The following is a 56932-nucleotide window of genomic DNA, read 5'->3' on the forward strand; positions in this document are numbered from 1 at the left end:
ACGGCACTGCGCCCGGCGAGGCCCCGACCGAGCGGCGCAGCTGGCTCACCTTCGGCACTCTCAGCAATGGCGGTTACAGCCTCAACGGCTGGTTCACCACCCTCGACCGCGCCATCATCGGCAACGTCTGTGCCGGTCAACTGAGTGATGCGTACCTGTCCGCCGCCGCGGCCAACCCGGTTCCCGGCGCCCCCGAAACCCCGACGTCCGGCACGACGTCCGGCACGGCCCGAGTCTCCGACGCCCCTCCACGTGCCCGGGTCGCGTTCACTGAGACCGACCTCGCCCACGCAGACGACAACGAAGCGGCACAAGAAGCGGCCGGCGAGGCGCGGGACGCCACTGCGGCGGGCCAAGCCACCGAAATTGGCCAGGCGGGCGAGGCGGGTGCGAAAATGGAGGCCAGCGACACGCTCGGCGCCGACCCACCCGACCCGCTCAGCCCCGACCCGCACAGTCCCGACGAGTTCAGCCCCGACCCGCACGGTCCGTGCCCGCAGCACCCCGACGACACCCGCTCCCGCAACGAAAAACAAGCCAGCATCCTCCGCGCCGTGTTCGAAGCCGCAGCCCGGCACCCCGACACCCCCACCATGGGCGGAGCCGCCCCCACCGTGCTCGTGCACATCAACATCAACGACCTCCTCGACGGCCGCGGCGCCGGCTGGATCGACGGCATCGACGGCCCCCTCACCCCCAACCAAGTCGACGAACTCATCTGCGCCGGCGGCTACCAACCCATCCTGTTCGGCCACACCGGCAAAATCCTCCACCTCGGCACCAGCAACCGGTNAAATCCTCCACCTCGGCACCAGCAACCGGTTCTTCAGCGCCAGTCAACGCCGAGCATTGGCCGCCCGCGATGGCGGCTGCATCATCCCCGGCTGCACCGTGCCACCCCACCTGGCACAGGCTCATCACGTCTTCCCCTGGCAGAAAGGCGGCCTCACCGACATCGACAACGCAGTCCTTCTCTGCAACGCCGCCCACTCAAGCATCGACACCTCCGGCTGGGACATCGACATCCGAGACGGACGCCCCTGGGTACGAGGCCCGCTCCTGTTCGACCCCACCCAAACCTGGCGCCCCGCCGGACAAAACCGCGCCGCCACCCCCACCGAGAAACCCAACTGGAACAAGTAACGCCGACGTCGAGACCGCACCCGGATGAGCGCAACCAGATCAGCGCAACCAGATCAATGCAGGCATGCAAGGTTTCCCCTCCGCAGGACCGTGCGTCCACTCATAGGGCCGGGGCTGCGGCATCCGCTTCTAGCATGGTGGTATTGGGGGCCGATCCGGCTAGCCGCGCGGGCGCAGGCGCACCGTGGGAAGAGGCGGGGCAGGAATCGGGTCGGGTTGTCCGGCGGGAAAACTGCCAAAGCGCGGCTCGGCGGCCCCACCACAATCAGCACCGGCGACCGCAGAGTCGGCAGCCCTGATCTCCGTCTGCCATTGGGCGCGGTAGGCGACGATCTCCTCGTGGCTGCGACCCACGAAGTTCCACCACATCAGAATCTGTTCGCCCAGGGGCGCGCCGCCAATGAGCAGAACGCGCACGGGCTCGGCGCCAGCGACCAGCGTCAGTGTCGACCGACCGACGCCGGCGTACACGAGGTGGTCCTTCGCTACCGGAGTGCCGTCGACGGTGAGATCTCCCATGTCAACGAGCACACCGTGCTCAAACGACGGGTCGGTCTGCAGGGTGAGGCGGGCATCCGCTTGGAGCAGAATCTCGGCCCCGAGCAGCGGAGTGTGCGTGACGACCGGCGACGTGCTGCCGCCCAGTGAACCGAGGAAGACCCGCATGGTCCAGCCCTCGCCGTGCGCGGGTTCGGGGCGAAAATGCTCGAGGGTGGGCTCCATCTGGCGGGCGCCCTTGGGCAGCGCCACCCACAATTGGGCACCGTGCAAAACGGTGGTGTCGGGGGTGGAGAACTCGGAGTGGCTGATCCCGCGGCCGGCCGTCATCAGATTGAGTTCTCCGGGGCGAACGATTGCGTGAAAGCCGACCGAATCGCGATGCTCGATTTCTCCGGTGAACCACCAGCTGACGGTCTGCAAGCCGGTATGCGGATGCCGCGGCACGCGCATTCCACCCATCTCGCTGACCCGGGTCGGGACCGTAATGGTCGAGAAAACACCACGCGCCGATCAGGGAACGTTGGCGCTGGGGAAGGGTGCGCCGCACGTTCATGGCGCGCAGCCCGCCGAGGGGAACGTCGCGTGGTGCCAGGATCTCGACGCTGCCACTCGGAGCGGCGGACTCGCACAGCATCTCGTCGGGATTGGCCTCTGAATTGCTCAGGGGGTCAGCCTAATCGAGCAGGCATCGCCTCAGAAGTCGCGCCGAACCTGGGCGGGCGCCGGTTCCGCAACCGGGCGCACGATCGAGCATGCCCCCAGCTACCCAGCCTGCGCCCAGCTCACGGTGGGCCGCTACGACCAGATCCTGGCAGCCCGGACAGTGTTTGCCGCCCGTGCAGCGAGCGCCTGCTCCATCGTCACGGCCACAAAGTGGGTCTTCGTGCCTGGAGAACAGCGGGCCACCAGGTCCATGTCCGCGGAGATAACCGTGGCGACCATGGCGTAGCCCCCGCCGGAGACGGCGTCCCGATGCAGAATGATGGGCTGGGTGCCTCCGGGAATCTGGATGGAGCCGACGGCGTACCCGGCGTCAACGATGTTGGACGGGTCCTGACCGGCACCAAACGGTTGTTCGCGGTCCTTCCATTCCACACCGGGTCCGCTGTAGCGAAGACCCATGCGGTCGGCCACCGGAGTGAGCACCCATTCGCTATTTAGCAAGCTGTCCAGTCCCGTGTGAGAGAGCAGGTGGTCGTACAGTCCGAGCATAACCCGCACAGTCACGTCCTTGGAGAAGGCCGGACGGTCCTTGATTTCAATGAACTGCAGCGCAGGCAAGCCGTTGTCGATCGCTGCGCCGACCGGAACGAGGTCACCCGCGGCGAGCGCACGCCCGTCAACCCCACCGATCGCTCCGATCGGATAGGTCGACCGCGAACCGAGCACTTCGGGAACATCGATTCCGCCGTGCACGGCGATGAAATACTTCGTGCCGCCCTTGATCACACCGAACTTCAGTTCATTACCGGCGAGAAGCTCGAGTCGTTCGTATTCGGGTACGAGTTCCCCATTGACGAAGACGTCCACCGGCGCACCGGTCACGGCAATGATGGCATCGGTCGTGGAAATCAGTTTGGGGCCGATATAGGTGCACTCAAGCACTGCCTCGCGCGCCGTATTGCCGACGAGCCGGTTGGCCAAGGTGGCCGAATACTGATCCATCGAACCACCCTGCGGGATGCCAAACCGGTAGTAACCGATTCGTCCCTGGTCTTGGACGGTGGTGGAGAGGCCGGGTTCGAGAATGTCAAATGCCATTGAGTGCCTCCAAGAGTGACGACTTGTAACCGTCGGGGTCGGTCAAGGCCTCACCCAGGTCGAACGCGATTGGTGCCTGGCGATACCGGAAGGTTCCGGCGCCGACCTCGGCGCGGATGCGCCGATACTCCGTTTCGTCGATTGGCTTGAATTTCACGATGTCCCCCGGTTTGAAGAAAATCATAAAGTCGGAGAAATCGCCCAACGTTTGGGACGGGTCAAAGATCGGAGCGGCCGCTATCCCGAACATCTGGTAGCCGCCGGCGCCGCGCACCGAGTAGATGCAGCTGAAGCAGCCGCCATAGCCCACGGTCAGCGCTGGCGTGTCCGTACGGGGGCTCAGATATTTGGGCACCTCGAGTTGTTGCTCGCGCGGGGCTAGCTGGAAGAGAAAAGGGAGACCGGCGACAAAACCCACCATGGAAACCAACCAGGGTGATTCGTGATGCCGCTTGATGAACTCCTCGGCATTGGCCAGTCCATTGACCTCGGCGGCATAGTCGAGGTCGTTGCCCTCGGGCCGCTGGTGATAACCCTCACGGAATCGGGCCCCGGTTTCATTCGTGTACGGGTCGTTATACCAGACCGGAATCTCGATGATGCGTGTTTCGAGTACCTTGTCGGTCGAGGCCCGCACCTCGTCCTCGAGCGTGTGCACCACGTTTTCGAGCTCCTGCCAGGGCAGAATATCCGGGTCGAACCGCACCAGTAGCGAGGCGTTGGCCGGGCAGATATCCACGATCCCCGCGAGCTCGCGCGCTTCCAAAGCATTGGCGATGCTGTTTGAGATGAAGTTTGCTTCGAGCGACATGCCCTCAGCGATTTCAATGAAGAGAAACTCATCGCCGCCCCATGTGTATCGGGCTGTGGTCTGCTGCGTCATTCGGCATCTCCCGTTGAGTCCGGAATCGTTGAGTCCAGAAACGATTCGATGTACTTGGTGTGGTGTTTGACGTCCGCGAAATCGGTCAGCGTCACGAGGGAACTGAGCAGCCCAATCGTCGATTTGACTCCGTCAATGTGTGCTTCGTCCAAGGCGCGCGCCGACCGAGCGATGGCCAATTCACGGGTTGGCGCCCAGACAATGATCTTGCCCAGGAGGGAGTCGTAGAACGGAGCCACGGTCTTGCCGGAGATAAAGCCGAAATCGGCCCTCACGCCGGCTCCCCCGGGCAGGTTCATGGTCTTGATGAGGCCGGGGCTGGGCATGAAGTTGTTGTCTGGGTCCTCCGCATTGATGCGGAATTCGAGCGCGTGGCCAGAGAACGTCACGTCACTTTGGGTAATATCGAGCTTCTCCCCCGCGGCAATTCGCAGTTGTTCACGAACCAGGTCCATGCCCGTAATGGCCTCTGTGATGGTGTGTTCGACCTGGATACGGGTGTTCATCTCGATGAAGGCGACCTCATGGCTGAACGGATCATAAAGAAATTCCACCGTACCCACGCCGACGTAATTCGCCTTGCGCGCCAGCTCAACCGAGGAGTCTCGCATCCGTTCGCGAACCTCGTCTGGTAGCCCGGGCGCGGGTGCTTCCTCAAGAATTTTCTGCTGCCGGCGCTGCATCGAGCAGTCTCGGTCTCCAAGATGCACGAAGGTCTCACCGTCCCCCAATATCTGCACTTCGACGTGGCGTGCCCTGGTGACAAATTTTTCGAAGTAGACGTCAGCCGAGTTGAAAGCGCCCAGCGCCTCGGCCTGCGCGATCTCGACGGTCCCGCGCAACTGTGCTGGGTCTTCAACCAACCGGATGCCGCGCCCCCCGCCGCCAGCGGAGGCCTTGACCACGAGGGGGTAACCGATTCGTGCCGCGATCGCTTCAAGGTCGTCATCGTCGCGAAGCGCCGTTTCCGTGCCTGGAAGGGTCGGCACACCGGCGTCGATTGCGGCTCGGCGTGCGCGAGACTTGTCACCCATCAGTTCGATCGACTCCGGAGATGGGCCAACCCACGTCAGCCCGGCAGCAATCACCTTGCGAGCGAATTCAGCATTTTCCGATAGAAAGCCGTAGCCGGGATGGACGGCATCAGCGCCGCTGTCGAGGGCTGCTTTGAGCACGGCGTCGTGGTTGAGATAGCTGAGGCCGGCGGGAGCCGGCCCGACCACGATCGCCTCATCCGCGAGATCAGCGGCTAGGGATGTTTTGTCAGCTTCGCTCACGACGGCAACGGTCACGATGCCCATTTCTCGGGCGGTGCGAATGATTCGAACGGCAATTTCGCCGCGATTGGCGATGAGGAGTTTCTTCATTGGCTCTTCCAGTGAGTCGAGGGAAACGTTCAAAGGTAAGGAGGGTGCCGCAGCGCCACCCCGGAGGCAGTCAAGACGTAATGGCGATAACGTCACCGGGGTTGACGACCCCGAAGTCTTCAAGTTCGAATTTTTCGAGGACACCGTCGAATTCGGCGCGAACCTCACTGAATTGCTTCATGATCTCGACGAGGCCAATGGTCTGGCCGGCCGAGACCGTGTCGCCTTCATTGACGTAGGGTTCCTTGCCAGGGCCCGGCTTCCGGTAGAAGATGCCGGGAAGGGGGGAGATGATCTGGTGGCTCATGGGTTCACTTTCGTCGGGCTGGGGTGGGGTGGGGTGCGCGGATTTACCGGCCGAGCGCCTCGCGCACGGCCTGGGCAACAGCCGGTGAATTTGAGGTGTCCGAATGAATACAAATGGAGCCGAAGGGGATTTCGAGGATCGTTTCATCGTTAGCGAGCACCTTGCCGTCCTCGAGTACCCGGCGCACGCGGGCCGCTGCCTTCTGTGGGTCGGTATTCTCGGGGCGCCGCTGAATGATCAGCCCTCCCTCGGCGTTGTAGTCAAGGTCCACGTAGAGTTCGGCGACGAATTCGACGCCCTCCCGCTCGGCTACCGCCTGATGGGCACTTCCGGCCAAACCGAAGATGGGCACGCCGTATGACTGGGCGACAGCGACCGCTCCCTGCATGAGCGCTTCGTCACGGGCAAGCATTCCGTACAGGGAACCGTGCGGCTTGATGTGGTTGAGGGGCAGGTCGTACTTGTGCAGAAAACCGACGAGCGCGCCAACCTGGTATCGAATCATGGATTCCACTTCGGAGGGCATGAGCTTCATCTCGCGCCGTCCGAAGCCGACCAGGTCGGGCAGCCCAGGGTGCGCTCCGACGCGCACGCCGTGCTCCTTGGCGAGCCGAACGGTGGCTTCCATCGCGTCCGGGTCTCCGGAATGAAAGCCGCACGCAACGTTCGCCACGTCGACCAGCCGCATAAGAGCTTCGTCATTGCCAAAGCTGTGAATGCCGAGAGATTCCCCCATATCGGAATTCAGGGTGATGTTCGAGTTGCTGTTCACGTCGTCCATAACTCCACGCTACGGGCCCGAGACAGCACGGCCCAGTAGGCATCTGCACTAAGCTTGCGAAAAACTTTGTGCAAACCGCCTAGAGAATGGAACTCGAGATGCGCGTGGTCGACCTGCTCCTGGAGCGATCCCTGCAGCTCTTGTTGCAGACGCCGTCGTCGGAACTGCGCCTGGCCACCGAGCTCAGCGGATGCGCACCGACCGAACTCATGGATCCCACACCGTTCCTGGATCCACACTCACTCCTGCTCACCAGCGGAATCGGTATGAACTTTTCCGACGAACGCACCTGGGATGCTTTCGTGGAACGCCTCGCCGAGGTGCCCGTCTCGGCCATCGTCTTCGCTACCGGGATGGCCCATCGTGCCCTGCCGCCCGGCCTCATCGGCGCCTGCACCAAGCATGATGTCCCGCTGCTGGAGGTTCCAGCGGCGGTTCCTCCGCTGCAGGTGAATCGCTTCATCGAGAGCCTCATGCAAGCGGAGCGTCTGGCCGTGGTCAATCGGGGCTGGACCCTCGCCGACGAGTGCGCCCGTCTGGCTAACCAGGATGCCGAGGTTGTCACCCTGCTGGCCACCGTCTTCAACGTGATCCAGTCACCCCTGGCCGTGTACGACGCCTACGGCACGGTCATCGCCCAGTATCCGGCGCTCGCAACCTGGACGACCGGAATCAGGACGAAGCCTCAAGTGGGGGTGCTGAGCATTCCCCTGCCGATGGGTCTCAATAATCCCTGCCGTCTGGCCATTAGAGAGAAGGACAGCGAGAGTCAGCTCGCCTCCCTCCTGGGTCCGGTCGCCTCCATCATCGCGCTGCAGCTCAACAGGTCCGTGATCGTCGATGCCAGCCGTCAGCACGAAATCAAGAACTTTGTGATCGCGTGCGAGTCCTGGGAGGAAGCTACCCACCTTGACGTGAGGCGAGCGTTTGTCGACATCGGCCTGGATGCGCGAGTGGCAACATCCGTTCTGGTCGCGGATATGAGTGGGGAGCTGGCGTCGACGTCCTGGCAGTTGCGAGTTGCCCTGCACGAGAAGTTTCAGACGCTTCGAGTTACCGAGTTCGGCGACCGATTGGTCGCCTTTGCGCAGAACCCACGCATGGACTTCGACGAGGCCGTCGAGCGGCTGTTGCACATTCACGACCGGCAACCGCTGGTTGTGAAGGGGCCGACACTGAGTCTGTTTGAGCTTCGACTGTCTGTTGTGCACGCACTCCAGCTCGTGCAAGGGATCGACCGCCCCCAGCTCGCCCCGGAGCTGGGCCTCAGCGCCGTCGTCACCGCCACCGCTGGGCGCGGAGCGAAAGAAGCGGCACGCAAGTTTCTGGCACCGCTCTGGGAACACGATCTGAAACGTGCCGGCCCGTTGGTCGAGACTCTGCGCGCTTATCTCGACAATGACGCGCAGCCGTCCAAGACCTGCAGCGCCCTGTTCATTCACCGCAACTCGCTGAACTACCGACTGCGAAAGATCGAGACCCTGCTGCGCCTGAACCTGGGCTCCGTCGAGGGCCAGGCGACGTGCCTCATCGCTCTGCGGTTGGTTGATCTGGGCGAAAAATAAACCGGCGGGGGAACGCCCAAGGGCGTTCCCCCGCCGGTCGGCAGCGCAAGCAGACGGTGCTGCTGCTAGGCGACCGTCGTCACCAGCGCGGACTTGGCCGTCGTGGTGTTCCACAGCAAGGCATAGACAGCGGATGCCACAACGGCCGTCAAGATGGGGCCCCACGTGGCGCCGACACCGGCCAGGTCGGGGTTGAGCAGGCCCAACTGCAGCATGATGATGCCGGTCACGGTCGCGATAACCCAGGCGATGAGTCCCGAGTTGTTGAACTTGCGGTAGTGCACGTCGTCAAGCATTCCGTGTTCCTGGCCGAGTCCGCGGGTGATCAGAATGTGGGTCACGGCGATCGCGACCCAGGCTGTGACCAGCACGCCCTGCCAGGCCAACGCCAGCAGGATGTACTTCACGATGGGCAGGAGCATCAGGAGAAAGATGATCACCGATGAGGTCAGCACCCACACCAGGTTGGGCAGCTTGATCCGAAAGACCCGTTCGCCAAAGGACTTGAGGTTGGCAGCGCCCAGGTAGTAGTTGGCGGTATTGATGCGGGTCTGGGAGACGAAAACGACGATGAGTCCCAGAATCCCCATCATTGAAACGATGCCGCCGGCGATTCCCGTCTCCGACGCCTCAAGTCCGGGGATGGTGAAGGTGAGAAAGATGCCGACGCAGGCGCTGAAACCGTAGGCGAGAATGTAGAACGCCCAACCGAAGCTCCAGCGCTGGTGAAATTTCGTATCCTGGCGCTTGCCGAGAGCGGCGTAATCAATGGTGAACATCATCATGATCCACACACCCATGTAGGCGGCAAAGGTGGCGAGCCAGCCCGGACCACCCATCGTCACGGCCAGTCCCGATTCAGGCTGCTGGGTGAGCCAGGTGCTGCTGAAGCCGTACTGCACACCGGCCCATACGACGGCTGCGATGAGCCCGCCGACGTAGATCGGCAAGAGCCATCCGTTGAGCTTGTCGAGGAATCGGCGGGCACCACCGAGAATCAGCGGTGTGGAGTACGCCACGACAATCAGGTACCACATCCACATCTCACCGCCGAATGCCACCTGGAAGGCGTAGGCGACGATCGAGCCTTCGAACACGGCGTAGTAAATGGCGACGAGAGCGAAGATGATGGTCGCGATCGCTGACCCCGCAGTGCCGAGGATTGTGCGGGAGAAGAGCGCGACCGTGGTGCGGTTATTGATGGCGTACTTCGCAAGGACGCGGTTGATCAGGCCGTACGCCACGATGGTGAGCGCCAGTCCAATCAGTGCGTCTTTGGTGCCGTAGGCCATGGCCAGGGCGGCACCGATATAGACGAAGAACATAGCACTGGCGACGCCGTACCATGCCATTGACAGTGACCCTTTAGTCATCTGATCGTCGTCGTTGCCCTCGCGATAGAGGGCATCCGTCGCCTCAACAGTGCTGTTACTGCCGGTCAAATTCACGTTCACTAGGTACCTCCATTAGGGCCGGTGACGGCTGGCAAAATGTTTCGTGATTGGTCCTGCAAAATACGAAATTCCAGGTGCAGCAAAAGTCATGAGCTCCGTCGTCGTCTCTGCCGACGGGGCCCGTGACTCATGGCCCTTCTGCAAGTATGTGAATGCCCTGTGGATCCAGACCAGTAGGCAAATGCAAGAGAGATCGTGCGATGCGTGTGCAAATGCACAAATTGCTTACGGACTAGTACTCGAGTGCCACCCGACGGCGGCTAGGCCTGCACGATCGGCCAGTGCGACGAGGATCGGCGTTCCATCAGCGCCCGGTGCTCCCGAGTCGTCGTAGCGAAGAGCTCGCCGGTACCCCAGTCGAGAATGACGCCGTAGCGACGGATGACGTCGAGCATGTCGATGTCGCCGCTGATGTATCGGGCGGACACCGTTGCTGGGTCTTCGGCCAGCCACCCGAGACGGTGCGCAGCGATGTCGTGTCGAAGCTCCACGCTCGCCGCTTCGTCGACCTCGTAGGCGTCCAAATCGGGATCGACGGCCGTAATGACCACGCCGTAGTCTTTGGCTGCTCGCCCGACGGATACGTAGCCGTCGATGACATCGTCGAGCACCTCCAGATAGGTGCGCTCGAGTGGGTCACCGTAGCCGCCTCCGCCGGCCGACGGCCGCACGAACGAGTCGCCGGATTGCACCGGAACGGAGGAAAAGTTGGAGCCGAGGAAGCGTTCGCCCTCGGTGCCCTTGTTCAGCCAGACCCCGTGCGGAATCGACGGGAGCCCGCCCTCGATCCCCCAGGTGATGGAGCGTGCCCGGTCGCAGCAATAGCTCATGACCGCATTCTGAGCGTCGGTGAGCATGCCACCCTTCTCAATGCCGACACCGCCGCGAAAGCGTCCTGGGCCGCCCGAATCCATGCCGATCTGGTGCATCGAGGTCAGCACCGGCGAGAGGCGTTCCTGACCCTCGACCGGCTGAACGGCGAGGCCGGCTCCGAAGACCGGCGCCGTTGCGCCGCTGCCGTCCTTGCTGGCCCGGCCACCCCAACCGCCGGCCATCCAGTCGTACCACATGAAGTAGGGGCTGTCCTCGGTTCGGCCGTCCTTTCCGCCGACGAGCAGATACTCCAGGTTGAACGCGCAGGCCATGGCCCGCTCCGGCATGATCTTGGACCAGATCTCGAAGATGCCGTTCATGAGTTTCTCGTACGGTCCGGAGCAGAAGCCGGTCACGGCGTTCGGCCAGCCCGCGTTGACGACCGTTCCCTCCGGGCCGATGTCAGCCGTGACGGCCGCATAGAAGCCAGAGTTCAACGGGACATCCGGAAAGAACGTTTTCGTTCCGGCGTAAATTGCCGAAAATGTCGTGCCGTAACCGGAGTTCAAAAACGTCGCCACGACCGGGGCCGATCCGGCCAGGTCGTAGTGAATGCCGTTGGCATCGATGGTCAGCTTGATTTTGATCGGTACCAGCCCTTCCTCCTTGCCCGGGTCGTTGTCCATGTAGTCCGTGGTCTCCCAAACCCCGTGAGGCAGGCCCTCCAGGCGGCGGCGAACGGTGCGTTCCACATAGTCCTGGGTTTCCTGCATAGCGTGCTGCACTGTGGCCTGGGAATACCGGTCGACGAGACGCAGTATCTCCCGTTCGCACACGGCCGTCGCTTCGGACTGGGCATGAAGATCGCCCATCGCCTGGCGCGGTGCACGGGTGTTTGAGACGAGCAACTGGGCGACGTCGTGCAGGAACACACCACGGCTCCAGATGCGTACGGGAGTGATTCGCAGCCCCTCACCGAAGTGCTCCTTAGCGTTCACGTCGAATGATCCGGGCACGTTGCCGCCGATATCGGCCCAGTGGCCCTTGTTCTGGGCGAAAGCGATGACCTCACCACCCGAGAAGATCGGGCGGATAAAGCTCACGTCGTTGAAGTGGGTTCCGCCTCGATACGGATCGTTGATCGCGAAGACGTCACCAGGATTGATATCGGTCCCGAACTCCTCAAGCACGGCCTTGCACTGAAAATGCAGAGTACCCACGTGCACGGCGATATCCCCGCTGCCCTGCATCACCGTGTTCCCAGCGGCATCACACAGTGCCGATGAGAAATCCCGGGAGTAGATCACGAAGGAGTAGCAGGTACGCAGAATCTGCTCGCTCATCAGGTCGACGCTGGTGGCGAAGGCGTTCTTGAGCACCTCAAAGGTCACCGGGTCCAGCGCGATGGTGGGCGCGAGCGGTACCGCGATCGTTCCAGACATTTAGATCTCCTCCAGGTGGATGAGAATATTCATCCACTCGTCTATAACTGCGGTCGTATTCGGCGGAATAACGGTGGTGGAGTCGAACTGGTCGATGACGGCGGGGCCGCTGAACATGGCGCCGGCCGGCATATCGTCTCGATCGAACACCGGGGTGTCCACCCAGCCCAGTTCTCCGAAGTACACGGGGCGAATTTCGCGCGGACTTCCGGGATCTGCGTTAAGTTCCACGGCCGGCTTGAAGGACGGCTTTGGAGTTTTTCCTATGGCAGTCAGGTGCAGCTGGTAGACCTCGACCGGCTGATCTTTCTGGCTGAATGCGAACTCACGCTCGTGCTGTTCGTGGAACGTTTCGACCGCCTCGGCGAGGGCGCCCACCCCCGAGCCGATGCTGACCGAAAGTGAACGCCACTGGCCCAGGTAGCGCATGGAGATCTGCCGCTGCAGCAGGGCGTTCTCGTCCGCAACGCGTTCCTGACGCAAGCGGGCCATCGCTTCGGACTCGAGCGAGACGTACATACCCTCGAGCGCTTCGGTGTCGGCATCCGCTGCAATTCCGGTGAACATGCTGGACAGGTCGTGACGAATATCCACGAGCAAACAGCCCAGAGCGGATGCGACGCCCGGGTTCGGCGGGATGATGACCGTTGGTATGTTCAATTCACGAGCCACCTCTGCCCCGTGCAGGGCGCCTGCTCCGCCAAAGGCGACGAGCGCGAAGTCGCGGGGGTCGTGCCCTCGGCGGATGGAAACCAAGCGCACAGCATCGGCCATGTTGGCGTTGGCAACCTGGATTACCGCATGGGCGGCTTCAGCGATCGGCATGTTGAGCGGGTCTCCGATGACCTTCTTGATCGCCTCGGTCGCGAGTGCCTTGTTCAGATTCTTCGCGCCTCCCGCGAGCGACGTGCCCAGACGGTTCAGCACCACGTTGGCGTCGGAGTTCGTCGGCTGGTCGCCGCCGGTGTCGTAGCACGCCGGGCCGGGATCGGCGCCAGCGGACTGGGGACCGTTCCGCAGGGATCCGGCAATGTCGATATAGGCGAGCGAGCCACCACCGGCCCCAATCGTCAGCACATCAATGCTGGGAAAGATGATCGGGTGCCCGTATTCAACCTGCCATTCCTTGGTGATGCGCAGTTCGCCTCCGCTGACCAACGCGATGTCCGTGGAGGTTCCGCCCATGTCGAGGCCCACCGCGTTTTCGTAACCGCACTGCTGGGCGACATGCTTGGCTGCGATCGCGCCAGCCGCGATCCCCGACGCTGCCAGGCGAACCGGATAGCGCTCGACCATTCGGGGCGTCATCGACCCTCCGCCCGAGTGCAGCACCAGCAGGTCTCCCTTGTAGCCGCCGGCCTTGAGCTGGTCGGAAAGACGGTTGACGTACCCAGACACCAGCGGAGCGAGAACGGCGTTGGCGACGGTCGTGTTGAACCGGTCGTGTTCGAAAATTTCGGGAAGAATTTCGGCCGAGGTTGATACCGTCGCGTTGGGCAGTTCTTCCTCGAGGATTTCCCGCATGCGAATTTCGTTCTGCGGATTCGCGTAGGAATTCATGAAGCACACGGCGACGGTGTTGACGTTGCGCTTGCGCAGGAGCTGCGCGACCCGGCGGGCATCCGCTTCGTCGAGGGGCATGACAGTGTTGCCCGCGTAGTCGATGCGCTCAGTGACTTCAAAGCGATCGCGTCGGCGAATGTACGGTCCGGAGACATCCTTGTACGCGTCCCACAGGTCGTCCTTGGTTCCGTCACGAATTTCAATGACGTCCCGAAACCCTCGGGTCGTCACCATCGCTGCCGGCGGAAAGTTACGGGTGATCAACGCATTCGTGGCCACGGTCGTGCCGTGCGAGAAGAGCGTGACATCTTCGAGGTCGATATTCGCGCGGGCCACACCGTTCATGACCGCGACGAGAGGGTCATGCGGCGTCGACGGAACTTTGGTGACCCGGATTTTGTGCGATTCCTCGTCAAAAATACAAACGTCGGTAAAAGTACCGCCGACATCAACGGCGACTCGGACTTGCGACATGGGGTGTCCTCCGGACTGTTCAGGTTGTGGTCAAGTATGCGTACGGCCTCCGACCCTGTCACTGGATAGTGTGCAACGCTGATCGTCGTTTTTTGGATAAACTCCAAAACACGCGCGACTTTCGCCCGTTTCCGCCGCCAGGAAACAGGATGTTTACACGATGAGCCGCCTGAAATCGGGAGTTTCCTTGTCTTTAACACTCGGGGATGTCGTCAACGAGAAGGCCTTGGGTCTGACATCGGTGGTCGCTGGCGATCCGCACGGCATCGTCCTGGCCGCACGAACGAGCGAACTCGGCGACCCGGGGCGCTGGGTCGAGCCGAGGACGATCATGCTGACGACCGGGCTCCTGTTCATCGGCCACGAAAGAGATGACGCTCAGGCGCTGGCGTTGATCACGGACATGCGAGCCGCGCAGACCACCGCGATGTTCTTCGGTGTCGGCGTGCACTTCGAGGAGGTTCCGACGGCGCTGGTTGCGGCGGCACGATCGGAGAAATTTCCGCTGTACACCGTGGCCGCCGACGTTCCGTTTTATGCCATCGAAAACTTCGTCAACCAGTCCAAACTGTCGGCTGACGCCTACCTGCTCAAACGCGCGGCCTGGTTCATGAATGAACTTCTGCAGAGCATGTCAGCCGACCAGCCGATCGATGCGCTCATCGCCAAGCTGGCCTCCTCCTGCCGCGGATCGGCGGTGCTCTACGAAGACTCCGGTCGCGTTGTCGCTTCAGCCGGCGAAGGACCCATCCGCCTCATGTGGACCGAAATGCAGCGATCCGGGGGTGCTCAGGAACGGTTTACCGTTGGGCGGTGGGATGCGATCGGAAAGTCCCTCATCCTGCGCGGAAAGACCTACCGGCTCGTGCTCGCCAGTCGGAATTCCACGATGCTGAATGACCTCGGCGATGTGCTGCTGCAAACAACTCAGCGCCTCCTCGGCGCCATCAACGGGATCACCCAGATTGGGCTCTCCCGCGAGCTCTACGAAAACGCACAACTGCTGGTTGCCCTGCAAGACGGAATCTCGCCCTCCCGCGAACATCGCTACTGGAATCGCATGAATCCGTTCCGCTTCACCGCTTACGAGCCGCTGCGCGCTGTCGCCATCTCCACGCTGTCCGGAGATCCTGCCGGTAAGCACCTGATCGAGGGACTGCTGCAAGAAGCTGCCCTAGGCGGCCTGGGCCTGCTCCTGGATGAGAATGGCGGGGGTTCCCGCACGATGGCGAGCATTCATGCCCTGGTCGCTGACTCTGCCGTGCTGGTGGATTGGCTGACCCTGGCCGGAACCGAACTCGTCGTCGGCACCTCGGAGCCGTTCAGCGAACTGGCCAGCACCCCGATGGCGTTCCGCGAGGCCGAGACGGCGCTGGAGATAGCGCGACGCCGCGCCACCCAGGCGGGCCGTCACCCCGGCGCGCAGCGCACCGTGGTGCGACTAGACGAAGTCGACCTGGCCAGTTGGCTGCTGGCACGGCGCGAAGCACCTCAGCTGGAGGACAAACTGCGCAAGTTTGTCGCGACCCTCAACCTGGACAGCGACCTGGTTGAAACCCTGATCGTTTATCTGGCCTTGGAGCAGGATGTCGGACGAAGCGCTCGGCACCTGTACGTGCACGCCAATACGGTTCGGTACCGGCTACGCAAATGTGAGGAGTCTCTGGGCGCGTCGATCAGCAGCACCGCCACCATTGCCAACCTCTACCTGGCGTTCCAGGACGATGTGCTGGCCTTGCAGGACCAGATTGAATACCAAGCCGAGTAGGTGCTGTGTCAGGCGAGTTTTTCACACTCGACGAATTCGATGGTGCGCGCGCCGCGGTTCTCGACGGTGTGTTCGGCACCGGGTGGCCGCGTGTAGCTCTGACCGTTGCGAATTTCCGCGACGATCTCTGAGCCGTCGGCGTTGATCACGTGCATGGTTACGCTCACGAGGGGCACGACCACATATTCGTATTCGTGCACGTGCATGGGAATGGCATCGCCGGGTTCAATCGTCCACTTGGTCACGCGAAAAATACCGTTGTCGATTTGCGTCTCACCGGTGGCCATGAGTTCCCTTGCTCGTGTAGCGGACAGTACGACGATCCTACTCAGGGTAAGACGGGAACGACGAGGGCTACGCGGCGCCAGCGGCGGCATCCGCTCGTGATGCCGACCCAGTCGACCTGGTCCGGCCTCACCGTCATTCCGATCGCTCTGTGGGAGTTCTTGCTGGGCGTCTACCTGGTCGTGAAGGGCTTCAAGCCCTCCCCGATCACGGCCGGTATGACGGATGCTGCTACCCCGCGCCTCTTGGACGCCTCCCTCTAAACCTGAACGGCGAAGGTAGCGGCCGGGCCCACATTGGGTCCGGCCGTTTCGGTGCGAGCGGTCAGCGTCATCACAGACGTACGAGGATCGGCGATGGGCTTGTCGGTGAAAGTGGCGAAGAAGTCCCGGGTGAGCACCATGAGGTAGAGGTTCTCCTCGATCACGATGCAGGCGGCATTCTCATCGGTGAACACCGGGTTGATGTGCCAGCCGAGGGCCTCGAAAAAAGTCGTCGACCGGTCCAGGTCACTCGTGGAGAGGTTGACGAAGATGCTGGTAACCACGCTGGCTCCTATGTCGGTCGAAGGCGATCCGTCGACCTACGGTCCTGTCAACATAGTTGTTCAAACACGCAGGCTCTCAAGTGACAAGTTCAGTCCCGCAGGTGACCATCCACGTCGGGGTCCACGAAATCGCCGGCGTCACGGCGAAAACCGGTCAGCACGCTGATCAGGTTCTGAACCTCACCGGCACCCAGGCCCGGCTGCGTGAACACTCGAGCGTTGAGCTCGTCGGTGGCGGCGAGCACGCTGGTCTGGCCCAGCGGCGTGAGCTCGATCAGCGTGGCTCGCCCATCGGTCGGGTGCGCCACCCGGCGCACGAGTCCGGCCGTTTCAAGCCGGTCGACCGTGTTGGTCACGCTGGTGGGATGCACTTGCAGTCTCGCGCTGGCCTTGGCCATCGGCAGCGCCTTGCTGCGGGTGAAACTCAGCAGCGCGAGCAATTCATAGCGGGCAAAGGTGAGGCTGAGCGGTTTGAGAACCGTATCGATGCGGGCGAGCATGATCTGCTGGGTGCGCATGATCGAGGTGACCGCGGCCATCCCGTCGGCTGCGTCTTCCCAGCCGTGCTCGACCCAGTGGCGGCGCGCCTCGATGATGGGATCGGTCTGCAACGGGGGTATTGACGACATCGGTCCTCCTGACTGGCGAGCGGATGCCCACGGCTATGTTCTCACGCGCCAGCGCGGCGCCGAAATGGCCCACAACAAAAAATACTAGGAAGCCCTAGCAATTACTAGGGCTTCCTAGTATCTTGGCCGGAGACGACTACAGCGTCGATCAACTACCGCGTCGCGCACAGAGAGCGTCGCAAGGGAAGCAGGTTCAGAGCATGTTCCAGCTGAGCGATGACCAACGCGACCTGGTGGCAATGGTGCGCGATTTCGCGACCTCCGCGCTCGCCCCGCACGCCGTGGAGTGGGACCAGACCAAACATTTTCCGATCGACGTGCTCGAGGAGGCCGGCAGCCTGGGCATGGGCGGCATCTACGTGAAAGAAGATGTGGGCGGCTCGGGCCTCACCCGCAGCGATGCCGCGCACATCTTCGAGGAACTCGCCAAGGGCGACCCCACCATCGCCGCTTACATCTCCATTCACAACATGGTCGCCTGGATGATCGACAGTTTCGGCAACACGGAACAGCGCAAAAAATGGGTTCCCAGCCTGGCCGCCATGACGTCACTCGGCAGTTATTGCCTCACCGAACCGGATGCCGGCTCCGACGCGGGTGCGCTCCGCACCAAGGCCGTGCGCGACGGCGATGGCTACGTGCTCAACGGCGTGAAACAGTTCATCTCCGGAGCGGGATCCTCGAGCGTCTATGTCGTCATGGCGCGAACGAGCGACACCGGCAACCAGGGCATCTCCGCGTTCGTGGTACCGGCCGAAACGCCCGGGCTCTCCTTCGGCCCGAACGAGAAGAAGATGGGCTGGAACGCCATGCCCACCGCCCAGGTGATCTTCGACAACGTGCGCGTGCCGGTGGGCAACCTGCTCGGCGCCGAGGGCGACGGCTTCGGCATCGCCATGAAGGGACTCAACGGGGGCCGCATCAACATGGGCGCCTGCTCCCTCGGCGGCGCCCAGTGGGCGCTCGACCAGACCGTGGCCTACCTCAAAGAACGCAAAGCCTTCGGCAAACCGCTGATCGACCAGCAAGCCCTCTTGTTCGAACTCGCCGACATGGACACCGAGCTCGAAACCGCCCGCACCATGATCTGGCGGGCAGCGGATGCCCTGGACCGCGGCGCCCCCGACCGCGTGAAACTCTGCGCGATGGCCAAACGCGTCGCCACCGACGCCGGATTCTCGGTGGCGAACCGCGCCATCCAACTGCACGGCGGCTACGGTTACCTCAGCGAATACGGCGTCGAAAAGGTCGTGCGCGACCTGCGCGTGCACCAGATCCTCGAGGGCAGCAACGAGATCATGCGCCTCATCATCGGGCGTACCCTGGCGGATGCCCACTGACCTGCCCGACGCACCGTTTGACGATGGTCCTGACCACCACACCCTGAAGAAGGAAAACAGATGAGCAACCGAATCGCCTTCATCGGCCTGGGCCACATGGGCGGCCCGATGGCCGCCAACTTGGTCGCGGCCGGTCACACCGTCATCGGCTACGACCTGGTGCCCGCCGCTCTTCTGGAGGCGACCGCGAACGGGGTCACCGTCGCTGAGTCGGCGGCGGCCGCGGTGGCCGACGCCGAGATTGTGATCACCATGCTCCCCAGCGGTCGGCACGTGCTCGGCGCCTACCAGGGCGACGGGTCTGCTGCCGGACTTATCGCATCCGCTGGGCCGAACACGCTCTTTCTCGAATGCTCCACGATCGACGTGAGCGATGCCCGCGCGGCGCGCGACCTCCTCGTGGCGGCCGGGCACCGCGGCCTGGACGCCCCGGTCTCCGGCGGAGTGGGCGGCGCCACGGCCGGCACGCTCACCTTCATGGTCGGGGCCGACGCCGCGGACTTCGAGTCGGCACTGCCGGTGCTGCAGGTTATGGGCGGCAAGATCGTGCACTGCGGCGAGTCCGGTGCCGGGCAGGCGGCCAAGGTCTGCAACAACATGATCCTCGGAATCTCCATGATCGCCGTGAGCGAGGCATTCGTGCTCGGCGAGAAGCTCGGCCTCAGCCACCAGGCCCTGTTCGACGTGGCCTCCGCAGCCTCCGGCCAGTGCTGGGCCCTCACCACCAACTGCCCGGTGCCCGGACCGGTTCCGACCAGCCCGGCCAACCGGGACTACCAGCCGGGCTTTGCCGGAGCGCTCATGGCGAAAGACCTCGGCCTGGCCGTGAACGCCCTCGAAGCCACCGGCGTCGCCGCCGAACTCGCCCCGCTCGCCGCCCAGATCTACCGCCGCTTCGCCGACGCGGATGGCGGTGGCCGGGACTTCTCCGGCATCATCACCGAGATCCGTGCCAACTCCGAGCACACCTAAGCTGAAACCATGACTCAGGTTTCCGAAATTTTCGATCCGTCCCTGTGGAAGCCGGTCGACGGCTTCTCCGCGCTGGCCGACATCACGTACCACCACGACAACGCCGGCCGGGTCGCCCGCGTCGCCTTCAACCGGCCGGAGGTGCGCAACGCCTTCCGCCCGCAGTCGGTCGATGAGCTCTACCGGGTGCTCGACGACGCCATGCAGAACACCAAAATCGGCGTCGTGCTCCTCACCGGCAACGGACCAAGCCCCAAAGACGGCGGCTGGGCATTCTGCTCCGGTGGCGACCAGAGAATCCGCGGCCGCGACGGCTACCAGTACCGCGACGGAACCGTGAGCACCGGCCGGTTGCATATTCTCGAGGTGCAGCGACTCATCCGCTTCATGCCGAAGGTCGTCATAGCCGTCATTCCCGGCTGGGCGGCCGGCGGCGGCCACTCCCTGCACTCGGTCTGCGACCTGTCGATCGCCAGCAAGGAACACGGCATGTTCAAACAAACGGATGCCGACGTCGGGTCGTTCGACGGCGGCTACGGCAGCGCCTACTTTGCCCAGCACGTTGGGCAGAAGTTCGCCAGGGAAGTGTTCTTTCTCGCCCGCCCGTACGACGCGCAGCGCGCCTACGAAATGGGCGCCGTCAACGCGGTGGTGCCGCACGCGGAACTGGAGACGACCGCGCTGGACTGGGCCAACACCATCCTCACGAAGTCGCCAACCGCGATCCGCATGCTCAAGTACTCCTTCAACGCTATCGATGACGGACTGGTCGGCCAGCAGCTCTTCGCCGGTGAAGCCACCCGCCTCGCCTACGGCACCGACGAAGCCGTCGAAGGCAAAGAAGCGTTCCTCGAACACCGCGAACCCGACTGGTCTCCGTTTCCCTGGCAGTTCTAGCCGGCACAACAGGCGAGACCAACACGCTCGCAGGAAGTAGATCATGAAAATCATTGTTCTGGTCAAGCAGGTACCCGACACCTGGGGCGACCGCACCCTCGACCTCAGGACGGGGTGGCTCGATCGAGTCTCGAGCGACTGCGTCATTGACGAGATCAATGAGCGTGCCCTCGAGGTGGCGCTGAGCTATCAGGATAGCAATGACGCTGAGGTCGTCGCGCTCACTATGGGGCCCGACTCGGCCAAAGACATGCTGCGCAAGGCACTAGCGATGGGAGCCGACTCAGCCATCCACCTGCTCGACGGCGGCCTGGCCGGAGCCGACCTGCTGCGCACCTCCGAGGTCATTGCCGCCGCAGCCACCAAGGCCGGGTTCGATCTGATCATCGCCGGCAACGAATCCACCGACGGCCGCGGCGGCACGCTCCCCTCGCTCATCGCCGGTCGGCTGGGCGTGGCGCAGGCCACCTACCTCGACTCCGTCGTCATAACAACGGATGCCGTCAGCGGCCACCGCGCCACCGAAAACGGGTCGATGACCGTGCACGCCCAGCTTCCCGCCGTCGTATCGGTGACCGAGCAGTCCGCCGAACCCCGGTTCCCCAACTTCAAGGGCATCATGCGCGCCAAGAAAAAGCCCGTCACGGTCTGGTCCCTGGCCGACCTCGGGCTGGAAGCGACCTCGGCATCCGCTCATTCCGTGATCACCCAGACCAGCCCCCGTCCGGCCCGCGTGGCCGGCACCAAGATCGTCGACCACGGCAACGCGGGCGTTGAACTCGCGGAGTTTCTCGCCGCCGGACGTCTGATCTAGGAAGGTACAGATGTCGAATATTCTCGCCCTCATTGAAGTCTCGCCCGACGGCGCCATCGCCAACACCGCAGCGATGCTGCTCGCCGCCGCAGCTCGTCTGGGTACACCGGTCGCCGTCGTCGCCGCGGCGCCCGGCATCTCGGCCATCCTCGCCGAACAGCTCGGTGCTCTCGGAGCCGAACAGGTCTACGTCGGCGAAACCGACCAGACCACGGCCGTGCTGCTCACCCCGCAGGTTGAAGCCCTCGTCGCCGCCTTCACCGGGCTCGAACCGGCCGCCGTTCTCGTGGCTCACTCCATCGATGGCCGCGAGATTGCCGCCCATGTCGCGCTCCGCACCCAGGGTGCCCTGCTGACGGATGCCGTGGACCTGCACCGGGACGGCGACGCGATCGTCGCCTCGCACTCCGTCTTCGGCGGCGCGTACACCGTCGATTCGACGGTACAGGGTGGCCCCGCCGTCATCACTGTGCGGCAGGGCGCGATCGACGACCGTGCCGAGGCGAAAACGGCGACCGTCATGCGCGTCACGCTCGACCTCGACACCTCCCGATCGACCCTGATCGACAGCGCCGAGGCCACCCCGGTGGCCGCGGACCGGCCTGACCTGCGCGGCGCCAAAACCGTGGTGTCTGGCGGTCGCGGTTTGCAGTCGCAGGAGAAATTCGTGCTGGTGGAGCAGCTCGCGGATGCCCTCGGCGCCGCGGTCGGCGCCTCCCGCGCGGCCGTCGATGCCGGGTTCGTAGCTCAGACCTCGCAGGTCGGCCAGACCGGTGTGACCGTCTCCCCGCAGCTCTACATCGCGCTGGGAATCTCCGGTGCCATCCAGCACCGGGCCGGCATGCAGACCGCCAAGACCATCGTCGCCATCAACACCGACGCTGACGCCCCCATCTTCGACATTGCCGACTTCGGAATCGTCGGGGACGTCTTCACCGTCGTTCCCCAGCTCATCGACGCGATCGGCAAACGAAGCAGCGCGCAGTGACCTCATCGGGCAGCCGCCTCGCCACCCTCGCCGAAAACCGGTGGTTCAAGCTGGTCTGGATCATTCCGGCGGCCATCGTGGTGCTGGCCGTGATCGTGCTCGCAGCCAGGGGCATCCGTTCGCTGCCCGACGTGCAGTCCTTCCTCACCGAGTATCCAGGAACGACGACCCTGCCCGACTCCGCCCCGGTGGGGATTCCGGCCTGGCTCGCCTGGCAACACGGTCTGAATGCCTTCTTCATTCTGTTCATCATCCGCTCGGGCTGGCAGATCCGCACCACCAAGCGTCCCACCATGTTCTGGAAACGTAACAACACCGGGCTCATCCGCACCAAGACCCCGCCGATCAAGATCAGCCTGAATCTCTGGCTGCACATCACCTTTGACACCCTGTGGGTCGTGAACGGGGTTCTGTTCTACGTTCTGCTCGTTGCGACCGGGCAGTGGCTTCGGCTGATCCCGGTGACCTGGGAAATCTTTCCGAACGCCCTCTCCGCAGGCCTTCAATACGCGTCGCTGAATTGGCCGGTCGAAGACGGCTGGGTCAACTACAACGCCCTGCAAACCATCAGCTATTTTCTCGTCGTGTTCGTCGCGGCACCCCTGGCCCTGGCCACCGGGCTGCGCATGTCGCCCTCGTGGACCTCGAAGCGACTGAGCAAGCTCTACCCCATTGCACTGGCCCGTGCAGTGCACTTTCCGGTGATGATCTTCTTCGTGGCCTTCATCGCGGTGCACGTGATTCTCGTGTTCGCAACCGGTGCGCTGCGCAACCTGAACCACATGTATGCCGCGCAAAACGCTGACGGATGGCTCGGGTTCTGGATTTTCGCCGGCGCCCTCGCCCTGATGATCGCGGCCTGGTTCGCCGCCCAGCCGTTCGTGCTGCGAGCGATCGCCTCACTCACCGGCACCGTGTCGCGCTGAGCCGGCCATAATCTGACGCTTCGCGCCGCCCACCCATCGGCCATCGGCGTCGTGCAGGGCCAGCAGTCGCGCCCCGAATCCCTCCGTGTTCACCCGCGCCCTGGTGGCCTGCCAGACTTCGGGCGGTGCACCGACGAGGTGCCGTTCAAACCGCCAGCGCAGGGCCGGGTCGGAGTCAAGCGTCGACTCGAGAAGTTTCGGGTCGGTCTTCATTGTCAGCACGTTACCCGCATTATCGCATTGCGCAGCCGCTTAGAACGTATATGATTTGAGAAACAATAATAGAACAAGTCGTTCTATTATCGAACATCAGATCAGAAGCCGCACTCGTTTGAACCACACAGAAGTTTTAACCACACAGAGAAGTGAGGAAGCCGTGCAGTTTCACCACCACGGATACGTGTCCACCGATCCGCGCACTCAGGATGCGGCCGGAGTCGGCATCGATCGCCCCGATGAAATCCCTGACAGCGTCGACGTTCTCATTGTGGGAACGGGTCCGGCCGGCATGATCACCGCCGCCCAGCTCTCCCAGTTTCCCGGTATCACCACCCGCATCGTGGAGCGCCGCGGTGAGCGTCTCGCGATCGGGCAGGCCGACGGGATCCAGGCCCGCAGCGTCGAGACTTTTCAGGCGTTCGGCTTTGCCGAGCGCATCATCGCCGAGGCGTACCGCATCACCGAGATGGCGTTCTGGAAACCAGACGCCACCAACCCGGCCAACATCATTCGCACGGCCCGCGCCATCGATGATCCCACCGGCATCAGCGAGTTTCCGCACCTCATCGTCAACCAGGCGCGCGTGCTCGACTACTTCGCCGAGGTCATGGCGAATTCGCCTACCCGCATGGTGCCGGACTTCGGCTACGAGTTTGTCAGCCTGACCAACACCACGCGTGAAACCAACAGCGTGAGCGACTACCCCGTCGCGGTGACGCTCGTACACACCACCGGCCCCAAGAAGGGCCAGGAGCGCATCGTTCACACCAAGTACGTGGTCGGCGCCGACGGTGCCCGCAGCGGCGTGCGCGATTCGATCGGCTGCACCCTCGCCGGAGACCAGGCCTTCCACGCCTGGGGAGTCATGGACGTGCTGGCCGTCACCGACTTTCCCGACATTCGCACCAAGTGCGCCATCCAGGGGGCTAACGGAAGCATCCTGCACATTCCGCGCGAGGGCGGCTATCTGTTCCGCATGTACGTCGACCTCGGCGAAGTCGCCCCCGATGACAACGGCGCCGTGCGCACGACGACGATCGACGAGATCATCCTGAAGGCGAACGAGATTCTGCACCCGTACACACTCGACGTGAAAAACGTGGCCTGGCACAGCGTCTACGAGGTCGCCCACCGCCTCACCGACCGCTTCGACGACGTACTGCCCGAGGAGATCGGCATCCGCTCGCCGCGCGTCTTCATCATGGGTGACGCCTGCCACACGCACAGCGCCAAGGCGGGCCAGGGCATGAACGTCTCCATGCAGGACGGTTTCAACCTCGGTTGGAAGCTCGGCTACGTGCTCGACGGTCGCAGCCCCGAAAGCCTGCTCAGCACCTACTCGGCCGAGCGTCAGGTCATCGCGAAGAACCTGATCGACTTCGACAAGGAGTGGTCTTCACTGATGGCCGCCAAGCCCGAAGACCTCAAGGTGCCGCTCGAGGACTTCTACACCCAGACGGCGGAATTTCCGGCCGGGTTCATGACCCAATACCCGCCGTCGATGCTGATTGGTGAAGCAACCCATCAGGCGCTCGCCACCGGTTTTCCCATCGGAAAGCGTTTCAAGTCAGCTCCGGTGGTGCGCGTCGCCGACGCCAACCCGGTCGAGCTCGGCCACCACCACCGCGCCGACGGCCGCTGGCGCCTCTACGCGTTCGCTGACGCTGCCAACAGCTCCGCGCTCACCGCCTGGGCCGAGTGGATGCGCACCGCTGACGATTCCCCCCTGCTCGCCCACACTCCGGCCGGCACCGACATTGACAGCGTCTTCGACGTGAAGGTGATCTACCAGGAGGCGCACACCGAGGTGGACCTCGGCCAGGTCGACGAGGCCTTTCTGCCAAGAACCGGCCCGTTCGGACTCATCGACTACGAGAAGGTATACGCCGCCGACCCCGACGAGGACATCTTCGACCTGCGCGGCATCAGCCGCGACGGCGCCGTGGTCGTGGTTCGACCGGACCAGTACGTCGCGAATGTTCTGCCGCTGCCCGCGACAGCAGAACTGGCCGCCTACTTTCGACGGATGCTGCTGGTTCGGTAGCCGCTTCCATTAAACGGATGCCGGCTAGCCTTTGGGCTATTCGGCCGCGGGACGCTGCCGGTTGCGTTTCGTGGCCGAGCGCTGTTGTTTGACGGCGAGGTGCCGCCGGGCCGATCCCTTGGTGGGTCTGGTCGCGCGACGCACGGCCGGTTCCGCGGCCAGCCCCGCGATCACCAGGTCGGCGAGCTTACGCAGCGCGATCTCGCGATTGCGCAGCTGGGAGCGCTGCTCGCTGGCTGCGATGGTGACCACGCCGGAAACGAGACGGTGCCCGAGCCGGGTGAGCAGCAGCATCCGCTCGTCGTCGGAGAGTACGCTTGACTCGGCAATATTCCAGGACAGCTCGACGCGACTGTCGGAGGTGTTGACGTGCTGGCCGCCGGGGCCGGACGACCGCGAAAATCGCCAGCCCAGTTCACGCTCGGGAATGGTGAGCGTCGGCGACACCTCAAGATCCATGCCCCTAGCCTGGCACGATCTCGGCCCAGTCGAGAAACGAGCAGATCGGCAGCCAGCACTTTCAGGATCCTCGATATGTGGATACCCTCTGCGTCGTAACCCCAAAAAATGCCAGTCCTTTTGGCAGAGGGCTACGAACCAACGCGGTCGCATCCAACCGTCGGGATCGTCTCGATGGGCGAGGTCACATAGGAGTGAAACGTGAAGAAGAACATTAAACTGATACTCGGAGCGGGGGCAGCCGCGCTGATCGCCGTGTCGATTGGCGCCGCCCCGGCATCAGCGCATGTCCCGAAATCGGTGCGCGGTAACGTGGTACTGACCGCCAACCTCACCGAGCTTAACGACTCGGGGGCTTCGGGCAAGGCGATCGCTGTCGTTCGCGGCGAGACGATTCGGGCCATCGGGATCCGCGCGACGGGTTTGTCCGCCAATGCTCCGCACGCCCAGCACATCCACTACGGCGAAGAGGCAATGAACGAGTGCCCCACGCTCACGTTGGACACCAACGGTGACCAACGCCTGAACACCGTCGAGGGTATCCCGGCCTACGGGCCCGTTGTGGTGTCCCTGAACACCAGCGGAGACACCACGCCGGCCAGCTTCCTGGACGTTACCCGGTTCCCCGTCTCGAAGAACGGCTCCTATAGCTATCTCCGGACCAACATCCGCTTCACGGACGTTGCCGGAACCGGCGACGATGGAGGCAACGGTACCGCTGCTGACATCGCCGAGGCCATCCGCGACGGTGAAGGCGTCGTCGTGATCCACGGAGTCGACTACAACGGCAACGGGATGTACGACTTCGAAGCGGGTAACAGCGAGCTTGACGGGACCCTCCCCGCCGAGGCCACTGACCCGGCCGCCTGCGGAGTGCTGGACTAACTGCAAGTCATTTGATTGAAGCTGAGGTCCAGGGCACGCACAGAGCCCTGGACCTCGGCTTCAACTGTAGTCAAGACACCACTAGTCCAATCCCAGGTAGGCCTCGATGACCTTCTCATCGGAGAGCAAGTCGTGGGCCGGCCCGGAATGCGATATCTCCCCGGTCTCGAATACATAGCCGAAATCGGCAGCCGCAAGGGCCCGCCGGGCATTCTGTTCAACCAGCACCACCGTGGTCCCGGTCTGGCGAATTTCCTCGATCACCGCAAACACCTCGTCCACGATCTTGGGCGCCAACCCCATCGAGGGTTCGTCGAGCAGAAGAATCTGCGGCTCGGCGATCAGGGCGCGGGCGATCGACAGCATTTGCTGCTCGCCGCCGGACAACGCACCGGCCTGAAGCTTGCGTCGCTCAAACAGCACCGGGAACCGTTCGTAGACCTTGGCCACGTTCTTGTGCATGGTGCTGCCGCGGTGCCAGCCGCCGAGGCTGAGGTTCTCGGCAACGGTCAGCGTGCCGAGGATCTCGCGTCCCTCGGGAACCTGCACGAGTCCGGCCTTTACCAGCCGGTGCGCCGGCCATCTGGTGATGTCCTGGCCCTTGAATTTGATGATGCCCTGGCGGGGTCGGAGCAGGCCGGATACGGCGTTCAACACGGATGTCTTACCGGCGCCGTTGGCCCCGACCAGGGTGACCAGTGCCCCCTCCGCCACCTCGAAGGATACGTTGCGCACGGCCTCCACGCGGCCGTAATTGACCTGCAGGCCCTCCACGCTCAGGATCGGATCGCTCATCGGTTCTCCTCCGGGGCCGTCGTGCCGTTGGGCTTTGTTGCGCCGCCCTGGGCGGGGTCGGCGTGGTACCCGTGGGCTTCACTGTCCGGGTCGGCGGCGATACGGGCGAGATTCTCGGCGGCCAGCACGGATGCCGCGTCGGCGTCAGCGTCGGAGCCGGCCGACCCGAGGTAGGCCTCGAGCACCTTGGGGTCCCTGGCGATGTCGGAGGGCAGACCGGCCGCGATGACCTCTCCGAAGTTCAGCACCATGATCCGGTCACAGGTGGCCAGCATCATTCGCACGTTGTGCTCGATCACGAGCACGGCGATGCCGTCGGCGGCAAGCGAGCGAATCAGGTCTGACAACCGTGCGGCCTCCACCTGGTTCATTCCGGCCGCGGGCTCGTCCAGGACCAAAAGGGACGGATGCGAGGCCAGCGCGCGGGCGATCTCCAGCCGCCGCTGGTCGCCGTAAGACAGGTCGCCCGCGGCGTTAGCCGCCTTGTCACCGAGGCCGACGCGGATCAGTTGCGCGGATGCCATCGCCACGGCTTCGCGTTCCCACCGACGGGCCGAAGGAAGGAAGAACAGCCGTCGGAGCAGCGTGTCGTGGGTGATGCGGTACCCACCGACGAGCACGTTCTCCAGGGCCGAGAGCCGGTTGAACAGCTTGATCTGCTGAAAGGTACGGGCCACTCCGGCCTGGGCCAGGCGGTGCGCCTTTGTGGTGGCCGCCAGGGGAACGCCGAGCACGCTGCCGGCGCCGGTGCTCGGGGGCGTCAATGCCGTCACCATGTTCACGAGGGTGGTCTTGCCGGCACCGTTAGGGCCGATCAGGCCAAGAATCTCGCCGGCGTTCACGGTGAGGTCCACCGCGCGCACGGCGTGCACTCCCCCGTAGGACTTGCCGAGCCCGGTCAGGCGTACGAGCTCGGTGCCCGGCGTCGGCAAAGCCGGAAGGGTGGGCCGCAGCGCAGGATCGGAAATCAGGCGTTTGGCGGACTTTCTGCGCGGAATGAGACCGGACAGCCCACCGGGCAGAAAGAGGATGACGACGAGGAGCAGCACGCCGGAAACTGTTGGACGGATCCAGCCGGCGTCGACGCCGAGGACACGCTGCAGTTCGGGGAGCACCGTGAGGAATGCCGAACCGAGGATCGGGCCGACGAACAGGGTGACCCCGCCGACAACGGCCGTGACCAGGCCGTCCACCGCGGCCGTGAACGAGAACTCGTTCGGGTCGGCGAACCGCGAGAAGTATGCCAGCAGCACGCCGTAGAGGCCGGCAATGGCGCCCGCGATGACGAAGGAAGCCATCCGGTAGCGAGGAACGTCGATACCCATGGTCGTGGCAGCCAATTCGTCTTCACGAATCGCAGCGAAGGCTCGTCCCAGCCGGGAGCCGGAGAGACGCCAGAACCAGAAGGCCACCACGATTAGCGCGACCCAGGCGACCTCGAGGCCGACGAGCTTGGGAAAGCCCAGCCCCTGCGCGCCATTGGTCCAACTCTGGTTGATCAAAAAGATGCGCACCATTTCGCCGAACGCCAGGGTGGCGATGGCCAGAAAAACACCGCGTAAGCGGATGACGGGCAGGCCCAGAATGAATGCGGCAATAATGCCAACGACCATGCCGAAGACGATGCCGACGGCCAGCGGAGGAATGAAGCCGAACAGCGGCTCGGCGGGAACAACGAGCGCGGAACTGAAGGCCGCCAGGGAGGCCAGCCCGAGCTGGGCCAGGCTCAGCTGTCCGGCAATCAGCACGGCATAGAAGCTGAAGGCGAGGATCGCCGTCAGGGCGATCAGCGTGATGAGAGAGGAGTATTCCGCCAACATGCTCAGACCTCCCGCGTCTTGCGTGCGCCGAACAGGCCCTGCGGGCGAAGGATGAGGATGAGGAACAGCAGTCCGAACGCCACCATGTCCCGCCAGGAACTGCCGATGTAATTCACGGCCAGAACTTCGGCGACGCCCAGGATCAGGCCGCCGATCAGGGCGCCCGGAAGCGATCCCATCCCGCCGACGACGATCACGGCGAGGGCCTTGAGTTCCACGGCGTGACCGATACCGAGGGAGGCGGCGTTGACGTTCAGGGTGAACAGCACGCCGGCCACAGCGCCCAGCGCCGAGGAGAGAGCGAAGGTGGTGCTGCTGATCCGGCCGACGTTCAGGCCCAGAACCGAAGCTGCGTGCGGGTTTTCGGCGATGGTACGCATGCCTCGGCCGAGCTTCGACTTGGCCACGAGCCAGGTCAGAATGACCATCAGCGACACGCTGACGATCAGGATGATGACCTGCAGGAGCGAGACGGTCGCACCGAGTATTTCCACCCGGGTGGGCGGGAACACGTCCGCGGGAAACCGCCGGGTATCGGCGCCATACAGCGCCTGAAGCAGCGACAAAAGGATCGCCCCGAAGGCGATCGATGAGATCAGGCCCGCGAAGTGCGCATCGTGCCGCCCGGCGAGCGGCCGGAAGGCCACGCGTTCAATCAGGATTCCCAGCACCGCGCCGAAGACCAGCACCAGGGGAATGAGCAGCCAGATCGGCACGCCGAACCTGGTCACGATCTCGATCCCGACCAGGGCGCCGGCGGTGAAAACGGCCGCGTGAGCCAGGTTCAACCGGTCGAGGATACCGAACACGAGGGTGAAACCGATGGCGAAGAGCGCGTAGATCGAGCCGAGAAAAATTCCGTCCAGGAAGAGCTGCATTGGTGATGTCCCTGTTTTTGGCCGCGTACCGCCCAAGGCGAAACGCGGCCGGCGTGGTGTGAGTGGCGCGGTGTGTTGGTGCGGTGACGCTACTTCAGAATGGCGAACTTGCCGTCCTGAACGATCTGCACGAGGGCGTCGTGCACGGCGTCGCGGTTCTCATTCAGGCTGACATCGCCCAGGACCGTCGGCACGTCGGTGATGTCGCCGAGGCCCGTCTTGATGTCCTCGCGTTCGGCCGAGCAACCGGACCGAACGGCGTGGTCGATGATCTGCATGCCGGCGTATGCCTGCGCGGAGAACTGATCGGGAGCCGAGGTGTACGCGGCCGTGTAGTCCTCGATGAACTTCACGTTCTGTTCGTTGTCGGAGGCGGAGTTCCATGCGGCACCCACGATGACGCCCTCGGCTGCCGCGCCGGCGCCGGTGAGCAGAGCAGGTGAGTTGAAGCCGTTGCCGCCGATGATCGGCGTGTCAATGCCGATTTCGCGGGCCTGGGTGACGAGCGGCACGGCCGCGTCGATCAGGCCGGAGACGACGATGGCGTCGGCGTCGGACTGCTTGGCCTTGTTGAGCAGGGCGCGAAAGTCAGTGTCCGCCTTGGAGAAGGTGAGGGTGTCGACCACTTCCACATTCTGGTCCTCCAGCGCAGCGGCGAAGGCCTGGTAACCCGACTCGGTGAAGGCGTCGTCATTGCTGTACATGACAACGACCTTCTTCACGCCGAGCTTGTCGACGGCGGCTTTGACGGTCTGCGGAATCACGGCATCCTCGGTGAGGGAATCGCGAAAGACGTAGTCCCCGATTTCGGTGATGCCGGCCGCGGTGTTCGACACGCCGAGCACGGGAACCTGCGCGTCCTGCGCGATCGGGTCGGTCTGCTTCGCGGTGTTGGACAGGGTTGGGCCGATGATGATGCTGGCGCCGGAAGCGATGAAGGTGTCGAACACCTGAATGGCCTGCTTCGGGTCGGTCGCGTCGTCCTCGACGGTGAGCTCGTAGGTGACCCCGCCAACCGCGTTCAGGTCCTCAACTGCGAGTTCCAGCGCGTTCTTCTGTCCCGCACCGTACTGCGCCGCAGCGCCCGTGAGACTGAAGGCCGCAGCGATGGGTACGGCTGATTCGATAACGCAGTCAGCGCCGGTTCCGGTTCCGGTCAGGCCGCCACCGGCGGTCGTATCGGTTTCGGCGGGGGTGCTGCAGCCTGTCACGGCGAGCAGCAGGGCGGAACCGACTACAGCGGTAGAGAGCAGTTTTCTTCTCATGTGTGGACCTCCATGGCCAAAACGACTGAACGTGCCCGCCAGCTAGGCGGGGTCCGTGTGGACGATCCTATCTTTCCCGCGCGAACCATCACGCCGATCGTCTCGCAGGCGAACGTCGATCTCGTAACAGTGCAGAGGTCTAGAACAGCGGCCAGGGCACCGGTGACATCCCACCGCTCGGGGCGGGGAACCGCGCCTCGGACCGCAACCGCGCGCAGCGGACGGCAAGCGCAGCGACCTCCTCCTCTTTGAGTAAGCCGGCGAGGGTGTCACCGAGGTCACCGGCAAGCTGGGCGCTGACCCGGTCGATGCCCTCGAGCTCCCCGGTGCTGAACGCATCGCCCAGACAGCCCCACAGCACGGTGCGCAGCTTGTGTTCGACATGAAAGGTGAGCCCGTGGTCGACGCCGTGGCGGTGACCATCGGGCATCGCGAGAATATGGTCGCCCTTGCGATCGGCATTGTTCACGACCGCGTCGAACACGGCCATGCGGCGGAGTGCCGCGCTGTCTTCGTGAATGAGGGTGACCATCCGCTCGCGATTGTCTCGCCCATCGAGAACTCGTCGCCACCCCGTGGCCGGCACGGCGTCCGCTGCCACCAGGTCGACGGCGCTCTGCGCCGGGTCAGGCTCCTGCCACAGTTGCACCATGCCCTCACCCATCGGGCCGTCGCGCAGCCAGGTGCGCGGCACGATGTTCCAGCCGAAAACCTGGGACACCAGGTAGGCGGCCACCTCACGATTGGCCAGGTTTCCGTCGGGAAAATCCCAGAGCGGATGCTCCCCCGCGACCGGTTTATAGACCACCACCGCGCCGCCGATGCTGCCGAGGAAGGTCGCGTTCGAAGCCGTCTTGATTCGGCCGGTCAGCTTCAGCTCACCGTTGACCAGGTCGGGGGCTGGCATCAGACATCGGGCAGGGTGCAGGTGTGCCCGTCGGCGTCGACGGGATAACCACAGAGGGGACACATGGGACGCCCGGCGCCGACGATTTCGCGGGTGCGCTTCGCGAAAGCCCTCGCGGTCCCCACGGAGATGCGCACGAGAAGCATCTCGGACTTTTCCGCCGGATCGCGCACATCGTCGTCTTCGTCAACCGGGTAGGCCTCGATCACGAATTGAACCGTGGTCGGATCCCACCCCAGACTCATCGAACCGGTGCGAAATTCTGCCGCCACGGGCTGCTCGAGCGGGTCGTTGTCGACGATCTCGATCGGCGTCGTAGTCGGAATACTGAACGGGTTGCCCTCGAGAGTGATCAGCTGGTCGAGAATCTCGTCGATCTTTTCGGCGAGCAGCGCTGACTGTTCTTTCTCCAGCGCGATACTCACGATACGGCTACCACTGCGTACCTGCAGATAGAACGAACGCGACCCGGGCGGGCCGATTGTGCCGACGACGACCCGATCCGGCCAGTCGAACTCATGAACGATTGTGGGCATACAAATACTCTAGGCGTGCCGGGTGCGCAGTGGCTGAGGCCCCACTCCGCCGCCCACCGGCGCGTCGTCCGAGAGGGTGCTGTCGGCCAGCCAGGCCAGGTCGCCGCCGTCGGTGTTGGTGGCGTGCACGCTCGGTCGGCCGGAGCCGTACCGCACGATCGACGCCGACGCCGGGCCGACACTGATGCGTTGGAACAGGTCGAGGTGTATACCGAAGGCGTCAGCCAGAATCGACTTGATGACGTCGCCGTGGCTCACCGCCGCCCACACCGCACCTGGCCCGTGCTGCGCCTCGAAGGCGGCGTCCTGGCGTCGAATCGCGGCCACCGCGCGAGCCTGCATCGCCGCCATCGATTCGCCGCTGGGAAAAACCACCGCTGAGGGCTGGTTCTGCACGACCGACCACAGTTTCTCCTGGGCCAGTTCGCTGAGGTTTCTGCCCTGCCAGTCGCCGTAGTCACACTCGGTCAGATCGTCGTCGACCAGGGTGACCGGGGATCCGGTCTGGTGGTCGAGGATCAGCCGGGAGGTCTGCTGGCAGCGTTCCAGCGGGCTGGAGACCACGCCGACCAGCGGCACGACCGCCAGGCGAAGACCCGTCAGCGCTGCCTGGTCCTGTCCGATCTGATCCAAGTGGATGCCTCTGGCCCGTCCGGCCAGGAGTCCGGTGGCATTTGCGGTGGTGCGGCCGTGCCGCACAAGGATGACTGTAGCCATGGGACCAGCCTAGGCATCCGTTCGACGAGCCTTGACCTCGCTGCGCAATGGCAGCGTGCGCAAACTGGCGAACTCCCGCAGGCGACCGTCGATCGGGTCGGTGAAGCGCACCTCGTTCGCCAGCAACTGCAAGGGTCGGGTGAAATCGTCGATAGCGATTTCTCGCACGACCGGGTAGATCGGGTCGTCACTGATCGGAACGCCAAGGCCGAGCATGTGCAGGCGCAACTGGTGGGTACGACCGGTGCGGGGCGTCAGCGTGTAGCTGCCGAGCCCGTCGATCGGGGAGTCGAGTTCGATCAGGGACTCGGAGTTGGCCGGCGCGCCCGGCAGCACTTCGGCCTGCCACTGGCCGCGGCGGGTCACGAGGTGGTTGCGCACCGTCACGGGCAAGTCGAGGCCCGGAAGCAACGGCGCGAGCGCCCGATAGGTCTTCGCGACCTCCTGGCGCTGGAACATCGATTGGTACGCCCCGCGCCAGCGCCGCTCAGTCGCGAGGACCAGCAGCCCCGACGTCACCCGGTCCAGCCGATGCAGGGGTGAGAGCTCCGGAAGCGCGAGCTCGGCGCGCAGCCGCACCACCACGCTCTGCACGACGTGGCGCCCGCGGGGAATGGTCGACAGGAAGGCGGGCTTGTCGATCACCACGATGCGATCGTCGCGATAGATCAGATGAATGGGCCCGGGAACGAACGTCTCCACGGCCAGATCGCGGTGGAACCACACAAACGTGTACGGCCGGTACGGGTCGCGGCCGCCGACGACGGTGCCCGTCGCATAGACAAAACGTCCCTGGGCCAGAAGGCCGACCACGTCCACAAACTCCGACAGGCGCTCATCGAGCCAGGCACCCATGGTCTCCCAAAGCGGATGCTTCGACCGTTCCGGCGTGCACACCCACGCGGCATCGAGCCCGTGACGTTGCGGGAGTGGCGAACGCGGGGGCATCCACTGATGGTACGTCGCCCAGCCGCGCACTGACCTGCAGCAATCACGCGCCCATCGACAGCAGCACGTGATAGATGACGTAGACGGGCCAAACGATCGCCTGCAGCAGGCCCAGGATGACGCCCCAGAATGTGCCGTTGGATTCCGAGACGAAATAGATGGCCGCTCCGAGATAGGCCAGGAAGAAGACGAATCCCAGCGGGCCTTCCCGCACGATCACCCGCGCTCGACTGTCCCTGGTCATTGGGTCCTCCGCTTCTTAAGGTCGTCGTGCCTCGCTACGCACGAGAGTAGCCCCGCAGAACGGTGACGACGAGTGCTGCGCGCGGGAGATTCCCCGAGCGTCCGGTGTGAAAGCTCCGGATTCACCCCGGCGGATCACGCGGCGTCATCGACTGCGCCCGCACGGCGTAGAGCCGCCGGCGCGGTGCCGGCTCCGCAGGCGCAGGTCCTCAGAACGAGACTCCGCAGACCAGCGCCGCGTTGGCGAACGGCGTCGCCTCCCCCGTGCGAATGAAGAGCTTCGCCGACGCGGAGATGGCCTTCAACTCCGCGTGGCTGATGTACTCGATGTCGGTGAAGCGGTCGGACAGCCATGCCCCAGCGGGAGCGGTCTTTGCTTCCTTCGCCGCCACGCATCCCTGGAACACCATCTCATCGAGCAGGGCGTCGAGAACCTGTTCGAACCGCGGAATTCCGTGCACCAAGGCTAGGTCGACCACGGGAACCCCAGGCGGAATCGGCAGGCCGCAGTCCGCGAGCAGAATGACATCCGTGTGACCGAGCCGGGCCAGCGCCCCCGCCAGCTCAGCGTTCAGGATGCCCCTCCTCTTCATGCGTTCACCGTCGGCAGCACGTCCACCAGTGTCGGATACGAGGTCTGCGTTCCGCGGCTCTGCACCGCGAACGCCCCGACCCGCACGGCCAGGCGAACGGCCTGAAGCAGGCTCACGCCTGCGGCCAGCTGCGCGCTCAGCGCGCCCACGAATGCATCGCCAGCCCCGGCGCTGTCCACGGCGACGACCGTCGGCGAGGCCACGGTGTTGGTGCCATCCAGGTCGGCGCAGATGGCACCCTTCGCGCCGAGCGTCAGAACAACGGATGCGACGCCCACCTCCAGCAGCCGGCTCACCAACTCGGCATCCTCGGTGGGGACACCGCGGTGGGGTGCCAGTTGTGCGAGCACGAGGGCCGCCTCGTGCTCGTTGACGACCAGCGGGTCGGCTCGCCGGATCGTGTCAGCATCCAGTTCGATCACCGGAGCCAGATTCAGTACCACCCGTCCCGTGGCCCGCCGCGCCGCCTCGGCGATTCCGTCGGCCGGAATCTCACCCTGCAAAACCACTACAGCAGCGGCGGCGATGATGCCCGCGCTGGCCTGAACGGCCTCGGCGCCCATGAGTGCATTGGCACCGGGGATGACCACGATCGTGTTCTCACCGTGATCATCCACGCTGACCAGGGCCAGCCCAGTGGGTTCGTCGACCGTTCGCACGGCCGACTGGTCGACACCGGCGCTGGTCAGGATCGCACTGGCGACAGTGGCCTGCGAATCCCGACCGACCGCACCGACCAGGCGCACGCTGGCACCGAGCTGGGCCGCCGCGACGGCCTGGTTGGCCCCCTTGCCGCCTGGCAAGAACTCCATCGATGTTCCGATGAGGGTCTCGCCCGGCTTCGGGTGGCGTTGCACGCGGATCAGTTGATCGACGTTTATGGATCCCACGACAACGACCGAACCGGGCGTGGTGAGGGCCGTATTGACGAGGTGACTCACTTGGCGAAGTCGCCGACATTCGTCTTGGTGACGGAGACGACCTCGACCGGAACGGTCTTCGCGATCGTCTCGCCCTTGATGGCCTTGATGGCGAATTCGACGGCAAGCTTGCCGAGTTCGGCCGGCTGCTGCGCGATGGTCGCGACCATGGTGCCCGCCTTGATGGCGTCGAGTCCGTCGGTCGTGCCGTCGAAGCCGACAACGAAGACCTCGGAGCCGGCCTTGTCGCCCAGCGCCTGGATGGCGCCCAGGGCCATTTCATCGTTTTCAGCGAAGAGACCAGTGACGCCCGGGTTAGCCTGCAGCAGGTTGGTCGTGACATCCAGCGCGGCGGCGCGGTCGAAGTTGGCCGTCTGCGTGGCGACAACGGTGATGTCGGGGTAGGCCTTCATGCCCTCGTCGAAGCCGGCGCCGCGCTCCCGGCTGGCTGACGTTCCCGCTACGCCCTGCAAGTGTATGACGGTGCCCGTTTCGCCCATGGACTTGGCCAGTTCGTCGGCTGCCTGACGACCGCCGGCGACGTTGTCGCTCGCGACGAGCGACGCGAGGTCAACGTCGGTGACGGTGCGGTCGACTCCGATGACCGGAATTCCGGCGGTGATCAAGGCATCCACTGCCGAGGCGGCGGCATCCGAGTCCACCGGATTCACGATGACGGCCTTGGCACCGCTCGAGGCAGCAGTGGCGAGCTGGTTGGCCTGCGTAGCCGAGTCGTTCTGGGCATCAACGATGCTCAGCTGCACTCCGGCTTCCTTGGCTGCAGCCTCCGCGCCGTCGCGCAGTTCCACGAAGAACGGGTTGTTCAGGGTGGAAATGGCCATCACGATTTTATCGCCGGAGGCCTCAGCGCCGCCGCCGCGGCCACAGGCGGTGGTTCCCACCAGGATCAAGGCTGCTGTTGCGGTCACTGCCGCGATTTTGAGGAACGAGGATGACTTCATTGGTTTTCCTTTGGATGAGGCGGATGGAGGGGAAAGTTTGCTGACAGCTGGTGGGTCAGCTGTTGCGGGACTTGCGGCGCAGCACGTCGATGCCAACGGCCAGGGCGATCACGAGGCCGATCACGACCTGCTGCCAGAACGAGGTGACGTTGAGCAGGTTCAGGCCGTTGCGAATGACGACCAAAACCAGGGCTCCCACGAGGGTGCCCGAAATTCTGCCGAGGCCTCCGGAGAGCGAGGCTCCGCCGATCACGACAGCCGCAATGGCATCGAGTTCGTAGCCGGCGGCGGCTTGGGGCTGCGCGGAGTCGAGGCGCCCGGCGAGCAGCAGCCCGGCGAGGGCGGCGAACAGCCCGGCTAGGGCGAAGACGGTGACGAGGATGCGCTTGACCGGCAGACCCGAGAGTCGGGCGGCTTCTGCGTTGCCGCCGACGGCATACATCGAACGGCCGATGACGGTGCGGTTGAGCACAAACGAGGCGGCCAGGGCGGCGATCACGAGAATGACGATCGGCATCGGCACCGGTCCGAGGTTGCCGCCGAGAAAGGAAACCTCGGGTGCGGTCTTAATCGGCCGGCCGTCGGAAATGACCAGGGTCAGTCCGCGGGCCACGCTGAGCATGGCGAGGGTGGCGATGAAGGACGGCAGCTTTCCGTAGGCATTCGCCAAACCGTTGATAACTCCGGCGAGCGCTCCGACGACCAGACCACCCACGAGGGCGAGCCAGCCTGGAAGGCCGGCGCTGGCGAACATCCAGCCCGAAGACATCGCCGACAGGGCCGCCACGCTGCCGACGGAAAGGTCGATCCCGCCAGCCACGATGACAAAGGTCATCCCGAAGGCCAGCACGGCCACCGTGGATACCTGGATACCGATGTTGAGCAGGTTTGGTCCGGTCAGAAAGTCCGGGGTTGCGATGAACAGGGCGAGGCAGAGAACGACGAGACCGACCAGGGCGCCGTTGTTGGCGAGAAACTTCTTGTAGTCGATACCGCGGCGCGGCGTCGGCAGGGTGGTGGTGGACATGATGGTTTCCCTATCTCTGTTCGTGCGTCTCGTCGACATCGCGGGCAGCGAGTGTCATGACTGCGTCTTGGGTTGCCTCGGCGGCGCTGAGCTCGCCGGCGATACGGCCGTCGCGCATCACCAGGATGCGGTCGCTCATGCCGAGGATCTCGGGCAGTTCACTGGACACCATGAGAATCGCTCCCCCGGCCGCCGTGATCGTGTTCATCAGTTCGTAGATCTCGACTTTGGCACCCACGTCCACACCGCGCGTTGGCTCGTCGAGCAGCAAGATCGTCGAGGCGGCGATGATCCAGCGGCCGAAGACGGCCTTCTGCTGGTTACCGCCGGAGAGTGCGCCGATCGGCTGGTCGATGGTGTGCATGCGAATGCGCAGTCTCTTCGCGACCGCGGATGCCCGGCTGCGCTGGCCGGCAAAGTCGACCAGTCCCAGCTTCGCGGTGGACGCAAGGGTGGCGTAGCCGAGGTTGTTATTGACGGATGCGTCGAGCACCAGCCCCTGTCCCTTGCGGTCCTCCGGCACGTGCCCGATACCCGCCGCGATCGCGGCCTTGATGCTGCCCTTCGGCAGATGCTGGCCGCGCACGGCGACCGTGCCGGAGGCGTATCGGTCGGCGCCAGCGATGGCCCGGATAAGTTCTGTGCGCCCCGCGCCAACCAGGCCCGCGATGCCGAGCACTTCGCCCGCCTTGACGGTGAAGCTGATGTCACTGAACAGCCCGGTCGACGTGAGATTCTCCACGATGAGCACCTCCGCGGCCTGACTCAGGTTTTCAGGCACCCGGGGAAACTGGTCCTCAATGCCGCGGCCGACCATCAGCTTCACGAGTTCGTCTTCGGAGGTGGAGGCCGGAACTTCCCCGATGAATTCGCCGTCGCGCAGCACGGTGACGGTGTCACCGACCTCGGCGATCTCGTCGAGGTGGTGGCTGATGAAGAGCATGCCGACGCCACGCTGGCGCAGGTCGGCCATGACCGCGAACAGGTTTTCGGTTTCGTGGCGGGTCAGCGCTGCGGTGGGCTCGTCGAGGATGAGAATGCGGGCGTTGATACTCAGCGCCTTGGCGATCTCGACCAGCTGCTGCCGGGCGATGCCCAGCTCACCCACCAGAATGTCGACGTCGATATCCAGGCCGATCAAGGCCAGCGCGGCTCGGGCGTGCTGGCGCAGGGCGCGACGGTCTACAAGACCGTGCCTGGTCGGCATCCGCCCGAGCATGACGTTCTCGGCAATGCTCATGGTGGCCACCAGGTTCAGTTCCTGGTGGATCGTGGCGATACCCAGCGCCTCAGCCGCGCGGGTGTTTGGCAGGGTGACCGTTCTGCCATCAACGACGATGTGGCCCGAGTCCGGCTGGTAGACACCCGCCATCATCTTGATCAGCGTGGACTTTCCGGCACCGTTTTCCCCGAGCAATACCTGAACCTGGCCAGGGTAGACACTGACCGTGACGTCCTGGATGACCGTGACCGGTCCAAAGACCTTCCCCACATTCTGCAGGGTCAGCAGTGGTTGTTGAGTCATGTCAGTTCTTCCTTCGGCTGGATGCGGGCAGGATGGGCAACGACGATGAGCCACGGATGACGAGTTCGCTGGGCAGCACCACCGATTGGGGTGAGTTGCCAGCGATGACCTCAAACAGCATTTCGACGGCGATCCGGCCCATGTCCTCAACGCTGTGGGAGATGACGCTGAGTGCCGGGTCGAGCAGGGCAAACCATTCGATATCGTCGACGGCGACCAGCGCGAGGTCCGTTCCGATGCGCAGACCCAACTTGTGCAGAATGGCAATCGCGCCGACGGCCATCAGGCTGTCCGCGGCGAGCAAGGCTGTCGGCGGGTCGTGCAACTCGAGCAAGGCGTGCAGGCCGGCCGAGCCACTCGCCGCCTGGAAGTCTCCGAAGTACACCAGGTCGGGGTCCTGGCTGAGACCGGCGTCGGCCACGGCCGCCGTGAAGGCTGCAAACCGGTCGCGGCCGGTTGAGGTCGCCTGCGGGCCGGAGATGTAGCCGATCCGGGTGTGCCCGAGGGCGGCGAGGTGTTGGACAGTCTGACGGATGCCGACCTCACTATCGGTGGTCACGCTCGGCACGTCGATACCGTCGATGGTGCGGTCCACGAAGACCGTTGGAATCTCGCGCTCGATCAGGGAACGGATGCTGCCGCCACCGTCGCCAAGTGGCGCCACGATGATGCCGTCTACCCGCCGAGAGATCAGCGTATCCAGGTACCGGTCCTGCTGTTCCTTCTGCTCGTTGGCGTTGCCGAGCAGGGTGACATAGCCCTCGGACAGGGCTGCTTGCTCGATGGTATGGGCGAGATCGGCGAAGAACGGGTTACGTACGTCGGGTACCAGCAGGCCGATGGAATCACTGCGGGTCGAGCGCAGGGCCCTGGCTTGGGCGTTGGGCCGATAGTCAAGCTCGATGACTGCCGCGGCGACCTTGTCCCGCGACTGGGGGGAGGTGGCCGGGTTGCCAGAGAGAACGCGGGAAGCGGTGGCCGCCGAAACGCCAGCCAGTGCGGCTACGTCCTTGATTGTGATGTCCGCCATCTTCTTCACCTCATCGTGGTCATGGAATCGATTCCATGGAATCGATTCCATACTAGGTCGTGAAGTGAACGTGTGTCAATGCGCCCCGGTAACGGGGACTCACGCCTGCACCGGGCTTCGGATCGCACCTGCACCCGCCCGGCTCCTGGCCGCGAGATCAGCGGATGCCGTGGGTAGGTCAGACAGTGCCACGTTCCAGCCTCGACCAGATCCGTGGCACGGCGTAACGTTGCGTGAGCGGATGTCACCGTCGACACGTGCCACGGCACGGGGTTCCCCCGCATTCCACCACCGGCACAGAAAGATTTTTCTATGACGACCACCGTTCCTGCCCTCGCCGCCCCCGCGGCCACCCAGCCCCTCGTTCGCACCACAATCGAGTTGCGCACTCCCGGCGCCCACGACGTGGCGATCGATATCAAGTTCGCCGGCATCTGCCACTCCGACATCCACCAGGCTCGCGACGAGTGGGGTGTGGGATTGTTCCCGATGGTTCCCGGCCACGAGATTGCCGGCATCGTCTCCGCCGTCGGCAGCGACGTCTCCCGGTACCAGGTGGGCGACCGCGTCGGCGTTGGCTGCTTTGTCGACTCTTGCCGCGAGTGCGCCAACTGCCTCGCCGGCGAAGAGCAGTATTGCCTGAAAGGCGAAGTCGGCACCTACAACGACCGCAACCACGACGGCACCCCCACCAACGGCGGCTACAGCACCGCGATCGTTGTTGACGAGAACTACGTGCTCGGCATCCCCGACGGCATCGAGCTCTCCGAGGCCGCTCCCCTGCTCTGCGCCGGCATCACGCTCTACTCCCCTCTCGTGAACTGGGAAGCCGGCCCCGGCAAGAAGGTTGCCATCCTGGGCATGGGCGGCCTGGGACACATGGGTGTGAAGATCGCCCACGCGCTCGGCGCCGAGGTCACCGTGCTCAGCCAGACCCTCAGCAAGAAGGAAGACGGCCTGCGATTCGGCGCAGACCACTACTACGCCACCAGCGACCCGACTACCTTCACCGAGCTCGAGAACCACTTCGACCTCATCGTGAACACCGTGGCTGCGAACCTCGACCTGGAGGGCTACCTCAAGCTGCTCGCCCTCAACGGCACACTCGTGCACGTCGGAATCCCCACCGAGCCGGACAGCGTGAAGATGTTCTGGCTCGCCGCCCAGCGTCGCTCCATCGCCGCCTCCAAGATCGGTGGCATCCGCCAGACCCAGGAAATGCTCGACTTCTGCGCCGCTCACGGAATCGGCGCCGACATCGAGATCATCTCGGTCGATCAGGTGAACGAGGCGTACGAGCGTGTTATCCGCAGCGACGTGCGCTACCGTTTCGTTATCGACGTGGCCACGTTTGCCAACGAGACCCGCGCCGACGCGTAGGCACCCCGACCGGCGCTATAGACACCGCCCAGGTCGATAATAAACCCAGGCACGAACTGCCCCGGGCCGCAGTTGTCAATGCGGCCCGGGGCATCCGTCGTTAATCGGGCATCGCTTCGACCACTTCATTCCCCTTACAGCGACGCTTGGATTGCGCTGCGTGGTGCGCTCAGGATTGCTCGATCTCGTGCTCAGCGCCGAGAAGCGCGCCCGCCTCAGGGCGCCGTATCTTTACCCGAAGGATTTGTTACGTCAGAGAGAGGACTCGAGCGCGGCGGCATCCGTCTGATCTGCGCGCCAGGAGGCCAGGATGCGCAGCGCGTCGTTTGAGGAGGACGCCGGCTGGGTGCTGTAGACGAAGAGTTGCTGGTCTGGTTCGCCCGGAACCGGAAAGGTCTCGTAATCCACGTCGACCCGGCCCACGATCGGGTGCATGAAGCGCTTCACGCCGAAGGTGCACTCCCACACCCGGTGCTGACTCCACCACGCACGAAATTCGTCGCTCTTGACGGTCAACTCACCGATCAGCTCATTGAGAGCCGAGTCGTTGGGGTGGGACCGAGCGTCGTGACGGAGCATAGCCGCCACGTCGCACGCCACGATCTCCCAGTCCAAGTAGAGTGTGCGCGCTGACGGGTCGAGGAATGTCCACCGGGCCATGCTGCGCCCGAGTCCCGAGCTCTTCGTGAAGTCTTTCAGCAGCAGCTTGGCGAGGTCGTTCATGGCCAGCACATCCATGCCGACACCGAGCACGAAGGCCGGCTGTGCGGTAAAGGAATCCATTATGGTGCGCACCGAGGGTCGAACCGCGTGTGTGCGCCGCCGCTGCTGGCTGCGGCCGCCGGTCGACGCGGATAACAGTGAGAACAGGTAGTTGCGTTCCGCCTCATTCAGGTGCAACACTCCGGCGAGCGCATTGACAACAGCATCGGATGCCTGGGTCACCCGGCCCTGCTCCATGCGCGCGTAGTAATCCACGCTCACGCCGGCCAGCCCGGCAACTTCGTCACGGCGCAGTCCGGGTACCCGCCGTGCGGCCGCGTGGGGGTTCACCGGCAGGCCGACATCAGCCGGCGTCAGTCGTGCCCGGGCTGAGCGCAGAAAATCAGCGAGGGTATCTTTGTCGTCCATGCCTCCAGTATCGCCCGACGAGGCGCCGTCGCAGGTGGGCCGCAACCGACAGCGACATTCAGCGTCACCAACTGAGGCACCGGTCGGGCCTCAGCGCAAGCGTCGCGCCCGCACCACGACGTCGTGGGTGTGGTGCGCCCCGGCGCCGGTCGCCACGTAGCGCGGCCTCGTCTCGTCCACCTCGATCTGCCAGCCGTCGTCCAGCAGGGCAGCGACCCGGGCCGGACTCACGTAGTCGTCGGGATTGAACCCGTGGGACTTGGCCTCATCCGTCGTCGGAGCCGGGTGGTGCACGATCACAAGCACGCCGCCCGGGGCGACCGCTGACAATAGCGCGTGCTCGGCAACATTCTCGGCGGTGCGCAGCAGTGCGGGGTATTGCGCCGAGACGAGATCGAAGGATGCCGCCGGCAGCGCCGCCTCTACCAGGCCGGCATGCAGCCAGTGCACGCTCACTCCGCGAAGCTCAGCCTGGGCGGCAGCTCGATCCAGGGCCACCCGCGACACGTCCAGCGCCGTGACATCCCACCCGCGTTCCGCCAGCCAGAGGGCATCCGCTCCTTCGCCGCAGCCAACGTCGAGCGCGCGCCCGGCGGGGAGATCCTGCACCTCGGTCACCAGCGTGGCATTGGCCTGCCCGCTCCACAGCTGCGACATGTCGGCGTAGCGGTCGTCCCAGAATTCCTCGACCGCGCCCGGATCGCGCGGCGCATGTTCAGCGGATGCTGCCTCCCCAGCCCCGCGGGCGGCATCGGAGTGGGCGTGTGAGTTCTCGTGCGTGTGCTCCATGGTTCAAGCATCCGACTTTCGCGACTGCACGACAAATGCTGCGGACCCCGATGTGCACCCCCCGCAGCCCGAAGGCAGCGCACGACAGCGTGCATAGAGCCGGCTGAGTTGCCTCGGCCGCATCGCACGGCGCAAACTAGACCTACCGGATCGCGACTGAGTCTTCCGCCTGTGGCTAAGGAGCTCACCATGACTGAACCGAACGATGCTCGCGTCGGCCTCTATATCGACTTCGACAACATCGTCATCTCGCGCTACCAGCAGCTGCACGGGCGCAACGCCTTTCAGCGCGACGGCATCCGCGATTTCAATAAAAAGAGCCCGGATGCCGACCCCGAGATCGCCGCACGGCTCGCCTCCGCGACCGTAGATTTCAACGCCATCATCGACTTTGCCGCGTCCTTTGGCACCCTGGTGGTGAACCGTGCCTACGCCGACTGGTCGGTTCCGGTCAACGCGAGCTACCAGCGGCAGCTGATGTCGCGCGCGGTGGACCTGACCCAGCTGTTCACCACGACTACCCGCGGAACCAAAAATGGCGCGGACATCCGTTTGGCCGTCGACGTGGTCGAAGACCTCTTTCGCCTGCCCGACCTCACCCACGTGATCATCATCGCCGGCGACTCCGATTACATCGCGCTCGCCCAGAAGTCGAAGCGGCTGGGTCGTTTCGTGGTCGGCATCGGGGTAGCGGGCTCGACGAGCACCTCGCTGGCGGCAGCCTGCGACGAGTTCGAGGACTACGACTCGCTGCCCGGAATCGGCAAGGCCGCCGCGATCGCCGTTGTCGAGGCACCGAAGGCGAGCAGGAAGGCGGCCGAACCCGTCGCCGCTGTGCCCGAGGCAGCTCCCAGCCGCGCTCGTCTGCTCACCACGATTCCCATGTTCTCGCACACCGAGGATGCGCAATTCGACGAGCCGGAGGCCGAGGACATCGACCCGCAGACCCTCGCCACGGAGCTGTTGGTTCGGGCGCTGCAGATCGGTCACGCCAAGGGCGATGCCGACGAGTGGCTCAACACCGGCACGATCAAGAACCAGATGCGCCGCATGGACCCCTCGTTCAATGAGAAGCCGCTCGGCTTTCGTTCCTTCACCGATTTTCTCGCGTCGCGCAGCGACCAGGCCGAGCTGAAAGAGGATGGCCCGCAGCGACTCATCCGGCTGCGGCCTTAGTTCCGGCACGAGCCTGCGCTGTAGGACTCGCCCGGTCTTGAGCTAGACCAGCGCGACGTCGTCGCCGACCGACACGAAACCGGGGCTGATGACCTCGGCATAGACGCCGAACATGATGTCGCTGCCGTGCAGCCGATATCCGCCGAGGGTTTTCAGCAAATTCGTTCCACGCTCACCCGTGTCGGGGTCGATGTCGATGACCGCACACCGAGGAATGCCGCCCTTCACGAGCAGGCGGACTCCGCCCACTTGAAGCTCGCGGCCGGCCCACTCGTCCTCAAGGTGCGCCGGGGTATCGCCGCTGTCGAGGGTGAAGGTGGAGCGAAAGCGCCGCGTGTCAACCTCGATTCCGCTCTCGCGCGCGAGCCGGTCGAGCGAGCTCGTCGTGACGATTGTCACCGAATCGGCGTAGACCGCTCCCCCGGTGACGAGACTGCGGGCGAGCACGACGCTCCGGCCCAGCAGGCGGGAGAATTCGCTCGCCCAAGGGCCGTCGAGCACCTGCATGGGCGTCTGGCGACCCCAATAGTCGAAGTCGACGGTGCCGCCGCTCGGCACGGGAACCGCCGCGACTCGATGTCCGTCGATCGTCGCTGAGAGCACCCCATCAACCCAGTCGGCCTCGCACGCCACCAGCGCGGGGTTCTCGACCGTTCTCAGGATCTGTCCGTTGTTCAGATCGACGACGGCGAAGTCTCGATCCCCGACCGGTCCGTCTGCGGTGAGACGGATACCGTCCCGCGGCTGGTGCCGGCAGCTTTTCAGCGTTGACACGCCGATGTCTCGAATATGCATGATGCTGTCTACCCTAGCGACGAGCCGTGGGCCGCACGGGGCGAGCCGGCCCGGTCATCCGCTGAACCCGGCACGATCTCGAGCCGGTGCCGTTGTGTTCATGCGACCGCTCATAAGGCGGTAAGCTCTTACAGTTGTCTTCCGCAGGTTTTGATCGTTGAAATCGCGTTGTGGAAGCGGCGGGCTGTGGCGCAGCTTGGTAGCGCACTTGACTGGGGGTCAAGGGGTCGCAGGTTCGAATCCTGTCAGCCCGACAGAAGGGCCGTTCGCGAAACTGTTCGCGAAACGGTCTGGTTGGAACAAAAAGAAATCGCTCCTGAGGATTCTCAGGAGCGATTTCTGGTTTAGGCCGTGCGCGAGCGCAGAGGTGAGGGCGATTCGATTTGCGACGCTGCCGCCCTGGCGAGTTTTTCCGTTTTGTGGCGCGTTGGATTGTTCTAACAGCTGAAAGGCTTGCCCTCGTGGGCGGTGTTGTTCTCGCTGAGTGCGCTGCTACTGGCGGCGGGGTGGCCCGCCAGTTTCATCGGTCAGCGCACCGCTTTTTCCTTTGTCCGGTCGCGCGACGCCGGGCGGATAGGTGTCGGTGTACGGGTTTCGCCACTCGCGGTCGCGACGTCGAATGATGGCGACAGCGGGCTCACCGAGAGCGTTTCGCTTGGCGTCTTCCTTGATTTTGTCACTCATGAACGCGGCGATTTTGCGTATGTTGAAGTTAGTCAGCAGCACAGTGACAATGATTTGGGCGGCGCCGAATCCACGGAGTCGACGACGACCGGCCGATTCAATGTCCTCTGTGCCGCCGGCTTTGACTTGGGCGTTGAGGGACTCGATGCTGTTGCGGGCGTGGGTGTGGAATTCGTCCCATTCTTTGGTGCCGTAGTCGAAGGCCTGTTGTTGGCGGCGCATCTTTGCTACCTCGAAGGACACGGAGTGCTGGCGGCAAATTTTGTCAGGAAAGTCTGGCACATCGTCCGGGTCAACCGACGGAAGTTCCTTGTCCACCACAGTCTGAGTCTTCAATAGTTCCCGTAGGGGGCATGTCACACTGGGGCTTGGCCCAAGTGCCGGGCAACGGAGTACCGTACGTCCGCGCGCGTCAGGCTTCTCCTTCTGATGCAGTTGGAAGGCCTTGCGCTCCTTGATTCGCACCCAGTAGGTCTCTTTGTCGAGGAGGCCACTTAGTTGGTCCTTCGTGGCATCGCGAAGCGGCTGGGGTGTTCCGGGGCAGTACGCCGCTCCCTCGATGTATTTTGCGCCGTGGTCTCCGCCTTGCACCCCCAGCCTGTCGACACGATAGTCCGTCGAGGGTGTAAATCCTTCGTTGAATGCGGGGTCGTGGAGGCGCTCAACGAAGGAGTTCGCCCAATATTGCTTGTCTGCATCTCCGACTCCTGGCTTCAATCCGGTGGCCTTGGCAGCCCTCATTAATGAGACGGCTTCTTCGGCGACGCCGACGTTGGGCAAGCTGAGAGTTACGGCGATGGCCAGTGCCGGAAAGCGGGATTGGCCGGGAGCTTCGGAGTCGACACGAACAGCAATATTCGCCTCCCAACCCCAGGCGTAATTCGTCCCCGCATCGGCCTTCCCGTGGGGGTCCGTCTGGTCGGATTGGCCACGACGAGAGTCGACTCGTTCTCCGGCGCGTACGTGCCATCCGGCAAAGGCATCGACTGGGCCCGGCGTCAAAGTGCGCTTTTCCTCAATTTTCTTTTCGTCGGCGACCCGCTTGGCGAGCGTCCTTTTGGAGTAACCCTTTGTTGTTGGCGTTCCAATGAAGGTCTGGTCAAAGGAAATGTCGATTTTGTTTGATACACGACGAATGTGGCGCGGCTGTTCGTTGTAGGTCATGACCAAGAACAGTTTCGTGAATTCGTCTAGCCGAGCTTTACGATTGTCGGCCAGCACCTTGTCATGGCTATCCAGAATGTGCTGAATCTCGGTGTACGTTTTCGAATGCCGGCGCTCCTGAGGGAAGGGGTCCATCAAATCGTTCATACGATGAAACGCTCGGTGCGCATTGTGGTACCAACGCTTCTGCTCCCCGACGTGACCAATAAAGCTGGTCATGGATGCTTCGAGTCCCAATAATTTACGAGATTCGTCGCTGAGCTCATATTGGAACAGTGCGGCGAGGCGCGTAATGAAAATTGGGGCATTTGCCTTGGCGAGCAACAGCATTCCCGTCAGGATGGCCCGGTCCGAGATGAGCGCGGGACGGCCACCCAGGCTCTCACCAGCGACATCTTCGTCGCGCCATTCCTGCAGCTTCGCGAGAACGCCCGTCTTGCGAACACGGCCTTCCATCAGGACAACGATGTCGTCAGCGATGACGTGATGAACGCGGCCCCGCCCCATCACTTCTTCCGGGGTGACGCCGCCCAAATCGTTGTCATACACGGAGGAAATGTGGTCGGTGTCGCCAGCGCCGTTCATCGGGCGACCTCTTCGCCGATGATGAGACCGGTGAAGTCAGCGACGTTTAGGGTTTTCGCATAGCGGAGGTGTTTATCGAGGCTCTGCGCTGAGGCGAAACCGGCGATGGCTTTGAGGACCGGAAGCGGGAGCCCGCTGTCGATTTGGGTGACTATCCATGTTGAGCGAAGCCGTGACACTGTGGCGCGCACCCTTGACGGGTGCATAGTCAGGAAGGTCTGGATGGCGGTAGGCCGATATTCCTCACTTCGGTGCCCACGGAACAGAAACTCGTCTGGGTCCGTGCGTTGGTCGAGGCTGCGGAGGAGTGTTCGGTTCCACGGGTTCATCACGGGCACTCGGCGTGGTCGTGGCCCGGGAACGTTGACGAAGACCCGCCCGTCGGTCATTTCGATATCGCCCAGGCGCACGTCGATGATTTCGTCGGTGCGTAGGCCGGCGCCGCCGGCAAGGCCCAGTATCGCCCACGCGTTTTGACGTTTCAAATTCGTCGTGAGACTTCCCGCCCAGCTGTGCATGGTGGCGGAATCGGCCAGGCTGAAGGGGCGCCGCCCGGGCAGGTGAGGTGCTGGCAGGCGTTTGATACCACCGTTGGCGAGGACGTCGGCGATGGTGCCGAGTTGCCGAACGATTCCCCAACGGTGCGATTCGGAGTGGGTAGGCAAAAATTCCTGCAAGTAGCGATACACATTGCGCGATGTGTAAATGCGTTCAGCGGTGAGTTCACTACCGGTGGCAGCCCACAGCCAGCTGTGGAACCGCGCGGTCATTGTCATGAGCCGGCGAGTGCTTTCGTAGCTGCGAGGCTTCATCTGCACTGCCGTAGCGATGGTGAACTCCCGTACGGCCTTCCACTGTGTCAGCGAGACTTTCGGGTGATAGCGGGCGATGATGCCCCAGAGGGCGTCGGGAAGCTCCGGGTCGAGAGCCCGGAGATGCGCATACGTTGCGGAGTCGCTGAGGAATTTGTTGGTGAGTCGGTCTTTTCGGTCGGTCATGTAAACCGTGTACGGGGGCTCGCAGAAAAGCTGCACGAGCTGCCGCAGCGACCGAACCATGACTGTTCACCGTCACCTGTCGCGCATCATGATTGCGCTCCTATGTGGAGGGAGAGCGAGTGGGTTGGGTGGTGCCCGATTCCGCCGCTTGGGCAATGAGCTGGTCAAGTGCCGCGAGGTTCTTGAGCCCGGATATGCGCAGGAGCTCCCGCGGGGGCGTACCGGCAATGAAATGCCCGAGAAGCCACGTCGCACGCATTCGGCTCGGTCGAACATCCAACGTCGTCCGGGCACGCTGCAGGAAATCCGTGACCTGCCCGGGGTGCACGTTGGTGCGACCGGGGCAGAAGAACCAATCGTTGGGATTGAGGTCATTGATGATGCGGTGCAGAGGTTTATGCCATTCGGGAAGGACGGGAACGAGGCGGGGGCGGCTTTCCCAGACGATGATGAGCACGTGGTCATCGCGTAGCTCGAGGTCGAACGTTCGGACGGCGAGCAGCTCACGGGTCGCCAAACCGGCACCAAGTCCCAGTGTCAGGAGAGCAATCGCGTCCAGCTGGCGGCGCGGTGTGCCTTGGCTCTGCGCCCAGCTGTGGAGGGCGGCGATTTCTCCCGGTGCGTACGGCTTGGTCGGTGCTGAGCGCGGAATGGGTCGGCGCTCTCGAACGCCGTCAGCGGGGTTCAGCGTCTCCACCATCAGAGCGAGCGTCGCCCGGTGGGTTGCTTTGCTCCCGCTGAGGTAGTGGCCCATTCCACGGTGGATGAACTCTTCAACGACGCGGCGCCGAAAGATGCGTCCCCGTTCGAGCGGAGTCCCTCGTGTTTGCCAACACCAGAGCACGAGCGCAACTGTCGCGGGGAACAGTGTGCGAGGTTCGCGCCCGGTTGTGTCAGCAGCATCGGCGACCGCGTCTTCGATGAACCGGCCAATGGTGTCCCAGTAGGCCAGCGCGTAGATGGGGCGGTATTGATAGGCCCGCGCATCAGCGCTGCTCATGGCCGTTGGGGTGGTTCGGTAATCGGCTCGATTGAGACGACCTTCGTCGTTTCTCTTGTGGTGAGCCAGACCCCGGATACCTGCAGATTTATCAGCACCACCATAGGTCTGCCGACGCAGCACGTGACGATTTCCAGCAAGTCAACGTCGTCGCCATCCCGCCGGAGATTGACGCTCTTATCCAGCGTGGCGCTGGCCACGCGTCGCAGGACCCGGACGCGGTGCACGCGAGCGTTCACACTCCTGAGGACCGGCGGGTCAGCGCACGAGCAGGATCTTGCCGCCGGGCGCTTGCGCCGAGCCCATCAGCTTGTGCGCGCGCTCGACCTCTGCGAATGACAGCATCGCACCGATCACCGGCCGCACGGAGCCGGCGGCGATGAGGGGCCAGACGTGATCGCGCACCTGCGAGATCACCGCTCCCTTGGAGCCGCGGCCACCGACACGCGGTCGCGCGCGCAGCGTCATCGCGCGCAGGGTGACTCGGCGCTGCATAAGCCTGCGCAGGTCAACCTCCGCCGTCGTGCCGCCCTGCACGGCGATCACCGTGAGCGTCCCGTCGAGCGCGAGCGCATCAACATTCCGACTCAGGTAATCGGCACCGATGACGTCGAGGATGTACTCTGCGCCCACCCCGTCGGTGGCCGCGAGAACCGCATCAACGAAGTCCCCGTCGCGGTAGTCAATCGTGAGCTCGGCCCCGAGCGAGCGGCAGAGCTCATGGCTGCGGGCGCTGGCCGTGACAGCGACCCGGTAGCCGCGAGCGCGCAGCAGCTGGATGGCCATGGTGCCTATGCCGCCGCTGCCCCCGTGCACGAGGGCGAGCGCACCGGCCACTGGCTCGGGCGCGTCGCGAACGGCGCTCCACACCGTGCAGACAGCCTCGGGCAGGGCTGCCGCAGCCTCCAGCGAGATTCCAGCAGGCACCGGCAGCAGCTGCGTCACCGGCACCGCGACGCGCTCGGCGTAGCCGCCGCCCGCGAGCAGCGCGCACACCTGATCGCCCGCGGCCCAGCCCTCGACGTCGTCGCCGAGCTCGACGATCGTCCCGGAGCACTCCAGCCCCATGACCTCCGACTCCCCCGCGGGCGACGGATACTTGCCCGCCCGCTGCATGAGGTCTGCACGGTTCACGGCCGTCGCCACGATCTCCACGATCACCTCGCCCGCCGCCGCCACCGGCTCCGGCGCATCTCCCCACGTCAACGGCCCACCCACTTCGAACTGCATCGCCTTCATGCCCTGATCCCTTCTCCGCTCAAACCCATCCTGGTCGCCCACGCCCGGCTGGCGGCGATGCCGCCTGCCGCGAGCGCGAGCGTTGTCGACAGCCCGACAACGCCGGCCCATCCGTATCGGTCGTACAGCACGCCGCCAAACCATCCCCACCCAGCAGCGCCTGTCAGCCAGCTCAGCTGGTAGAGCGCCGTCGACTGCGCACGCCCGCGGTCTGCCTCCAGCCCCGAGAGCGTGCTCGACATCGGGTGCGCCATGAACGTGCCGATCGTGAGCAGCGTGATGCCGACCAGCAGCACCCCTATGCTCGCAGACAGCATCGGCAGCGCCGAGACCGCAACGCACGCGCCACCGCACAGGACGACGAGCCACGGCGGGACGCGCGACGCCAGCTCACCGGCCACGCGCGCGCTCACCGTGCCCACGAGGTACACGAGGAAGAACAGGCTTGCCAGCGCGGCCGGTACAGAGAACGGCTCGCGGGTGAGGTGGAAGCCGAGGTAGTTGTAGACAGCGGTGAACGAGCCCATGATCAAAAAGCCCTGCAGATAGATCGAGGCGGTCCTCCAGCGTGAGAGGTGATGACCGACGTGCCCCAGCGCCGAGCGAAAAGATGCGGGTCGGCTGACGCGCTCCTCGAGGCCGCGTGGCAGGAGCGCGAAGAAGAGCACGCACGCGACGACTCCGAGCGCCGCGACCACGAGCAGACCGATCCGCCAGTGCAGCAGTTCGCTCACCGGGCCGGCGATCAGGCGGCCGGTAACCCCGCCGACGGTGTTGCCGGTGATATAGACGGCAGCAGCAGCCGGCACGCGGTGCCGCGGCAGCACCTCGACCAGCAGCGCCATGGCGACAGCCTGGATACCACCGAGCGCAATCCCGGTGAGGCCCCGCATGGCGATCAGCAGCTCGAGGGTCGGCGCCAAGGGCGCGGCAAGCGCAGAGACGGTGGTGGCGATCAGGCTGATGCGCATGACCGCCGTGCGGCCGATGCGATCCGACAGCCAGGCCCACGCCAGCACTGACACGGCGATGCCGGTGGTCGTCGCCGAGACCGCGAGCGCCGCCGTGGCGCTGGTGATCTCGAGGTCGCGAGTGAGGCTCGGCAGGACCGCCTGAGCGTCGAACAACTGCGAGAAGGTCGCGAACCCGGAGACGAAGAGCGCTGCGACGAGCCCGCGCTCCCGACCGTCCGGCCTCACCGCTTGGGCGCTCCCTCCGCGCGCTCCTCCTCGCCCACCTCGGCGTCCGCGACCGCGTCGGCCGACGCGTCCGTCGTCGTCCTCGTCTTCGCGTCGCGCCTGCTGCGGACAAGCTCGATCAGACCGGTGGCCGGCGGGATGTTGCGGGCCTGCTCAATGACCGACGGGCGACCCTTCGTGAACCTGCGGATCGTGGCGAAGGCGATGCCGACGGCGAGCAGCGAGTAGATCGTGCTGGCGATGGGGTCGCTGACGAAGACAGTGAAGTCTCCGCCGGAGATGAGCAACGACTGTCGCACCGAGGCCTCAAGTATCGGGCCGAGGACGAACGCGAGCACCAGGGGGCCGGGGTCGAATCCGGTGCGCTTCATGATCCAACCGAGGATGCCAAAGCCCAGCACGAGCCAGATGTCGAAGGGATCGTTCGCGATCGAGAAGGTGCCGATTAGCACGATCGCCATGGCGAAGGTGACGAGGATGCCCATCGGCACCCGCAGCAGCTGCACGAACACGCCCACCATCGGCATGTTGAGGATGAGCAGCATCGTGTTGCCGATCACCATCGACGCAACGACGCCCCAGAAGATCTCAGGGTGGTCCGGGATGAGGCTCGGGCCGGGCGTGATGCCCTGGATGAGCAGCGCGCCGTAGATGAGCGCGAGCACCACGTTCGAGGGAATGCCGAGCACCAGCAGCGGCACGAAGGCCGAGGTGGAGGATGCGTTATTGGCGGTCTCCGGGCCGGCGACGCCCTCGATGGCGCCCTTGCCGAAGCGCTCTGGGTGTTTCGCGACGCGCTTCTCGAGCGCATAGGAGGCGAGCGAGGAGAGCACGCCGCCGCCGCCGGGCAGGATGCCGATGAAGAAGCCCAGCAGTGAGCCACGCACGATCGGCATCGCCGACTGCCTCGCGTCGTCGCGCGTCGGCATGATCTTCGTGACCTTCTTGGCGATCTTGTTTAGGTGGCCGCCCTGCTCAAGGCTATGCAGGATCTCGCCGACCCCGAACAGACCCATCGCGATGGCGACGAAGTCGAAGCCGTCGAGCAGCGATGCCGAGCCGAAGTTGAAGCGCGGCATGCCGCTGATCTGATCCTGGCCGACCGTCGCGAGCAGAAGCCCGACTGCCGCCATCACGAGCGCCTTCCAGGTCGAGCCCATTCCTAGCGAGGTCACCAGCAACAGGCCGAGCACCATCAGCGCTACCATCGCCACGGGGCCGAAGGCGAGCGCGGCGTCAGCAAGCATCGGGGCGAAGATCGCCAGGCCGATCACCGAGATGATGCCGCCGATGAACGATCCGATCGCTGCGATGCCCAGCGCGGGGCCAGCTCGACCCTGCTTGGCCATCTGGTAGCCGTCGAACGTGGTGACGACAGACGCAGCCTCACCCGGCATGCGGAGCAGCACGGAGGTGATGGTGCCGCCGTACATTGACCCGTAGTAAATGCCGGCGAGCATGATAATGGCGGTGGCAGGTTCGAGCGCATAGGTCAGCGGGAGTAATAGGGCGATCGTGGCGGTTGGGCCGAGGCCGGGCAGAACGCCGATCGCGGTGCCGATCACAACACCGACGAAGACGTAGAGCAAGTTAATCGGGTCGAGCGCGACTCCGAAGCCGATAAACAGTCCATCTAGCATGGCGGATCACATCCAGGACGTAAGTGGGGTCATGAGCAGGTCCCGGGGCATTGGGACGCCGAGCACGACGGCGAATAGCATGAAAAGGGCGATGGCACCGCCGGCGGCGAGCAGGCCTGCGTGCAGCCAGCGCATCTGGCCGAACATGCGCAGCCAGAGGACCATCAGCAGGATTGCGGGCACTGTGAAGCCCAGGAGGGTGAACAGCACGGCGAAGACGACGAGCGAGGCGAGGGCGATGAGCGTGCGCACCGACTCGGTGCCCCACGGCTCGTAGTCCTCGAGGGTGTCGGTTATGGCCACCACCGCGGTGGCGCCGAGCAAGAGCACGGCGGCGAGGAACGGCCACAGCCCCGGCCCCGGGCGGGTGCCTGTGCCGAGGCCGTAGCCGATGCTCAGGATGATCGCGCCGAGGCCGACCGCCGCGAGCACGGCGACCGCGGCCCAGCGCGCGATCCCTCGCCCGCGGATGCCCTCGAGGGGCTGGACGGGGTCGGATGCGTTGAGCTCAGTCATGGTTCCAGTGTTGTGCTCGGTGCGGACGGCGTCGGTCATCGCGCTCAGCCGCCCAGGATGCGCGTGTAGACCTTCTCGGCCTCGACCAGGAAGCCGTCGAACTCCTCACCGGTCTGGTATTCAGCAGGTATGTAGTTCTCGCCGATTGCGCTGACGGTCTCCGGGTTGGTGAGACACTCCTCGAGCGCGTCGGAGAGCGTTGCGACGTCGTCGTCGGGCATGCCTGCCGGGGCGGCCAGCGCGTAGATAGTGACGGCCAGCGTGAGGTCGTCGTAGCCGAGCTCGACCAGCGTCGGCGTCTCGGGCAGGTGCGCCTGGCGCTCCGGCGACGAGACGGCCAGCGCCGTGAAATCGCCGGAGTCGATGCGCTGCACGACGTCCTCCTGGTCGTTCACAAAGACCGAGTCGACGTGTCCGCCGAGCAGTGCGGTGATGGCTCCAGCGCTGCCGTCGAAGGGCACCACGATCACCTCAACCTTGTACTCATCGGCGAGTCGCTGGAGCTCAATAGCTTGCGGCGTTGAAGCGCCCGAAACGCCCACTGTCAGCGTCGCGGGGGCCTCCTCAGCAGCAGCGAAGAATTCCTCGCCGCTACTGTACGGCGAATCCTCACCGACGATGAGGATCATCGGCGAGTAGGAGATAACACCAACCGAGGAGACATCGTCGCGAGAGTAGTCGAGGCCGTTGGCAATCGGCGAAAGCGCCACCATGCCGGGTGAGACGATGGCGAGGGTCTGGCCATCGGCCGGCTTCGAGATCATGTCTTGCAAGCCGACCGAGCCGGAGCCTCCGGTGATGTTTTCTGCGATCACATTAGTGCCGAGCGTGTCTCCGAGGCAGGGCGCGAGCGCCCGGGCTGTAACGTCGGTGGGGCCACCGGCCGAATAGGGAATGACGAATCGGATGTCGCCGTTTGGAAAGGCCGCGGCCTCGCCCGCCGGAGCGCCGGAGTTACCGGCGCCGGCAGCGCTGCTACAGCCAGCGAGCAACGTGACTCCCATTATGGCGCCGGCTGTAATAAGCGACCGACGGTACCTCTTGCTCATGCTGTGCATGGCGGGCTCCTAACTTCGTTGTTAGTTGAGTGCACTTTCGATAGTGCACTCTCAATTTGTCCTGACGCCAACCTAGTCGCGCTCGCTGCGGCTCGTCAAGCGTCGATAACGATTGACGATCGGACTCTCCGATCGGGGACCGACCCAGAGCTGCTGGTCACCCTCGCGAGACAAGCACCAGGGGCCGCAGCTGGGCATCGAGGCGCGGCCCCAGCCGTTCCCAGATCCGATCCGGGTCGAAGCCTCGGACGGGTGTGCGATCGATCTCGTGCATGTAAATCGCGTGACAGTTCTGCGCTACGAACAGCGCCCCACCGCGCAAATCGAGCAGCTCGCGCCCCTGCCCATCCTCGACAATGCTGCGAACCAGCGCGATTGTGCGGTCACCCTGCGCCACGTTGCGTGCGCTGAGATCACTGAGGGTGAAGCCCTCGCGCAGGTAGCGCGACGAATTCGCCGGGTTGCGTCGATAGAAGGCACTGCGTTCCAGGTAGATGGCGCGAATGCGCTCCACAAAGTTGGTACCGGTCGGATTATCGCCCTGTGCGGCGACAATTGCGGCATCCTGCTCCTCGATGCGATCGA

The 56932-nt window shown here is 64.3% G+C and carries 55 protein-coding genes, 1 tRNA gene and 1 pseudogene (1 of these 57 cut by a window edge); 15 read left to right on the plus strand and 42 right to left on the minus strand.

What is annotated here, in order from left to right; genetic code table 11:
* Positions 1–755: hypothetical protein (locus E3T29_RS19855; RefSeq protein WP_198417802.1), on the minus strand; the 755-nt coding region annotated here is incomplete at its 3' end.
* 94 nt (positions 756–849) lie between these two features.
* Between E3T29_RS19855 and E3T29_RS19860 the strand changes: the two genes are divergently transcribed.
* Positions 850–1143: an HNH endonuclease signature motif containing protein gene (locus E3T29_RS19860; protein WP_166792473.1), complete on the plus strand. Its 294-nt coding sequence runs from the start codon at positions 850–852 to the stop codon at positions 1141–1143.
* 159 nt (positions 1144–1302) lie between these two features.
* On the opposite strand, the pseudogene E3T29_RS18700 reads toward E3T29_RS19860, so the two are convergent.
* From E3T29_RS18700 to pxpA, 6 genes and pseudogenes are all read right to left on the minus strand, one after another.
* Positions 1303–2308, minus strand: a pseudogene (locus E3T29_RS18700) (pirin family protein).
* Between the two features lie 131 nt (positions 2309–2439).
* Positions 2440–3405, minus strand: a complete 966-nt coding sequence (locus E3T29_RS18705; RefSeq protein ID WP_134346994.1) for a biotin-dependent carboxyltransferase family protein — start codon at positions 3403–3405, stop codon at positions 2440–2442.
* Positions 3395–4288, minus strand: coding sequence for an allophanate hydrolase subunit 1 (locus E3T29_RS18710; protein ID WP_134346995.1), 894 nt, complete (start codon positions 4286–4288; stop codon positions 3395–3397). The genes E3T29_RS18705 and E3T29_RS18710 overlap by 11 nt, the downstream gene beginning before the upstream one ends.
* The gene (locus E3T29_RS18715; RefSeq protein WP_241987912.1) at positions 4285–5778 is read right to left on the minus strand and encodes an acetyl/propionyl/methylcrotonyl-CoA carboxylase subunit alpha; all 1494 of its coding nucleotides are present in this window, start codon (positions 5776–5778) and stop codon (positions 4285–4287) included. The genes E3T29_RS18710 and E3T29_RS18715 overlap by 4 nt, the downstream gene beginning before the upstream one ends.
* The gene (locus E3T29_RS18720; protein WP_134346996.1) at positions 5726–5962 is read right to left on the minus strand and encodes an acetyl-CoA carboxylase; all 237 of its coding nucleotides are present in this window, start codon (positions 5960–5962) and stop codon (positions 5726–5728) included. The genes E3T29_RS18715 and E3T29_RS18720 overlap by 53 nt, the downstream gene beginning before the upstream one ends.
* Before the next feature lie 43 nt (positions 5963–6005).
* Complete coding sequence (gene pxpA, locus E3T29_RS18725) at positions 6006–6743, minus strand: 5-oxoprolinase subunit PxpA (RefSeq protein ID WP_134346997.1); 738 nt, start codon at positions 6741–6743, stop codon at positions 6006–6008.
* An 86-nt stretch (positions 6744–6829) separates the two neighbouring features.
* On the opposite strand from pxpA, the gene E3T29_RS18730 reads away from it, so the two are divergent.
* Positions 6830–8308, plus strand: a complete 1479-nt coding sequence (locus E3T29_RS18730; RefSeq protein WP_134346998.1) for a PucR family transcriptional regulator — start codon at positions 6830–6832, stop codon at positions 8306–8308.
* A 65-nt stretch (positions 8309–8373) separates the two neighbouring features.
* Here E3T29_RS18730 and E3T29_RS18735 read toward each other — a convergent pair whose 3' ends face one another.
* From E3T29_RS18735 to E3T29_RS18745, 3 genes are all read right to left on the minus strand, one after another.
* A complete protein-coding gene (locus E3T29_RS18735; protein ID WP_134346999.1) occupies positions 8374–9762 on the minus strand; it encodes a cytosine permease in 1389 nt (462 codons plus the stop codon).
* A gap of 260 nt (positions 9763–10022) precedes the next feature.
* Positions 10023–12017 (minus strand): hydantoinase B/oxoprolinase family protein, encoded by a 1995-nt coding sequence (locus E3T29_RS18740; RefSeq protein WP_134347000.1) that lies wholly within the window; start codon positions 12015–12017, stop codon positions 10023–10025.
* Positions 12018–14054 carry a hydantoinase/oxoprolinase family protein gene (locus tag E3T29_RS18745; protein ID WP_134347001.1) on the minus strand — a complete coding sequence of 679 codons (2037 nt, stop codon included), beginning with the start codon at positions 14052–14054 and terminating at the stop codon, positions 12018–12020. It abuts the gene before it with no gap.
* A 187-nt stretch (positions 14055–14241) separates the two neighbouring features.
* Here E3T29_RS18745 and E3T29_RS18750 point away from each other — a divergent pair, with 187 nt between their 5' ends.
* Positions 14242–15822, plus strand: coding sequence for a PucR family transcriptional regulator (locus E3T29_RS18750; protein ID WP_241987913.1), 1581 nt, complete (start codon positions 14242–14244; stop codon positions 15820–15822).
* An 8-nt stretch (positions 15823–15830) separates the two neighbouring features.
* On the opposite strand, the gene E3T29_RS18755 is transcribed toward E3T29_RS18750, so the two are convergent.
* Positions 15831–16109 (minus strand): cupin domain-containing protein, encoded by a 279-nt coding sequence (locus E3T29_RS18755; protein WP_134347003.1) that lies wholly within the window; start codon positions 16107–16109, stop codon positions 15831–15833.
* Between the two features lie 96 nt (positions 16110–16205).
* Between E3T29_RS18755 and E3T29_RS18760 the strand changes: the two genes are divergently transcribed.
* Complete coding sequence (locus E3T29_RS18760) at positions 16206–16370, plus strand: hypothetical protein (RefSeq protein ID WP_198417796.1); 165 nt, start codon at positions 16206–16208, stop codon at positions 16368–16370.
* Here E3T29_RS18760 and E3T29_RS18765 read toward each other — a convergent pair.
* Positions 16367–16654, minus strand: a complete 288-nt coding sequence (locus E3T29_RS18765; RefSeq protein WP_174776446.1) for a hypothetical protein — start codon at positions 16652–16654, stop codon at positions 16367–16369. The two genes, E3T29_RS18760 and E3T29_RS18765, sit on opposite strands and share 4 nt — an antisense overlap.
* Before the next feature lie 89 nt (positions 16655–16743).
* The gene (locus E3T29_RS18770; protein WP_092339569.1) at positions 16744–17283 is read right to left on the minus strand and encodes a MarR family winged helix-turn-helix transcriptional regulator; all 540 of its coding nucleotides are present in this window, start codon (positions 17281–17283) and stop codon (positions 16744–16746) included.
* Between the two features lie 200 nt (positions 17284–17483).
* Here E3T29_RS18770 and E3T29_RS18775 point away from each other — a divergent pair, with 200 nt between their 5' ends.
* The 6 genes from E3T29_RS18775 to E3T29_RS18800 are packed head-to-tail and all read left to right on the plus strand — an operon-like array spanning position 17484 to position 23220.
* Positions 17484–18623: an acyl-CoA dehydrogenase family protein gene (locus tag E3T29_RS18775; RefSeq protein WP_134347004.1), complete on the plus strand. Its 1140-nt coding sequence runs from the start codon at positions 17484–17486 to the stop codon at positions 18621–18623.
* A 60-nt stretch (positions 18624–18683) separates the two neighbouring features.
* The gene (mmsB, locus tag E3T29_RS18780; protein ID WP_104090964.1) at positions 18684–19595 is read left to right on the plus strand and encodes a 3-hydroxyisobutyrate dehydrogenase; all 912 of its coding nucleotides are present in this window, start codon (positions 18684–18686) and stop codon (positions 19593–19595) included.
* 9 nt (positions 19596–19604) lie between these two features.
* The gene (locus E3T29_RS18785) at positions 19605–20492 is read left to right on the plus strand and encodes a 1,4-dihydroxy-2-naphthoyl-CoA synthase (RefSeq protein WP_092339566.1); all 888 of its coding nucleotides are present in this window, start codon (positions 19605–19607) and stop codon (positions 20490–20492) included.
* Between the two features lie 43 nt (positions 20493–20535).
* The gene (locus E3T29_RS18790; RefSeq protein WP_092339565.1) at positions 20536–21306 is read left to right on the plus strand and encodes an electron transfer flavoprotein subunit beta/FixA family protein; all 771 of its coding nucleotides are present in this window, start codon (positions 20536–20538) and stop codon (positions 21304–21306) included.
* Between the two features lie 10 nt (positions 21307–21316).
* On the plus strand, positions 21317–22294 hold the full coding sequence (locus E3T29_RS18795) for an electron transfer flavoprotein subunit alpha/FixB family protein (RefSeq protein ID WP_134347005.1): 978 nt from the start codon (positions 21317–21319) through the stop codon (positions 22292–22294).
* A complete protein-coding gene (locus tag E3T29_RS18800) occupies positions 22291–23220 on the plus strand; it encodes a cytochrome b/b6 domain-containing protein (protein WP_134347006.1) in 930 nt (309 codons plus the stop codon). The genes E3T29_RS18795 and E3T29_RS18800 overlap by 4 nt, the downstream gene beginning before the upstream one ends.
* Here E3T29_RS18800 and E3T29_RS18805 read toward each other — a convergent pair.
* Positions 23194–23433 (minus strand): hypothetical protein, encoded by a 240-nt coding sequence (locus tag E3T29_RS18805; RefSeq protein WP_370449207.1) that lies wholly within the window; start codon positions 23431–23433, stop codon positions 23194–23196. The genes E3T29_RS18800 and E3T29_RS18805 overlap by 27 nt on opposite strands.
* 163 nt (positions 23434–23596) lie before the next feature.
* Here E3T29_RS18805 and E3T29_RS18810 point away from each other — a divergent pair, with 163 nt between their 5' ends.
* Positions 23597–25483 carry an FAD-binding monooxygenase gene (locus E3T29_RS18810; protein WP_134347007.1) on the plus strand — a complete coding sequence of 629 codons (1887 nt, stop codon included), beginning with the start codon at positions 23597–23599 and terminating at the stop codon, positions 25481–25483.
* 36 nt (positions 25484–25519) lie between these two features.
* On the opposite strand, the gene arfB is transcribed toward E3T29_RS18810, so the two are convergent.
* Positions 25520–25942 (minus strand): alternative ribosome rescue aminoacyl-tRNA hydrolase ArfB, encoded by a 423-nt coding sequence (gene arfB, locus E3T29_RS18815; RefSeq protein WP_134347008.1) that lies wholly within the window; start codon positions 25940–25942, stop codon positions 25520–25522.
* Between the two features lie 201 nt (positions 25943–26143).
* On the opposite strand from arfB, the gene E3T29_RS18820 reads away from it, so the two are divergent.
* Entirely contained in the window at positions 26144–26827 is a 684-nt protein-coding gene (locus E3T29_RS18820; protein WP_134347009.1) for a hypothetical protein, read from the plus strand.
* Between the two features lie 81 nt (positions 26828–26908).
* Here the strand turns inward: E3T29_RS18820 and E3T29_RS18825 are convergent, their stop codons facing one another.
* From E3T29_RS18825 to E3T29_RS18895, 15 genes are all read right to left on the minus strand, one after another.
* A complete protein-coding gene (locus tag E3T29_RS18825; protein ID WP_134347010.1) occupies positions 26909–27622 on the minus strand; it encodes an ABC transporter ATP-binding protein in 714 nt (237 codons plus the stop codon).
* Positions 27619–29442, minus strand: coding sequence for an ATP-binding cassette domain-containing protein (locus tag E3T29_RS18830; protein WP_134347011.1), 1824 nt, complete (start codon positions 29440–29442; stop codon positions 27619–27621). Before E3T29_RS18830 ends, E3T29_RS18825 begins: the two co-directional genes overlap by 4 nt.
* A 2-nt stretch (positions 29443–29444) precedes the next feature.
* Positions 29445–30320 (minus strand): branched-chain amino acid ABC transporter permease, encoded by an 876-nt coding sequence (locus tag E3T29_RS18835; RefSeq protein ID WP_134347012.1) that lies wholly within the window; start codon positions 30318–30320, stop codon positions 29445–29447.
* 89 nt (positions 30321–30409) lie between these two features.
* Positions 30410–31585, minus strand: a complete 1176-nt coding sequence (locus E3T29_RS18840) for an ABC transporter substrate-binding protein (RefSeq protein WP_134347013.1) — start codon at positions 31583–31585, stop codon at positions 30410–30412.
* A gap of 139 nt (positions 31586–31724) precedes the next feature.
* Positions 31725–32492, minus strand: coding sequence for an SCO1664 family protein (locus tag E3T29_RS18845; RefSeq protein WP_134347014.1), 768 nt, complete (start codon positions 32490–32492; stop codon positions 31725–31727).
* Entirely contained in the window at positions 32492–33028 is a 537-nt protein-coding gene (locus E3T29_RS18850) for a DUF3090 domain-containing protein (protein WP_134347015.1), read from the minus strand. The genes E3T29_RS18845 and E3T29_RS18850 overlap by 1 nt, the downstream gene beginning before the upstream one ends.
* Positions 33029–33037: 9 nt before the next feature.
* Positions 33038–33745: an MSMEG_4193 family putative phosphomutase gene (locus E3T29_RS18855; RefSeq protein WP_134347016.1), complete on the minus strand. Its 708-nt coding sequence runs from the start codon at positions 33743–33745 to the stop codon at positions 33038–33040.
* A gap of 9 nt (positions 33746–33754) precedes the next feature.
* Positions 33755–34693, minus strand: coding sequence for a pseudouridine synthase (locus E3T29_RS18860; protein WP_134347017.1), 939 nt, complete (start codon positions 34691–34693; stop codon positions 33755–33757).
* A 43-nt stretch (positions 34694–34736) separates the two neighbouring features.
* Positions 34737–34937, minus strand: coding sequence for a hypothetical protein (locus E3T29_RS18865; RefSeq protein ID WP_134347018.1), 201 nt, complete (start codon positions 34935–34937; stop codon positions 34737–34739).
* Between the two features lie 208 nt (positions 34938–35145).
* Positions 35146–35529 carry a D-ribose pyranase gene (rbsD, locus tag E3T29_RS18870; protein ID WP_134347019.1) on the minus strand — a complete coding sequence of 128 codons (384 nt, stop codon included), beginning with the start codon at positions 35527–35529 and terminating at the stop codon, positions 35146–35148.
* Positions 35526–36470 carry a ribokinase gene (locus E3T29_RS18875; RefSeq protein WP_134347020.1) on the minus strand — a complete coding sequence of 315 codons (945 nt, stop codon included), beginning with the start codon at positions 36468–36470 and terminating at the stop codon, positions 35526–35528. The genes rbsD and E3T29_RS18875 overlap by 4 nt, the downstream gene beginning before the upstream one ends.
* Positions 36467–37411, minus strand: a complete 945-nt coding sequence (locus tag E3T29_RS18880) for a substrate-binding domain-containing protein (RefSeq protein ID WP_134347021.1) — start codon at positions 37409–37411, stop codon at positions 36467–36469. Before E3T29_RS18880 ends, E3T29_RS18875 begins: the two co-directional genes overlap by 4 nt.
* A 55-nt stretch (positions 37412–37466) precedes the next feature.
* Positions 37467–38438: an ABC transporter permease gene (locus tag E3T29_RS18885; RefSeq protein WP_134347022.1), complete on the minus strand. Its 972-nt coding sequence runs from the start codon at positions 38436–38438 to the stop codon at positions 37467–37469.
* A gap of 10 nt (positions 38439–38448) precedes the next feature.
* The gene (locus E3T29_RS18890; RefSeq protein WP_134347023.1) at positions 38449–39963 is read right to left on the minus strand and encodes a sugar ABC transporter ATP-binding protein; all 1515 of its coding nucleotides are present in this window, start codon (positions 39961–39963) and stop codon (positions 38449–38451) included.
* Between the two features lies 1 nt (position 39964).
* On the minus strand, positions 39965–40993 hold the full coding sequence (locus E3T29_RS18895; protein ID WP_134347024.1) for a LacI family DNA-binding transcriptional regulator: 1029 nt from the start codon (positions 40991–40993) through the stop codon (positions 39965–39967).
* 312 nt (positions 40994–41305) lie between these two features.
* Here E3T29_RS18895 and E3T29_RS18900 point away from each other — a divergent pair, with 312 nt between their 5' ends.
* Entirely contained in the window at positions 41306–42373 is a 1068-nt protein-coding gene (locus E3T29_RS18900) for an NAD(P)-dependent alcohol dehydrogenase (RefSeq protein ID WP_134347025.1), read from the plus strand.
* Between the two features lie 252 nt (positions 42374–42625).
* Here E3T29_RS18900 and E3T29_RS18905 read toward each other — a convergent pair whose 3' ends face one another.
* Both E3T29_RS18905 and E3T29_RS18910 read right to left on the minus strand, forming a co-directional pair.
* Positions 42626–43504: a helix-turn-helix transcriptional regulator gene (locus tag E3T29_RS18905; RefSeq protein WP_134347026.1), complete on the minus strand. Its 879-nt coding sequence runs from the start codon at positions 43502–43504 to the stop codon at positions 42626–42628.
* Between the two features lie 90 nt (positions 43505–43594).
* On the minus strand, positions 43595–44293 hold the full coding sequence (locus E3T29_RS18910) for a bifunctional 2-polyprenyl-6-hydroxyphenol methylase/3-demethylubiquinol 3-O-methyltransferase UbiG (protein ID WP_134347027.1): 699 nt from the start codon (positions 44291–44293) through the stop codon (positions 43595–43597).
* Between the two features lie 189 nt (positions 44294–44482).
* Here E3T29_RS18910 and E3T29_RS18915 point away from each other — a divergent pair, with 189 nt between their 5' ends.
* A complete protein-coding gene (locus tag E3T29_RS18915) occupies positions 44483–45469 on the plus strand; it encodes an NYN domain-containing protein (RefSeq protein ID WP_104090943.1) in 987 nt (328 codons plus the stop codon).
* Positions 45470–45511: 42 nt separating this feature from the next.
* On the opposite strand, the gene E3T29_RS18920 is transcribed toward E3T29_RS18915, so the two are convergent.
* Complete coding sequence (locus E3T29_RS18920) at positions 45512–46264, minus strand: MOSC domain-containing protein (RefSeq protein ID WP_134347028.1); 753 nt, start codon at positions 46262–46264, stop codon at positions 45512–45514.
* Positions 46265–46444: 180 nt separating this feature from the next.
* On the opposite strand from E3T29_RS18920, the gene E3T29_RS18925 reads away from it, so the two are divergent.
* Positions 46445–46518: transfer RNA gene (locus E3T29_RS18925), tRNA-Pro, on the plus strand.
* A gap of 238 nt (positions 46519–46756) precedes the next feature.
* Here the strand turns inward: E3T29_RS18925 and E3T29_RS18930 are convergent.
* From E3T29_RS18930 to E3T29_RS18970, 9 genes are all read right to left on the minus strand, one after another.
* Positions 46757–48661, minus strand: a complete 1905-nt coding sequence (locus tag E3T29_RS18930; protein ID WP_134347029.1) for a hypothetical protein — start codon at positions 48659–48661, stop codon at positions 46757–46759.
* A gap of 32 nt (positions 48662–48693) precedes the next feature.
* Positions 48694–49695, minus strand: coding sequence for a tyrosine-type recombinase/integrase (locus E3T29_RS18935; protein ID WP_166792474.1), 1002 nt, complete (start codon positions 49693–49695; stop codon positions 48694–48696).
* Positions 49696–49795: 100 nt separating this feature from the next.
* Positions 49796–50695, minus strand: coding sequence for a hypothetical protein (locus E3T29_RS18940; protein WP_134347031.1), 900 nt, complete (start codon positions 50693–50695; stop codon positions 49796–49798).
* Between the two features lie 258 nt (positions 50696–50953).
* Positions 50954–51934: an NAD(P)H-quinone oxidoreductase gene (locus E3T29_RS18945; RefSeq protein ID WP_134347032.1), complete on the minus strand. Its 981-nt coding sequence runs from the start codon at positions 51932–51934 to the stop codon at positions 50954–50956.
* Positions 51931–53133: an MFS transporter gene (locus tag E3T29_RS18950; RefSeq protein WP_134347033.1), complete on the minus strand. Its 1203-nt coding sequence runs from the start codon at positions 53131–53133 to the stop codon at positions 51931–51933. Before E3T29_RS18950 ends, E3T29_RS18945 begins: the two co-directional genes overlap by 4 nt.
* Entirely contained in the window at positions 53130–54773 is a 1644-nt protein-coding gene (locus tag E3T29_RS18955) for a tripartite tricarboxylate transporter permease (RefSeq protein WP_134347034.1), read from the minus strand. Before E3T29_RS18955 ends, E3T29_RS18950 begins: the two co-directional genes overlap by 4 nt.
* Positions 54774–54779: 6 nt before the next feature.
* Positions 54780–55289 carry a tripartite tricarboxylate transporter TctB family protein gene (locus E3T29_RS18960; protein ID WP_166792475.1) on the minus strand — a complete coding sequence of 170 codons (510 nt, stop codon included), beginning with the start codon at positions 55287–55289 and terminating at the stop codon, positions 54780–54782.
* A gap of 44 nt (positions 55290–55333) precedes the next feature.
* Positions 55334–56347 carry a tripartite tricarboxylate transporter substrate binding protein gene (locus E3T29_RS18965; RefSeq protein ID WP_134347036.1) on the minus strand — a complete coding sequence of 338 codons (1014 nt, stop codon included), beginning with the start codon at positions 56345–56347 and terminating at the stop codon, positions 55334–55336.
* A 157-nt stretch (positions 56348–56504) separates the two neighbouring features.
* Positions 56505–56932 carry the 3' portion of a TetR/AcrR family transcriptional regulator gene (locus tag E3T29_RS18970; RefSeq protein WP_134347037.1) on the minus strand. The gene runs 226 nt beyond the window's last position, so the window shows 428 of its 654 coding nt (coding positions 227–654); its start codon lies beyond the right edge, outside the window; its stop codon occupies positions 56505–56507.

This window comes from Cryobacterium sp. TMT1-66-1, assembly GCF_004403435.1.
Classification (GTDB): Bacteria; Actinomycetota; Actinomycetes; order Actinomycetales; family Microbacteriaceae; genus Cryobacterium; species Cryobacterium flavum.

Bases quoted from the DNA above. Each gene is read 5' to 3' on its own strand.
- E3T29_RS18705 (WP_134346994.1), bottom strand. From the start codon at position 3,405: ATGGCATTTGACATTCTCGAACCCGGCCTCTCCACCACCGTCCAAGAC.
- E3T29_RS18710 (WP_134346995.1), bottom strand. From the start codon at position 4,288: ATGACGCAGCAGACCACAGCCCGATACACATGGGGCGGCGATGAGTTT.
- E3T29_RS18720 (WP_134346996.1), bottom strand. From the start codon at position 5,962: ATGAGCCACCAGATCATCTCCCCCCTTCCCGGCATCTTCTACCGGAAG.
- pxpA (WP_134346997.1), bottom strand. From the start codon at position 6,743: ATGGACGACGTGAACAGCAACTCGAACATCACCCTGAATTCCGATATG.
- E3T29_RS18730 (WP_134346998.1), top strand. From the start codon at position 6,830: ATGGAACTCGAGATGCGCGTGGTCGACCTGCTCCTGGAGCGATCCCTG.
- E3T29_RS18740 (WP_134347000.1), bottom strand. From the start codon at position 12,017: ATGTCTGGAACGATCGCGGTACCGCTCGCGCCCACCATCGCGCTGGAC.
- E3T29_RS18745 (WP_134347001.1), bottom strand. From the start codon at position 14,054: ATGTCGCAAGTCCGAGTCGCCGTTGATGTCGGCGGTACTTTTACCGAC.
- E3T29_RS18755 (WP_134347003.1), bottom strand. From the start codon at position 16,109: ATGGCCACCGGTGAGACGCAAATCGACAACGGTATTTTTCGCGTGACC.
- E3T29_RS18770 (WP_092339569.1), bottom strand. From the start codon at position 17,283: ATGTCGTCAATACCCCCGTTGCAGACCGATCCCATCATCGAGGCGCGC.
- E3T29_RS18775 (WP_134347004.1), top strand. From the start codon at position 17,484: ATGTTCCAGCTGAGCGATGACCAACGCGACCTGGTGGCAATGGTGCGC.
- mmsB (WP_104090964.1), top strand. From the start codon at position 18,684: ATGAGCAACCGAATCGCCTTCATCGGCCTGGGCCACATGGGCGGCCCG.
- E3T29_RS18785 (WP_092339566.1), top strand. From the start codon at position 19,605: ATGACTCAGGTTTCCGAAATTTTCGATCCGTCCCTGTGGAAGCCGGTC.
- E3T29_RS18790 (WP_092339565.1), top strand. From the start codon at position 20,536: ATGAAAATCATTGTTCTGGTCAAGCAGGTACCCGACACCTGGGGCGAC.
- E3T29_RS18795 (WP_134347005.1), top strand. From the start codon at position 21,317: ATGTCGAATATTCTCGCCCTCATTGAAGTCTCGCCCGACGGCGCCATC.
- E3T29_RS18805 (WP_370449207.1), bottom strand. From the start codon at position 23,433: ATGAAGACCGACCCGAAACTTCTCGAGTCGACGCTTGACTCCGACCCG.
- arfB (WP_134347008.1), bottom strand. From the start codon at position 25,942: ATGGATCTTGAGGTGTCGCCGACGCTCACCATTCCCGAGCGTGAACTG.
- E3T29_RS18825 (WP_134347010.1), bottom strand. From the start codon at position 27,622: ATGAGCGATCCGATCCTGAGCGTGGAGGGCCTGCAGGTCAATTACGGC.
- E3T29_RS18830 (WP_134347011.1), bottom strand. From the start codon at position 29,442: ATGTTGGCGGAATACTCCTCTCTCATCACGCTGATCGCCCTGACGGCG.
- E3T29_RS18835 (WP_134347012.1), bottom strand. From the start codon at position 30,320: ATGCAGCTCTTCCTGGACGGAATTTTTCTCGGCTCGATCTACGCGCTC.
- E3T29_RS18840 (WP_134347013.1), bottom strand. From the start codon at position 31,585: ATGAGAAGAAAACTGCTCTCTACCGCTGTAGTCGGTTCCGCCCTGCTG.
- E3T29_RS18845 (WP_134347014.1), bottom strand. From the start codon at position 32,492: ATGCCAGCCCCCGACCTGGTCAACGGTGAGCTGAAGCTGACCGGCCGA.
- E3T29_RS18850 (WP_134347015.1), bottom strand. From the start codon at position 33,028: ATGCCCACAATCGTTCATGAGTTCGACTGGCCGGATCGGGTCGTCGTC.
- E3T29_RS18855 (WP_134347016.1), bottom strand. From the start codon at position 33,745: ATGGCTACAGTCATCCTTGTGCGGCACGGCCGCACCACCGCAAATGCC.
- E3T29_RS18860 (WP_134347017.1), bottom strand. From the start codon at position 34,693: ATGCCCCCGCGTTCGCCACTCCCGCAACGTCACGGGCTCGATGCCGCG.
- E3T29_RS18865 (WP_134347018.1), bottom strand. From the start codon at position 34,937: ATGACCAGGGACAGTCGAGCGCGGGTGATCGTGCGGGAAGGCCCGCTG.
- rbsD (WP_134347019.1), bottom strand. From the start codon at position 35,529: ATGAAGAGGAGGGGCATCCTGAACGCTGAGCTGGCGGGGGCGCTGGCC.
- E3T29_RS18880 (WP_134347021.1), bottom strand. From the start codon at position 37,411: ATGAAGTCATCCTCGTTCCTCAAAATCGCGGCAGTGACCGCAACAGCA.
- E3T29_RS18885 (WP_134347022.1), bottom strand. From the start codon at position 38,438: ATGTCCACCACCACCCTGCCGACGCCGCGCCGCGGTATCGACTACAAG.
- E3T29_RS18890 (WP_134347023.1), bottom strand. From the start codon at position 39,963: ATGACTCAACAACCACTGCTGACCCTGCAGAATGTGGGGAAGGTCTTT.
- E3T29_RS18895 (WP_134347024.1), bottom strand. From the start codon at position 40,993: ATGGCGGACATCACAATCAAGGACGTAGCCGCACTGGCTGGCGTTTCG.
- E3T29_RS18900 (WP_134347025.1), top strand. From the start codon at position 41,306: ATGACGACCACCGTTCCTGCCCTCGCCGCCCCCGCGGCCACCCAGCCC.
- E3T29_RS18905 (WP_134347026.1), bottom strand. From the start codon at position 43,504: ATGGACGACAAAGATACCCTCGCTGATTTTCTGCGCTCAGCCCGGGCA.
- E3T29_RS18910 (WP_134347027.1), bottom strand. From the start codon at position 44,293: ATGGAGCACACGCACGAGAACTCACACGCCCACTCCGATGCCGCCCGC.
- E3T29_RS18915 (WP_104090943.1), top strand. From the start codon at position 44,483: ATGACTGAACCGAACGATGCTCGCGTCGGCCTCTATATCGACTTCGAC.
- E3T29_RS18920 (WP_134347028.1), bottom strand. From the start codon at position 46,264: ATGCATATTCGAGACATCGGCGTGTCAACGCTGAAAAGCTGCCGGCAC.
- E3T29_RS18935 (WP_166792474.1), bottom strand. From the start codon at position 49,695: ATGACCGACCGAAAAGACCGACTCACCAACAAATTCCTCAGCGACTCC.
- E3T29_RS18940 (WP_134347031.1), bottom strand. From the start codon at position 50,695: ATGAGCAGCGCTGATGCGCGGGCCTATCAATACCGCCCCATCTACGCG.
- E3T29_RS18945 (WP_134347032.1), bottom strand. From the start codon at position 51,934: ATGAAGGCGATGCAGTTCGAAGTGGGTGGGCCGTTGACGTGGGGAGAT.
- E3T29_RS18955 (WP_134347034.1), bottom strand. From the start codon at position 54,773: ATGCTAGATGGACTGTTTATCGGCTTCGGAGTCGCGCTCGACCCGATT.
- E3T29_RS18960 (WP_166792475.1), bottom strand. From the start codon at position 55,289: ATGACTGAGCTCAACGCATCCGACCCCGTCCAGCCCCTCGAGGGCATC.
- E3T29_RS18965 (WP_134347036.1), bottom strand. From the start codon at position 56,347: ATGCACAGCATGAGCAAGAGGTACCGTCGGTCGCTTATTACAGCCGGC.